Genomic DNA, 55,152 nt, shown 5'->3' with positions numbered 1-55,152 from the left:
TGGAGCTGGGACGCCACGGCATCACGGCCAACGCCATCGGCCCGGGGCCCATCCGCACGGAGCTGTTCGACCGCGCCAACCCGCCCGATGCGCCGCGCACGCAGGCCATCATCGACGCGGTGCCCGTCAAGCGCGTGGGCACGCCAGACGACGTGGCGCATGCCGTCTCCTATCTGCTCGACGAGCGCAGCGGCTTCGTCACGGGGCAGGTGCTGTACGTGTGCGGCGGCATGACCGTCGGTGTAGCCGGGGTCTGACGGCCGCCATCGCCCGCTCTCTCTTTCTCAAAAACTCACAACACCGAAGAGACAAGTCACATGTCGAAAATCACCGCCTTCTTCACCGAGCTGATGCGGCGCTACCTGCCCGATCCGTTCGTCTTCGCGATCATGCTCACGCTGCTCACCATGGCGCTCGCCTTCGGCGTGGAAAGCCGCCCCATCGATGCCGTGGTGCAGGACTGGGGCAAGGGCTTCTGGAGCCTGCTGGCCTTCACCACGCAGATGGCCGTCATCCTGGTGATGGGCTACGTGCTGGCGGCCGCGCCCATCGTGGACCGTTTTCTCGACCGCATCGCGGCGCGGGTCAGCACGCCGCGCCAGGCCATCATCGTCGCGACGATCGTGGGCTGCGTAGGCAGCTACCTCAACTGGGGCTTCGGTCTCGTGATCGGCGGCATCATGGCGCGCAAGCTGGCGCTGAAAGTGAAGGGCGTGCACTACCCGCTCATCATCGCGGCGGCCTATACCGGCTTCACCATGTACAGCCTGGGCTTCTCGGCGACGATCCCCGTACTCATCTCCACCAAGGGCCATGCCTTCGAGGGCACGATGGGGCTGATCCCGCTCACGCAGACGATCTTCTCCGCCCCCATTTTGCTGACCAGCCTGGCCGTGCTGATCGCGCTGCCGCTGCTGAACGCCACCATGCACCCCAAGGCCGGCGAGAAGGTCGTCGAGCTGGACCCGGCCACCGTGGCCGATGCGAAGCCCGCCGCCAGCGCCGAAGGGTTGCTGGGCGACGAGAAGACGCTGGCTTGGCGCCTGAACAACAGCCGCGTGCTCAGCCTCTTGATCGGCCTGTGCGGCATGGCGTACGTGGCCATGCACTTCATGAAAGGCGGCAACCTCGACCTGAACATGATCAACTTCTTCATCCTGTTCCTTGGCGTGCTGCTGCTGGGCACGCCGATGAAGTACGTGGAGAAGGTCAACGAGGGCGTGAAGACCATCGGCGGGATCATCCTGCAGTTCCCGTTCTACGCCGGGATCATGGCGATCATGCACGGCTCCGGCCTGGTGGAATCGATTGCCCATGTCTTCGTGAATATCTCCACCGCCGCCACGCTGCCGCTCTGGGGCCTGGTCAGCTCCTTCGTCATCAACTTCTTCGCGCCTTCGGGCGGCGGCCACTGGGTGCTGCAGGGCCCGTTCATGATCAATGCGGCCACCACGCTCGGCGCCTCGCAGGCGCAGACGGCGATGTCGGTGATGCTGGGCAATGGCTGGAACGACCTCGTGCAGCCGTTCTGGATCCTGCCGGCGCTGGCGCTCTCCAAGCTCAAGCTCAAGGACATCATGGGCTACACGGTGGTCTCCATGCTGCTCGTGGGCGCCATCTACGCCGTGACCATGCTGGTCTGGCCGCATCTCTGAACCGCTTACCGCCTTACGTTTTCGCCTCTCCACCTTTCTTTCAAGGAGCAACCCCATGCTGTTCATGGCCGAAATGACCGTCCGCATCCCGTCCACGCTGGCTCCCGAAGTGGCCGACGAGATCAAGCGCAAGGAAAAGGAGTACTCGCAGCAACTGCAGCGCGACGGCAAATGGCGCCACCTGTGGCGCGTCGTCGGCGAATACGCCAACGTGAGCATCTTCGACGTGTCCGGCAACGACGAGCTGCACACCATCCTGAGCGGCCTGCCGCTGTTCCCGTACATGGAGATCAAGGTGACGCCACTGGCCAACCACCCGTCGTCCATCGTGCAGGAATGACGCAGCGGCAGCGCCTCCACCTTCTTCACCATCCATCAGAGACCTGAGGAGACAACCATGACCATCGCCCATTTCACCTTCCGCCGCGGCCTGCTGGCCGCCGCTGCCGCCTGCGCCCTGTGGCCCACGCTTGCAGCCGCCCAGGCTTTTCCCACCAAGCCCATCACCATCATCGTGCCCTTCGCGGCCGGCGGCACCACCGACATCCTGGCGCGCGTCATCGCCCAGGGCCTTACGGCCGAGCTGGGCCAGTCGGTGGTGGTGGACAACCGCGCCGGCGCGGGCGGCAACATCGGCGGCCAGGCGGCGGCGCGCGCGCCGGCCGACGGCTACACGCTCTTCATGGGCACGGTGGGCACGCACGCCATCAACGCCGCGCTCTACAAGAAGATGCCGTTCGATCCGGTCAAGGACTTCGCGCCGTTGACCCGCGTGGCCAACGTGCCCAACCTGCTGGTGGCCAACCCGGCCCAGCCCTTCAAGACGGTGCAGGAGCTGATCGCCTATGCCAAGGCCAACCCGGGCAAGATCAACTTCGGCTCCTCGGGCAGCGGCAGCTCCATCCACCTGTCGGGCGAGCTGTTCAAGAGCATGGCCAAGGTGGACATGCAGCACGTGCCCTACAAGGGCAGCGCGCCGGCCGTGACCGACCTGCTGGGCAACCAGATCGCGATCATGTTCGACAACATGCCCTCGGCCATCCAGCACGTGCGCTCGGGCAAGCTGCGCGCCATCGCGGTGACCACAGCCAAGCGCTCGCCCGAACTGCCCGACGTGCCGACCATCGCCGAAGCGGGCGTGCCCGGCTACGAGGCCACGTCGTGGTTCGGCATGTTCGCGCCGGCGGCCACTCCGGCTCCGATCGTCGGCCAGTTGAACAAGGCCCTGGTGAAGGTGCTGGCGCAGCCCGACATCAAGAAGAAGATCAACGAGCAAGGCGCCGAGACGGCCGGTGAAACGCCCGAGCAGTTCGCCGCATTCATCCAGCAGGAGGCGGTGAAGTGGGGCAAGGTGGTGCGGGAGTCGGGCGCCAGCGTGGACTGACGGGTGGCATGAGGCGCGGGCACTTCGCCGTTCCATCCCGCCCCATGTAAAAAGCCCCGCTGGGGCGAGCGCTTCGCTCGCATCCCGGCGGGGCTTGTTGCTTTCGATGGTTCCAACCGGGCGCCCATCGGGTGCCCGGTGGGGTCATCAGTACTTGGTGGCCTTGATGTCGGCCTTGGCCTTCTCATGGTCGGCCTTGGCCTGCTTTTCGCAAGCATTCTTGGCATCGCCGCTCTGGTCGTCGCACTTTTCCTTGGCGACTTCGTACATGCCTTCGGCGCGCACTTCGGCCACCTTGCGGGCGTGGGATGCGCTTGGCTTGTACTGCTGCTCCAGTTCGGCCTTGGCGAGCTTTTCCTTGGCCTCGGCCTGCTTTTCGCACACGTCCTTGGCGTTGTCCTTCAGGGTGTCGCACTGCGCCTTGTCCGACTTGTAGGTCGCTTCGATCTGGGCCTTGGAGGCCTTGTGCTGATCGCCCGTCATGCCTTGGGCCTGGGCGCCGGCGCACACGAGGAAGCTGGAAGCGAAGAGGGCTGCGATGACTTGGGTTTTCATGAGAACGTCCTTGGATGAAATGGATACAGTGCACTGTCGCCGCCATCGCGCCTCGCCGTTGTAGGCCGGCGGCAGACGTCGATGTCGGCGTTCGGCGCTGGCGCCGCCCAAGCGGGTGGCGTTCAGCAAAACGCCTTACGCTGGGTTTTCAGGAAGTCGCGGTCGATGCTGGCTTGCAGCAGCTCCATGTCGGCGTCGCCGACCCCGTGGCCCATGAAGTGCGCCGCCCACTGGTCGACCGTGCGGGCCACGGCCTGCACCAGCTCGATGGCCCGGCCGCGCCGAAGCCCGTACTCGCTCAGCTGGGTGAGCGCGTTGTCCAGGGACGACCGCGCGCCGTCGTGCCCCACCTCCATCGCCTGGTAGCCCATGTTCTGGAGCGTGGGCACCACGTCGAACGCGGGGCAAAGGTCGTAGTGGCCGTCCAGGCCCAGCCGCAGGCAGTGGTTGCGCTCATGGTCATCGGTGTTGTCGACCAGGATGTTGAACACCATGCGCTGGAACAGCTCTTCGCGCAGCCCTCTCTGCCGGTCCGGGTGCGCCAGCCGCAGCAGCACCGTGGCCAGGGCGCCGTAGCTCTCAGGCAGCCCTGCCGCGGCCAGCGCCGTTCTGGCGGAAATGCAGTGCAGCCGCAACGGCAGGCCGTGCAGGTCCATCCGGTCGAAGCGCTCGATGGTCAGCGCGTGGCGCCGCTTGCCACCCGGGCCCCGCGAAGGCAGGGGCAGCACGTCCGTCGTAGCCACGTGGATGCCCGCCCGCGCCGCCAGGGTCATGGTGGCATGTTCGATGAGCGGCGTGTCCACCGGGTCGCCCAGCTCGGCGAACTTGACCACGCAGGGGCCGCTGGCGGTCTGCATCAGCGCCTTGGGCCGGGCGCCGCCCAGGGTCACGCCCGGTTGCACCAGGCGCTGGATGTCCGGGGTGACGGGAGCCTGTTCCTGGACCTCTTCCATCGCCCGCGCCAGCGCGCCCAGGTCGCGCAGGCGGGGGTAGGGCCCGACGCGGCGCGGCAGGTAGCGGTCGGCGGAAGTGGACACGCCCAAGGCGCCGAAACGGTCGTCCCCCGCGAACAGGAGCATCTCCAGAATCGACAGCCGCGCCGGCCGGTCGATGTGCCGGATGATGCGTTCGCCCCAGCGGTCGGGCCGGGCGTCGTCGATGGCGCCGGGCGCGCTGTCCTTGCGCGCCGCACTGAACGTCTGGCCGGCGAGCAGGGGCAGGTCCTCGCTCAGGGCGAATTCCCACCAGTCGGCCGCGTAGGTGAAGGCTGCGCAGTTGGGCACCAGCTGCGAGAGGGCCAGCGAGCCGGTCAGCACCGGGGCAGCCGGGTTGACCAGCGTCCAGACGAACAGCTCGTCCTGCGGCACGTAGGTGCGTGGCGAGACGTGCGAGGGCTTCATGGCCGCGGCTTCTTCACACCCGTGATGAGCGAAGCAAGGCCCGCGGCTGCAAGGGCCGGGCGCCCGCCGGGAGGGGCCGACCAACCGGGTGCCGCCCGCTCCGCCACCTGGGCGGGCGCGGCCGGCCTGCCTGCCGCCGGGCGAGGGCCGGCACGGGGATGCGCCCGGGCGACCTCCTGCTCCAGCGAATGCAGGTCTTTGTGCGGGGCCACGATGTCGGCCAGACCCTCGGCCTGGTTGATGAGCCACATGCACATCGCATACGACGCCATCGCCACGGAGGGGTCGCCCCGCTCTATACGGGCCATCGTGGGCTGGGACACACCCAGCCGCTGCGCCCACTGCGCCTGCGTTTCCTTGCGCCGCTTGCGTGCGATGGCGATGTGCTGCCCGAGCTGTTCGATCTCCCGCAGCACCGCCTGCGGGTAGTCAGAAGGTGGCGTGGTCTGTCTCGGCATTCATAGATGATAGAGGAATTGCCGAAAAAGCACATCTATGAATACGAGCTGGCTTTGGACATCGAGCAGTTGTGCCTATCTAATTCACCAGAAGCCGATAAGTCATGAAAAACAGCTATCTATGAATAAAAAGCGGCCACCCGGGAAGAAGTTGGCCGTACTGCCAAGCGCGGCCTGGGCCTCGCTCGTGTCGATCCATTGTGGTCCCCCACACGCCCTCCGCGGGCCCCGCGCTGGCGGCGTTCAGAAGAAGTACGTCAGACCCAGGGTGAAGCTGCGCGGCATCGCGGGCGACACCACGTTGGCATTGATGGCGCCGTCGTAGTACGCCCGGTCGAACGCGTTCTTCACCCCGGCGGTGATGCGGTAGTTGGAACCGGCATAGCCCACCGACAGGTCGACCACGGTGTAGGCCGGCAGGGTGAACGGATACGAGCCGATCTGCTCGCTGACATGGCGGGCGCCCGCGCCCAGCGTGAGTTGCGGCATTTGCGGCAGCTTGTACGTGGCCCACAGCGCCAGCGTGTGGCGCGGCGTCAGGTTCAGCGGCAGCCCCACGATGGCGGCGTTGTTGTCGCGGGTGACCTCGGTGTCGGTATACGTGTAGGCGCCGGTCAGCTTCAGGTTGCGGCGCAGATCGGCGCCCACTTCCAGCTCCAGGCCCCGGGCGCGCTGCTCGCCGGTCTGCACGCTGAAGCCCGTGTTGGCGGGGTCGGCGGTGGTGACGTTTTTGCGCTTGAGATCGAAGAGCGCGAGCGAGCCCGTCAGCCCGCCGCCGGGCTGCTCGTACTTCAGCCCGGCTTCCCACTGCTTGCCGGTTTCGGGCTGGAAGGGGGCTCCGCCGAAGGCCGCGCCCGACACGGGCAGGAAGGACTCGCCATAGCTGGTGTAGGCCGCCCAGCCGGGCGTGAACTCATATACCAGCCCGGCGGACATCGTGGTGGCCGCGTCCTTCTGGCGCGTCTGCACGCGGGTCAGCCGGTTGTCGATGTCGCTGGTGGACCAGTCGCGGCGCAGGCCGACCAGTGCCGTCCACTGCGGGTTGAGCTTGATCTGGTCCTGGGCGTAGAGGCCCAGCACGCTCAGCTTTTCTGGCGCGTCGGCGGTCAGGTTGACAGGGCAGCTCGTCGCCACGCCATAGACCGGATTGAACAGGTTCAGCGCGCCGATGGTGCAGCGGCGCTGACCCTGGTAGCTGTGGCTGGTGCGGGCGTCCAGCCCCGTCACCACGCGGTGCTGCACGCCCAGCGCCGCGAACTGCGACAGCAGCGAGGTGTCGGTGGCGAGCATGTCGTCGTCCAGGTACTGGCGGGTGGCCTGGCGGTTCTGCAGGCGCTGGTTGGGCTGCAGCGCCAGGTTGGAGACGAAGTTGCCGTCGCCCTTCTCGGACTCGTAGCGTACGTTCTGGCGCAGCGTCAGCGCGGGCGAGAAGCGGTGCTCCAGCGCGTAGCCGATCGAAGTGCTCTGAATGTCGTAGTGGCCGAAGCTCGGGTCGCCGGTGTAGAGCGTGGTGGGCACGGGGCCGTTGCGGTTGGGCAGCACGGTGCCGTAGGGCGTGATGCCCTGCTGGCGCATCCAGTTGCTCTGGCTGTAGGTGGCGAACAGCACCAGATCGGTCTGCGTGCCCAGGTCCAGCGACAGGGACGGGGCGATCCAGCGGTCGCGGCGATAGACGAAGTCGGTCGGGTCGTCGCTGTTGGAGACCTGCGCGTTGATGCGCAAGGCCGCCTTGCCCGATTCGTTCAGCGGCCGGTTCACGTCGGCCTGCAGGGTGCGCTGGCCATAGCTGCCCACCTCCACGCCCACCTCGCTCAGCGCGTCGCGCTTGGGCCGCTTGCTCACGGCGTTGACGATGCCGCCGGGCTGTACCTGGCCATAGAGCACCGAGGCCGCGCCCTTGAGCACCTCGAACCGCTCGTAGCCGTAGGGCGTGAGCCGCGTCCACATGCCCGGGCTCTGCACCAGGCCGTCGATGAGGATCGATTCGGTGGAGCGAAAGCCGCGGATGTTGATGTCGTCGAAGCCGCGCCGCCCGAAGTTCACCGGGCTCACGCCGGCCACCGTCTGCAGCGCCTGCTGCATGTTGGTGATCTGGCGCGATTCCATCTGCTCGCGCGTCACCACGCTCACCGACTGCGGCGTCTCCAGCCGGCGCATGGGCGCCTTGCCGGCGGTCTGCGCCTCGGCGGGCGCGAAGCCCACGTCCTTCTCGGTGCTGGCGTTGATGCGCACTTCCTGCAGCTGCGGCGCCGCGTCGGGAGACGCCTGGGCCAGCGCGGCCTGCGACAGGCACAGCGCCAGCGGGCTCAGGGCCCACAGCGTGGGGGCCGCCTTGCGGCGGCGCAGCGGCGATGCCGGAGAGGGGCAGGCGCGCGCGCGCGGCAGCGCGGGCACGGCAAGGAGGTGCGAAGCAGGGGTCATGGACGGAATCGAAGAGGCTGACGAATGAGAAGGGGGTGCCGGCCTTGTCCCATCCTGGGTGAGCATTAGCGGGGTGAACGCGGCACGGCAAGCATTCTAATGAGAATGATTTTCATCTATGTTGTTTTTCGGCGATGACGCCTGGGCGCGCGCAGCTTCTTCTTCCTGCCGCTCCTTCGCCATCTGCTCCACCAGCTGCTGGCGACCCTGCCGCGCCACGGCGATGAACTTCTCCTGGTCCTTGTGGTGCGGGTACATGCGGTTGGCCAGGGCGATGTTGTGTTCGCGGAAGCGGTCGGCCACGCGCTGGGCGTCCTCGGCCGGCAGGCCCATCAGCTCCAGCACCGTGCGCGCCGTCTTCAGGCTGGACTCGAACACCTCGCGCTCGACATGCTCCACGCCCAGGTCGCGCAGCGCGTTCCAGTGCGACACGTTGCGGGCCCGGGCGACGATCCGCAGGTCGGGAAAATGCTCGCGCGCCAGCCCCGCGATCTTGAGCGACTGGTCGGCGTCGTCCACCGCGATGACCAGGATGCGCGCCTGCGCCGCCCCGGCGATGCGCAGCAGCTCCAGCCGCGTGGCGTCGCCATAGAACACGCGGTAGCCGAAGGTGTGCGCCACCTCCAGCATCTCCACGCTGTGGTCCAGCACCGTGGTGGGCACGCCCTGCAGCAGCATGGTCCGCGCGACGATCTGGCCGTAGCGGCCGAAGCCCGCGATGATGACCGGCGCCTCCTGCGGCTCGGAGATCTTGTCGGCGGCCGGCACCTCGGTCTTGAGCTGGGCATAGCGGCGCAGCAGCACCCGGTCCAGCAGCACCAGCAGCAGCGGCGACAGCAGCATGGACAGCGCCACCGCGCCGATCAGCAGCGACGCGGTTTCGCCCGGCAGCGCGCCGGCCGTGGCCGCCGCCTGGAACACCACGAAGGCGAATTCGCCACCCTGCGCCAGCAGCAGGGTGAACACCGGCCGCTCCTGGTAGGGCGTGCCGGTGGCCCGCGCCAATGCGTAGATCACCACGGCCTTGATGGCAAGCAGGCCCACCAGCACCAGCGCCATCAGGCCCGGCGAGCGCATCAGCACGCCGAAGTCGATGGACATGCCCACGGCGATGAAGAACAGGCCGAGCAGCAGGCCCTTGAAGGGCTCGATGTCGGCCTCCAGTTCGCGCCGGTACTCGCTGTCGGCCAGCAGCACGCCGGCCAGAAAGGCGCCGAGAGCCATCGACAGGCCCACCAGCACCATCAGGTAGGCGATGCCCACCACCAGCAGCAGCGAGGCGGCGGTGAAGATCTCCGGCGTCCTGCTGCGGGCGATCCAGCGCAGCAGCGGGCGCAGCGCCAGCCGGCCACCCAGCACGATGGCGGCCACCACGCCGAAGATCTTGGCCGCCTCCAGCGCCATCTCGGCGGGTGTGTGGTGGGGCGTGGCGCCGCCGCCGTCACCCACGGTGGCGGCTGCCAGCAGCGGCATCAGCGCCAGGATGGGAATGGCCGCCACGTCCTGGAACAGCAGGATGGAAAAGGCTTTCTGTCCGCTGTCGGTGCGCATCAGATTGCGCTCGGCCAGCGTCTGCAGCGCAATCGCCGTGGAAGAGAGCGCCAGCCCCAGCGCGGCCACCAGCGCGATCGACCAGGCCACGCCGCAGGCCCAGGCCGCCAGCCACAGCAGCGCCGCGCACCCCAGCACCTGGGCGGAACCCAGGCCGAAGATGGGCCGGCGCAGCGCCCAGAGCCGGCTGGGCTGCAGCTCCAGCCCGACCAGGAACAGCATCAGCACCACGCCGAACTCGGCGAAATGCAGGATGTCCTGCACGTTGCTGACCAGCGCGAGGCCCCAGGGGCCGATGGCGATGCCCGCCGCCAGGTAGCCGATGATGGCGCCCAGCCCCAGCGCGCGGGCAATGGGCACGGCGACCACGGCGGCGGCCAGATAGAGAAATCCGTAGTTGAGCCAGGCGGGGACGTGTTCCATGGAGGGCGCAGGTGGTGGCGTGGGCCGTGTGACGTGAATGGCGACCGAGGGGGCCGGCGCGATGCGCTCGGGGCAGCGCCACTTGGTGCTACATATTTGGTAGCATCAGGCGCTTGATGCATCGGCGCTGCAGCCCTATTTTGCATGGAATCGGTGCGTGCCGGGCCCGCCCTGCGCGATCCGGGCCGCGCCCGCCGTCCGCGCGTCTTTAGAATCCCGCCCTTCGATTCCTTTCCCACCCGAGCCCCATGGACCTGCATACCTGGATCGCCTTTCTCGCCGCGTCGTGCCTCATCGCGGTGTCCCCCGGCTCCGGCGCCGTGCTGTCGATGAGCCACGGCCTGTCCTACGGCGTGCGCAAGACCAGCGCCACCATCGCCGGCCTGCAGCTGGGGCTGCTGCTGATCCTGGTGATCGCCGGCGCGGGCGTGGGCTCGCTGCTGATCGCGTCGGAAGTGGCGTTCAGCGCGGTCAAGGTGCTGGGCGCCTGCTACCTCATCTACCTGGGCTTCAGCCAATGGCGCGCCGGTGGCAAGGCGCCGCAGAGCGGTGCCGAAGAGGCCTCGCCCGCCACCGCCGGCCCCTGGCAGCGCCGCGTGCTGACGGGCTTTCTCACCAACGCCACCAATCCCAAAGGCATCATCTTCATGGTAGCCGTGCTGCCGCAGTTCATGACCGATGCGCGGCCGCTCTGGACGCAGCTGCTCGTCATGGCGGCCACCACCGTCGCGGTGGATTTGGCGGTGATGCACGGCTATGCCGCCAGCGCCAGCGCGCTGCGCCGCTGGATGCGCAGCCCACGCTCCGCCCGCAACCAGAACCGCGTCTTCGGCGGCCTGCTGATGGCCGTGGGGGCGGGGCTCTTCTTCGTCAAGCGCGGCGGGCAGCACGCCAGCTGAGTTGCTATATATTTGATAGCTATGGGCGATTGATGCATCGGCGCCGAAGCCTGATTGGGCATCGAATTTCAGCCCTCTCCGCCAGACCGCCCCCGGCCGGCGCTACCATCGACAACGCCGGCCCGCCAAGGCCGCGTTCCCAGTCGTCGCTTCCGCACCCATTCGCCAAGGAGGTCCGCATGCCGGTGGTCGTTGTCGCCAATCCCAAGGGCGGCGTGGGCAAGTCCACGCTGTCGACGCAGATCGCCGGCCATTACGCCAGCCAGGGGCACGCCGTGATCCTGGGCGACGCGGACCGGCAGCGCTCCTCGCACCTCTGGCTGGGCCAGCGCCCGCCGCAGGCACGGCCCATCGGCAAATGGGACGTGTCGCATGACCTCATCACCCGCCCGCCGCACGGCACCACCCACGCGGTGCTGGACACGCCCGCCGGCCTGCACGGCTGGCGGCTCAAGGACGTGCTCAAGCTGGCTGACAAGATCGTCGTGCCGCTGCAGCCCAGCGTGTTCGACATCTTCGCCACGCGCGACTTCCTGGACGAGCTGGCCAGCCACCGCCACGGCGGGCAGGCGCAGGTCGGCATCGTCGGCATGCGGGTGGACGCGCGCACGCTGGCGGCCGACCGGCTGCAGGAATTCGTCGGCGGCCTGGGCCTGCCGGTGCTGGGCTATCTGCGCGACACGCAGAACTACGTGCACCTGGCGGCGCACGGGCTCACGCTGTTCGACGTGGCGCCGGGGCGCGTGGTGCGCGACCTGGAGCAGTGGCGGCCGATCTGCGACTGGCTGGACGCCGCGTAGGCCGGTCGCGGGCGGGGCCGGGCGCCCGGCCTTGTCGCCGGCTCGACACCGCCCGGCGCCGGCGCGGCGCTAGAGTGGCCGCATGAAAACCTTCCAGAGCTATTCCGAGCTGGCCGCCTGCGTAGGCCAGGAGGTGGCCGTGACCGACTGGATCACGGTGACGCAGCAGCAGATCGACCTGTTCGCCCAAGCGACGGGCGACCACCAGTGGATCCACGTGGACCCGGAACGAGCGGCGCAGGGCCCGTTCGGCACCACCATCGCCCATGGGTTTTTCACGCTCTCGCTCATCCCGCGCTTCTTCGAGGCGGCCTTCACCATCGCCGGCGCCCGCATGGGCGTGAACTACGGCCTGAACCGCGTGCGCTTCACGGCCCCGGTGCCGGCCGGCAGCCGGGTGCGCGCCCGCCTGATGCTCATGGCGCTGGAGCCGGCCGCGCCCGACGGCGTGCAGATGACCTGGCAGGTGACCATGGAGCGGGAGGGCGGCGACAAGCCGGTGTGCGTGGCCGAGTCGCTGGCGCGCAACTACGGCGCCGCGCCCTGAACCCTGCCCGGGCAGGGCAGCCGGCGCTCAGGCGCCCTCGGCCGGCGCCGCCGGGTTTTGCAGAAAGCTGTTCTGCCGCCATGCCTCGAACACCGTCACCGCCACCGCGTTCGACAGGTTGAGGCTGCGCTGGCCCGGCATCATGGGCAGCCGCAGGCGCTGCGCCGGCGGAAAGGTCTCCCGCAGCTCTGGCGGCAAGCCGCGCGTCTCGGCGCCGAACACCAGCCAGTCGCCGGGCCGGAAGCCGGTTTCGTAAACCGATTGCGAGGCGTGCGTGGTCATGGCGAACATGCGCGCCGGATCGGGTTCCTCGTCGCGCAGCAGCGCCGTCCAGCCGGCATGCCGGCGCACGGGCGTGTACTCGTGATAGTCGAGGCCGGCCCGCCGCATCAGCCGGTCTTCCATCGAGAAACCGAGCGGCTCCACCAGATGCAGCGTGCAGCCCGTGTTGGCCGCCAGGCGGATCACGTTGCCGGTGTTGGGCGGGATTTCGGGCTCGACGAGGACGATGTGGAACATGGCGCCATTTTCAGGGGCGCGGAGGGGCCGTGGCGCGCAAGGGGTTCCGGGTGGGCAACAAAAGGTATCTCCATGGCCGCCCTTTACGCCCTTCACGCACTTCACGCCGTGCGTGCCAGCACCAGCCCGGTGACGTGGGCGGCGCCCGCCTGCCGCAGCACCAGCGCCGCCGTCTGCAGCGTGGCCCCGGTGGTCATGACGTCGTCCAGCAGCATCACGCGCCGGCCCGCCACCTGGGCGGCGGCCAGCGGCTCCAGCGCGAAGGCGTCGCGCAGGTTGCGCAGGCGCTGGGCGCGCGTGAGGCTGGCCTGCGCTGGCGTGGCGCGCAGGCGCAGCAGCCAGTCGCCGCGGGTGCGGGCGCGGTCCAGCCGCCGGGCCAGCAGCAAGGCCTGGTTGAAGCCGCGCTCCCGCAGTCGCTCGGCCGACAGCGGAACGGGCAGCAGCCAGTCGGCCTGCTGCAGCGCCTGCGCCACGCCCGGCGCGGCCCGCAGCCGGGCCGCCAGCGGCTCGGCCCAGCCCGGGTCGTGCTGGAACTTGAATTCCGCCAGCAGGCCTGCCCAGGGGTAGCCGTAGTCCACCGCGGCGAAGCAGGCGTCGAGCGGCGGCGGATGCCGCACGCACCGCCCGCACTGCGCCACCCCGCCGGGCAGGGGCAGTGCGCAGGTGCGGCACCGGGGGCGGGGCAGGGCGAACCGCGCCACGCAGTCGCCACACAGGCGCGTGGCCGGCCAGGCATGGCAGACGGCGCACTGGCTGGGCACCTCGGGCATTCGCCACGCCTGCGCGGCCAGCCACGCCAGCGCCTGGCGCCAGGCGGGGCGGGCATGGCTTATCCCTTGGGGCGGCGAAGGGGGCATCGGCTCAATATACTCGTGCGCACGGGCCGGCGACACGGCCTTCGCACCCCCTGCGGGTTCACTCCCCGTCCTCTGCGCCAGCGCTCCCATGTCCGACTCCCTGCCCCCCACCATCGACCCGGTCGCCGCGGCCCGCTGGCACGCCGACGCGCCCACCGAGTCCCCCTGGCTGCACGAGGAGATCGCCCGCCGCATGGACGACCGGCTGCAATGGATCACCCGCCCGCCCGCGTCCTGGTGCGACTGGGACCCGATGCGCGGTGGCCTGCAGGGCCATGCCCTGGTGCGCCAGCGCTATCCGCAGGCGCAGTGCTACGTGGCCGAGACCTCTTCGCCCCGCGGCCAGGCGCTGGCCGAAGCGCATTTCGCCACGCCCTGGTGGAATCCGGCGCGCTGGAGGGCCCCAGCCCCGCGCCTGGGCGTGCCGGCCGATGGCGGCGTGCAGATGCTCTGGGCCAACATGGCGCTGCACATGGCGCCCGACCCGCAGGCGCTGATCGCCCGCTGGCACCGCGCCCTGGCGGTCGACGGCTACCTGATGTTCTCCTGCCTCGGGCCCGACACGGTCCAGGAACTGCATCGCGTGTATGCCGCCCTGGGCTGGCCGCCCGCCGGCCATGCCATGACCGACATGCACGACTGGGGCGACATGCTGGTGCAGGCCGGCTTCGCCGAGCCGGTGATGGACATGGAGCGGGTCACGCTCACCTTCGCCACGCCAGGGCGGCTGCTCGAGGAACTGCGAGGCCTCGGCTGCAACCTGCACCCGCAGCGCTTTGCGGCCCTGCGCGGGCGCGGCTGGCGCCAGCGGCTGGAGCAGGCCCTGGCCGACCAGCTGGCCGACCCGGCCCAGGGCGGGCAGCTCGCGATCACCTTCGAGATCGTCTATGGCCACGCCTTCAAGCCGGCCCCGCGGGTGCGCGTGAGCGAGAGCAGCGCGGTGTCGCTGCAGGACATGCGCGCCATGCTGCACGGCGGGCGCGGCCCGGGCGCCTGAAGCCCGCGCTCCCCTCGCCGCGGGGCTCGCCTGCCGCCGCGCCGGCGCCGTGGAACCGGCCGGGCTACAATTTTTGCTTTTCCACGCGCGCGGAGGGGCCCTCGTCGAGGCCGCCCACGGCGGGGCGCAACGGTGCGATGCATCCGGTCCGGCGCCCGGTCATACCCCGCGCGCGAGCGGATCGTCCACCCGCCCGGCGGCATCGCGCCCCCGGGCGTTCCTACGTCGTCGCCACGCCACTGTCCCCGGGCTATTGCGTATTGCATTAGTCAGCGTGGGTGGGCATGCTTGCCCTCGGATGGAGACAAGCCGGTTTCATGTGGAGCCGGGCCCCCGGTGGGCGCAGCCAGCGGCCGCGTACCGGGTGCCGGCACGAGACGTTCGCATGCCCTTGCGCGCAGCCTGACCCCACGCAGGCGCGGCAAGGAAGGGTCCAAATCGAGGCAGGGAAGTTAAGTGAGAACTATGAAGAGCATTTCCAAAACGCTGGCTTCTTTGCTGCTGGTGTCCACGGCGGGCCTGGGTGCCCTGGCCCATGCGGTGCAGGACCTTCCCGGCGGGCCTGCGGTGCGTCAGCTCAACCTGGCGCCGCCCGTCACGCGCATCGCCCAGGAACAGCACTACCTGCACTGGATGATGCTCGTCATCTGCACCGTGATCTTCGTCGGGGTGTTCGCGGTGATGTTCTATTCCATCTGGAAGCACCGCAAGTCGCGTGGCGCCCGCCCCGCGAACTTCCACGAGTCGGTGGCGGTCGAGGTGGCCTGGACGGTCGTGCCCTTCATCATCGTGATCCTGATGGCGCTTCCCGCCACCAAGGTGCTGGTCGCCCAGAAGGACACCACCAACGCCGACCTCACCATCAAGGCCACCGGCTACCAGTGGAAGTGGGGCTACGACTACATCACCGGCGAAGGCGAGGGCCTGGCCTTCATCTCCACCCTCGACAGCAGCCACCGCCAGATGTCCGACAGCGGCAAGGTGGCCGATGCGCCGCCCGACTACCTCTTCAAGGTCGACAACCCGCTGGTGGTGCCGGTCGGCAAGAAGATCCGCGTCATCACCACCGCCAACGACGTGATCCATGCCTTCATGGTGCCGGCCTTCGGCATCAAGCAGGACGCCATTCCCGGCTTCGTGCGCGACACCTGGTTCCGCGCCGAAAAGGTGGGCGACTACTACGGCCAGTGCGCCGAGCTGTGCGGCAAGGAGCATGCCTACATGCCGATCCACGTGAAGGTCGTCTCCGCGGCCGACTACACGCAATGGGTGGCGGACGAGAAGAAGAAGGCCGCCGCCAAGCTGGACGACCCCACCAAGGTCTGGACGCTGGAGGCCCTGCTGCCGCGCGGCGAGAAGGTCTATGCCGCCAACTGCGCCGCCTGCCACCAGGCGAACGGCAAGGGCGCCGGCCCGATCAAGCCGCTGGACGGCTCGGCCATCGTCAAGGACGAAGACCACAGCAAGCAGATCCAGATCCTGCTCAAGGGCGCGGCCGGCGGCGCCATGCCGTCGTGGGCGCAGCTGAGCGACACCGATCTGGCGGCCGTGGCCACCTACACGAAGAACGCATGGTCCAACAAGACCGGCCAGCTGGTGCAGCCCGCCGAAGTCCTGGCCCAGCGCGGCAAGTGAGCCGAGCGCCCACGCCCCCAGCATTGAGGAAAACAAGATGAGCGCAGTTATCGACAACCATGCACCCGTGGGCGGCCACGTCCCCGGCACGCACGACGCCGGCCATGACGACCACCATCACCACGCCACGCCCACCGGCTGGCGGCGCTGGGTGTTCGCCACCAACCACAAGGACATCGGCACGCTGTACCTGCTGTTCTCGTTCACCATGCTGATGGTGGGCGGTGTGCTGGCGCTGCTGATCCGCGCCGAGCTGTTCCAGCCCGGCCTGCAGATCGTGAACCCCGAGCTCTTCAACCAGCTCACCACCATGCACGGCCTCATCATGGTGTTTGGCGCCATCATGCCGGCCTTCGTGGGCTTCGCGAACTGGATGATCCCACTACAGATCGGCGCATCCGACATGGCCTTCGCGCGCATGAACAACTTCAGCTTCTGGCTGATGATCCCGGCCGCCATCACGCTCGTGTCGTCGTTCTTCATGCCGGGCGGCGCTCCGGCCGCGGGCTGGACGCTCTATGCCCCGCTCACGCTGCAGATGGGCCCCTCCATGGATGCCGGCATCTTCGCCATGCACATCCTGGGCGCCTCGTCGATCATGGGGTCGATCAACATCATCGTCACCATCCTGAACATGCGCGCGCCGGGCATGACGCTGATGAAGATGCCCATGTTCGTCTGGACCTGGCTCATCACCGCCTACCTGCTGATCGCCGTGATGCCCGTGCTGGCCGGCGCCATCACCATGACGCTCACGGACCGCCACTTCGGCACCAGCTTTTTCAACCCCGCCGGCGGCGGCGACCCGGTGATGTACCAGCACATCTTCTGGTTCTTCGGCCACCCCGAGGTCTACATCATGATCCTGCCGGCCTTCGGCATCATCAGCCAGATCGTGCCGGCCTTCAGCCGCAAGAAGCTCTTCGGCTACGCCTCCATGGTGTATGCCACTTCGTCCATCGCCATCCTGTCGTTCATCGTGTGGGCGCACCACATGTTCACCACGGGCATGCCGGTCACGGGCCAGCTGTTCTTCATGTACGCGACCATGCTGATCTCGGTGCCCACGGCCGTGAAGATCTTCAACTGGATCGCCACCATGTGGCGCGGTTCCATGACCTTCGAGACGCCCATGCTGTTCGCCGTGGGCTTCATCTTCGTGTTCACCATGGGCGGCTTCACGGGGCTGATCCTGTCGATGGCGCCCATCGACATCCAGCTGCAGGACACCTACTACGTGGTGGCCCACTTCCATTACGTGCTGGTGGCGGGCTCGCTCTTTTCCATGTTCGCGGCCTACTACTACTGGGCACCGAAGTGGACGGGCGTGATGTATTCCGAGCGCCGTGGCCAGATCCACTTCTGGGGCTCGCTCATCACCTTCAACATCACCTTCTTCCCGATGCACTTCCTGGGCCTGGCCGGCATGCCTCGCCGCTATGCCGACTACCCCATGCAGTTCGCCGACTTCAACATGGTGGCGTCCATCGGCGCGTTCGGTTTCGGGCTGATGCAGGTGTACTTCTTCGTGGCCGTGGTGCTGCCCGCCATGCGCGGCAAGGGCGAGCCCGCGCCGCAGCGCCCATGGGAAGCGGCCGAGGGCCTGGAGTGGGAAGTGCCGTCGCCCGCGCCGTTCCACACGTACGAAACGCCGCCCAAGCTCGACTCCTCGGCCACGCGCGTCATCGGCTGATCGCGGAAGCAACGCACATGGCAACGCCCGAACAGAAGAAGTCCAACCTGCGCATGGGGCTCATCCTGGCGTCGATCGCGGTCGCGTTCTTCATCGGCTTCATGGTCAAGATGACGTGGTTGCAATGACGCACCCCCTGAGTCGCTGCGCGCCTTCCGCCTGCAGGGGGACGACGCCCTTGGCCCGGCGAAGCCGGTTCCACGGCGTCTGCTGGCGTGGCCAGCTCCGCGGCCGTCGGGCGCAGGAGGCTGCGTGGGTGCCCCTGACGGGTTCCCTCGCGTGCGAAGAAGGGGCGGTTCGGTGAGCCTGCGCCGCGAAAACTTCAAGATGGTGGGCAAGCTGGCCGTGATCTCGGCCGGCATGTTCGCGTTCGGCTACGTGCTCATCCCCATCTACAAGCACATCTGCGAGATGACCGGTATCAACATCCTGTCGTTGTCCGAGCGCCAGGTGCCGGGCAACGGCGCAGCCGGGCGCGACGTGAAGGTGCCCGCCAACAGCCAGGTGGACACCAGCCGCACCATCACGGTGGAATTCGATGCCAACGCGCGAGGCCCGTGGGACTTCAAGCCCGCGCAGCGGTCGATCCGTGTGCATCCGGGCGAGCTGACCACCGTGATGTACGAGTTCCAGAACATCCAGAACCGCCGCATGGCCGCCCAGGCCATTCCCAGCTATGCGCCGCGCCAGGCCGCCGCGCATTTCAACAAGCTGGAGTGCTTCTGCTTCAACCAGTACACGCTGGAGCCGGGCGAGAAGAAGGAGTGGCCGGTGGCCTTCGTCATCGACCCCAAGCTCTCCAAGGACGTGACCACCATCACGCTGTCCTACACCTTCTTCGAGGTGGGCGGCAAGACGCCACCCGCGCCTGAATCCACCGCGGCCCTGCCCGTCACGGCCCATCCGGCGGGCTCATGAGCGATGCGCGATGAACGAGCAGCGCCCGTCGCCTCCCCCCAGCGCCGCACGCCGCAGCGGTTCGCTGCCGCGCACCATCCGGGCGGTGGCGTGGTCGCTCATCGGGCTGCGCAAGGGCGCCGAGTACGAAGAGGACCTGCAGAAGATCAACCCCGTGCACCTTTTCATCGTCGGCCTGCTGGCGGTGTTCCTGCTGGTGGGGCTGCTGATCCTGCTGGTCAACTGGGTGGTGCGGGCATGACGGTGACTGGCCCTTTCGCCGCCCGCCGCCCGCCGCCCGCCGCTCACCTGGCAACCCGGCACGCATCTTCCAGAAGACCTGTGGCAGGTCCAACAACAACGATTCGAGACTGAGGAGCTGACATGAGCGCATCCACCCACGGCACCACGCCCGCGACGCCCGCCACGCCGTATTACTACGTGCCCGCCGAGTCACGCCACCCCGTGCTGGCGGCGGCGGGGCTGTTCTTCGTGATCCTGGGCGCCGCCCAGTGGATCAACGGCCACGAGTGGGGCAAGTATTCGCTGGCCCTCGGCCTGGTCTGGTGGCTCTTCGTGCTCTACCAGTGGTTCCGCGACTCGGTGCACGAGAGCGAGGCGGGCCTCTACGGGCACAAGATCGATCTCTCGTACCGCTGGAGCATGAGCTGGTTCATCTTCTCTGAGGTGATGTTCTTCGGCGCGTTCTTCACGGCCCTCTGGTGGGCGCGCGCGCACTCGGTACCGGCTTTGGGCAGCCTGGACAATGCCTTGCTCTGGCCCGACTTCAAGGCCGTCTGGCCCAGCATGGCGGCCGGCGCCACCGCGTCGCCTGCCGGCATCGTCGAGCCGTTCCAGACCGTGGGCCCGTTCTGGCTGCCCACCATCAACACCGCGCTGCTGCTGACCTCTGGCGTGACGCTCACCATCGCCCACCACGCGCTGCGGGAAGGCCACCGCGCCCGCACCGTCGCCTTCATGTGGGCCACCGTCCTGCTGGGCTTCGTGTTCCTGTGCGTGCAGGGCTACGAGTACTACCACCTCTACAACGACCTGAACCTGAAGCTCAACTCGGGCGTGTTCGGCTCCACCTTCTTCATGCTGACCGGCTTTCACGGCTTCCACGTGTTCATCGGCATGCTGATGCTGCTGTTCATCACGCTGCGGCTGCAAAAGGGCCACTTCACGGCCGAGCGCCACTTCGGCTTCGAGGGCGCGGCCTGGTACTGGCACTTCGTGGACGTGGTGTGGCTGGGCCTGTACGTGCTGGTGTACTGGTTCTGAGCCACCGTCACACCCATCGAAGAAAGCGCCGCGAGGCGCTTTTTTCGATGGTGCGGACGCCGAGGCGCGAGCTGCCCGCGGGCCCGTTTCAGCGGGGCGACGCCGGCAGCCCGGTGGGCTGGATGTAGCCCAGCTTCCAGGCCGCGATCAGGCTGAGGAAGAGCACAATCGACAACGCCACGCGCAGCGCCAGCGCCCCGGCCATGCGGCCGCCGCGCGTCTTGTCGTCCCGGCCGTTGCGCATCATGAAGAACAACGCCGAACCGAGGCTCGCCAGAATGCCGAGAAAAGCCAGCACCACTACGTATCGCATGCAGGGCATTATCCCGTGAACGCCCCCCAACGCACAGGGGGCGCACGGTTCGGCGCGCGCTTCTGGCTCATCGCCGTGGCCGCTCTCGCCGCCGTCGTGGTGACCGCTTCGCTCGGCCGCTGGCAGCTCTCGCGCGCGGCGCAGAAGGAGGCGCTGCAAGCCGCCATGGACGAGCGCGCCGCGCAGCCCCCGGTCGGCGCGGCGGCCATCGCGGCCGTGGCGGCAGCCGCGCCTGCGGCACCAGGCGCTGGCGCTGGCGACGGCCAGGTGGCCGCCCTCCAGCCGCTGCTGCACCGCACCGCCGTGCTGCGCGGCCAGTGGGTGGCGGGCGCCACCGTGTTCCTCGACAACCGCCAGATGCAGGGGCGCCCGGGTTTCTTCGTGCTGACGCCGCTGCGCCTGGCCGGCGACCCCGCCACCGCTGTGGTCGTGCAGCGCGGCTGGGTGCCGCGTGATTTCCAGGACCGTACCCGCCTGCCCGACGTGCCCACGCCCGCCGGGGAGGTCGAGGTCACCGGCCGCATCGCGCCTGCGCCCTCGCGCCTGTACGAGCCGGGCGGAGCCGGCGCGGCCGAGGGGTCTTCCCGCATCCGGCAAAATCTGGACCTGGCCGCCTACGGCGCCGAACACCGCCTGGTGCTGGCGCCGCTTTCGCTGTGGCAGACCGGCGCAGGCGACGATGCCGGCCCGCAAGGGCTGCGGCGCGACTGGCCCGCCATCGACAGCGGCGTCGCCAAGCATTACGGCTACGCATTCCAATGGTTCGGGCTCAGCGGCCTGGTGGTGATCCTCTATGTCTGGTTCCAAATCGTCCGACGCTTCCTTCGCCCACGCGGCGAGCCATCCGCCCGCGCCTGAGGCGGCGGGCGAAGCGCACCCGCTCGGGCTGACCGTGCACAGCCTGCCGGGCACGGCGGCGGCGCTGGACGAGGCGGAGCAGTCGCGCAGCGGCCGCTGGAAGATGATCGGCGTGATGCTCGTCTGCGCGGCGCCGGTCGTCGCTTCGTACTTCACCTATTACGTGCTGCGGCCCGACGGCCGCCGCAACTACGGCGAACTGATCGAACCCCAGCGCGCCGTGCCGGAGCAGTCGCCCGTCGCCACGCTGGACGGCCGCCCCGGCGGCGTGCTGGGCCAGCTCAAGGGGCAGTGGCTGATCGTGAGCGTGGCGCCGGGCGCCTGCGCCGAGGCCTGCCGCAACCACCTCTACCTGCAGCGCCAGCTGCGCGAAAGCCTGGGCAAAGAGAAAGACCGCATGGACTGGGTCTGGCTGGTGTCCGACGCCGCGCCCGTGCCGGCCGACATCGCCCCCGGCCTGCAGACCGCGACGGTGCTGCGCGCCGACCCGGCCGCGCTGGCGCAGTGGCTGGCACCCGCGCCGGGCCAGGCGCTGGCCGACCACCTCTATGTGGTCGACCCCATGGGCCACTGGATGATGCGCTTTCCCGCCGGCATGGACCGCGCCGGCGCCGCCAAGGCCAAACGCGACCTCGACCGCCTGCTGCGCGCATCGTCCTCGTGGGACCAGGCCGGCCGCGCGGAGGCCGCCCGCCCATGACCGACACCCAGCCGCTCTACGACCTGGCGCCGCTCCTGCGCCTGATGCTGCTGGGCGCGGCCATCGCGCTGGGGCCGCTCGCCTGGGTGTGGCTGCGCAACCGCCGCAGCACGCCGCTGCGCCGGCTGCAGGCGCTCACCGTGCTCACGCTGTTCCTCACCTTCGATCTGGTGCTGTTCGGCGCCTTCACGCGGCTGACCGATTCGGGCCTGGGCTGCCCCGACTGGCCGGGCTGCTACGGCAACGCCAGCCCGGTGGGAGCGCACGCGGAAATCTCGGCCGCCCAGCAGGCCATGCCTACCGGCCCGGTCACCCACGGCAAGGCCTGGGTGGAGATGATCCACCGCTACCTCGCCACCGGCGTGGGCGTGCTCATCATCGCGCTCACCGTCGGGGCGTGGCGGCAGCTGCGCGCTTCCCGCCGCCCGGGCGGGCCGCCGCCACCGCCGCTCAGCCCCTGGTGGCCCACGGCCACGCTCGTCTGGGTGTGCCTGCAAGGCGCCTTCGGTGCGCTCACGGTCACGATGAAGCTCTTCCCGGCCATCGTCACGCTGCACCTGATCGGCGGCCTGGTGCTGCTGGCCCTGCTCTGCGTGCAGGCCGTGCGGCAGACGCAGGCCGCGCTGGGCACGTCGCCCGCGACGCTGCGGCCCGCGCTGCGCCGGCTGCTGTGGGCCACGCTGGCACTGGTGTCCCTCCAGGTGGTGCTGGGCGGCTGGGTCAGCACCAACTACGCCGTGCTGGCCTGCACCACCTTCCCGACCTGCCAGGGCAGCTGGTGGCCCGAGATGGACTTCGCCCACGCCTTCCAGGTCTGGCGCCCGCTGGGGCTGCTGCAGGACGGCACCAGCATCAGCTTCGCGGGCCTGACCGCCATCCATTACATCCACCGGCTCGCCGCCTATGTCGTGCTGGCCGCGCTGGCGCTGCTGGTCTGGCGCCTGCGGCGCGAGCAGGTGCTGCAGGCGCCCGCCCGCTGGCTGGCGGGGCTGTCGCTGCTGCAGTTCGCCACGGGCCTGTCCAACGTGGTGCTGGACTGGCCCCTGGTGGCCGCCGTGCTGCACACAGGGGGCGCCGCCGCGCTGATCGTGGTGCTGACCTGGGCGCTGAGCGCCAGCCGCAGCCACGGCGCCTTCGCCACCGATCTTCCTTCACCCCCCGGCGCGCACACCGCGCCCGGGCGGACCGCCGCGTCCGCCCCCGCATCGAGAGCTTCCGCATGAGTGCAGCCCCCGCCCCCGCGCCCGCCGCGCCGCCGGCGATCACCCTGACGTCGCGCTGGTCGCAGTTCTACGCGCTGACCAAGCCGCGCGTCGTGCAGCTCATCGTGTTCTGCGCCTTCATCGGCATGGTGCTGGCCGTGCCCGGCCTCCCGGACGGCGGGCAGTGGGCGCGCATGGCGCTGGCCTCGGCCGGCATCTGGCTGGTGGCGGGCGCGGCCGCGGCATTCAATTGCGTGGTGGAGCAGGGCATCGACGCGCGCATGAAGCGCACGGCCTGGCGCCCCACGGCCAAGGGCGAGCTGTCGAACACGCAGACGCTCCTCTTCTCGGCCGTGCTCTGCGCGGCGGGCTCCGCGCTGCTCTACGTCCTGGTCAACCCGCTCACCATGTGGCTCACCTTCGCCACCTTCGTGGGCTATGCGGTGATCTACACCGTGGTGCTCAAGCCGCTCACGCCGCAGAACATCGTCATCGGCGGCGCCTCGGGCGCCATGCCGCCGGTGCTGGGCTGGGCCGCGATGACGGGCGAAGTCAGTCCCGAGGCGCTGATCCTCTTTCTCATCATCTTCCTGTGGACGCCGCCGCACTTCTGGGCACTGGCACTCTACCGGGTGGAGGACTACCGCCGCGCCGGCCTGCCCATGCTGCCCGTCACCCACGGCAACGAGTTCACGCGCCTGCAGGTCTTCCTCTACACGCTGATCCTGTTCGCGGGCTGCCTGATGCCCTTCGTCTACGGCATGAGCTCCTGGATCTACCTGGCCGCCGCCGTGGTGCTGAGCCTGGGCTTCTGCGGCTACGGCTTTGCGCTGTGGCGCAACTACTCCGACGCGCTGGCGCGCAAGACCTTCCGCTTCTCGCTGATCCACCTCAGCCTGCTGTTCGCGGCGCTGCTGGTGGACCACTACGTGCTCTAAGAAGGTGTGAACGAACCCGTCATGCCCCCTCGTACCGCAAAAACACGCCCCTTCGGCGTTGCAAATGCTCGCCATAGCCCGAGCTATGGCTGCGCTTTGCGCCTTGACGGGACGCGTTTGTGCGGCCCGCTCGGGCGCGCCGGATTCATTCACACCTTCTGACCCATGAAAAAACGCAATGCTCTCCGATTGATAGCGGCCGGCGCCCTGTACACGGTGGCTGCTGGCCTGCTGGCTGCCTGTTCCAAGCCGGAGCCGAAGACTGTGTTCCGGGGCGTGGACGTCACCGGCGCCGAATACGCCCGCGACTTCCAGCTGCCCGACCAGAACGGTCAGATGCGCAGCCTGAAGGACTTCGCCGGCAAGGTGGTGGTGGTGTTCTTCGGCTACACGCAGTGCCCCGACGTGTGCCCCACCTCGATGGTGGAGCTGGCCGAGGTCAAGCGATCGCTGGGCGCCCAGGGCGAGCGCCTGCAGGGCATCTTCATCACCGTCGATCCGGAGCGCGACACGCCCGAGGTGCTGCGCGCCTACATGGCCAATTTCGACCCCGGCTTCCTCGCGCTGCGGGGCTCGCCCGAGCAGCTGGCCGCCGTCGCCAAGGACTTCAAGGTTTACTACAAGAAGGTGGACGGCCAGACGCCCACCAGCTACACGCTGGACCACTCCGCCGGCAGCTACGTCTACGACCCGCAGGGCCGGCTGCGCGTGTACAACCGCTACGGCAGCGGCGCGCAGGCGCTGGCGGCCGACGTGCAGGCGCTGCTGGGCGAGCCGGCCAAGCCCGCCTGACGCGGGGCGCCGGGCTGCGACCCCCGGGCCAGCTCGGTCAGGCGCCCGCGCACGATCTCGCCGTGCCACCGGTCGTGCCGGACCAGCCCGCCCTCGCGCGTCAGCAGCGCCACGCCGCGGGCGACCGTCTCGCGGGTGGTGAACAGCAGGCCCGCCAGCACCGAATGGCTGGGCAGGCGCACCAGGCAGCTGCGCTGCAGGTCCGCCAGCAGCAGCAGCGCGCCGGCCAGCTGGCCGGCCGAACCCCGCACGTGCAGGATGCGCGCCCAGTCGGCCAGCAGCGCCTGCCCCCGCCACTGGTCCAGCGCCAGATCGCGGAAGAAGTCCGTTCCCAACAGCCCGCCTTGCTCCAGCCGCGCCACGTCGATCTCGCACAGGCGGCCGGGCGCCACCGCCACGCACGACAGATCGGCCGGCCGCCGCAGCAGCGCCGAGGTGCCCATCGCCTGGCCGCAGCCCGCCATGCCGACCGGACGGTCGACCCCGTCGGCCGCGCGGCGCTGCAGCAGCACGGTGCCCACCTTCACCACCTGCATCGTCGCCGGCACATGGCCCTGCCGCTGCAGCACCTCGCCCTTGCGAAAGCGCCGCTCGCGCACATGCGGCTCCCAGGCCGCACGCACCGCCGCCGCCTGCCGCCCCAGCAGGCAGTGCGTGCGGCAGGCACAGTCGGGGCAGGCCTTGCGGGTGGGCGCGGCCGGAGTCGTGGCAGGGTGGGTTTCTAGGGTCAAATGGGCCTCTGGCGCCCGTCCATCAAGCGCATGGTGCTATGTAAATAATAGCGTCTGCCAAGGGGCAGCGTCGGGCGGGCACAGGTGTCGTGTCCGCACGCCGGTTGCCGCCAAGTCTGCCGGTGGCTGCCCGGGCGGGCATTGACCTGCGTCAATCCCCGGCCTGCCGGCCGGGTGCAGCGCCGGCGTCAGGCCCCCCTCTACTCTGCGCGAATGCCCTGCTCGCGGATGACGCGGCCCAGCGTGGCCGTGTCGGCCTCGATGCGGTTGGCCAGGCCCTCCGGCGACGAGCCCACCGTCTGCCAACCCTGCTGGAACAGCTTGGCGCGCACGTCGGGCGAGCGGGCGATCTCGGCCAGCAGGCCGGCCAGGCGCGCGCGCACCGGCGCCGGCATGCCGGCGGGCGCGGCGAAGGCATTCCAGATCTCCAGGTTGAGATCCTTCACCCCCACCTCGGCCATGCTGGGCACGCCGGGCACCAGCGCGCTGCGGCCGGACGAGGTCACGCCGATCAGCCGCAGCTTGCCGGTGCGCTCCTGCGCCACCGCCAGCGCGGGCGGCAGCAGCGCCATCTGCAGCTGGCCGCCCAGCATGCCGGTGGCCACCTGCGGGTAGCCAGGGTAGGGCACGTGCACGGGCGCGATGCCGGCCCGCGCCTTGAGCAGTTCCGTACCCAGGTGGCCCACCGTGCCCACGCCCGGCGTGCCGTAGCTCCAGCGGTCGCCCGCACGGCGCGCGGCGTCGAGGAAGGCCCGGCCGTCCGCGCCGGCCGGCACGTCGGGCTGGCTGGCGGGGGCCGTCAGCACCAGGGGCGACACGCCGATCAGGCTGAGCGGCGCCAGATCCTTGCGCGGGTCGTAAGGTAGCTGCGGGTTGATCAGCCGGGCGATGGTCAGGTTGCCGTTGATGAAGAGGCCGATGGTGTGGCCGTCGGTCGCCTTGGCCACCGCGTCGGCGCCGATGTTGCCGCCCGCGCCGACCTTGTTTTCCACGATCACCGGCTGGCCCAGCGCGTGCGACAGGGGTTCGGAGAACGTGCGTGCCGTCAGATCCGGCGACGAGCCGGGCGGAAAGCCCACGATGATGCGCAGCGGTTTGGCGGGCCAGCCGGGGGTGGCGGCGGCCGCGGCGGGCGCGGCAGGCGTCTGGGCAGCGGCGGCGGTGGCAAGGCACAAGGGCAGGGCCGCTGCGGCCAGGCTGGCGGCGAGCCAGGTCCGGCGGGTGGTGTCGGGGCGGTACATGGGGCGGGCTCCGTGGGTTGGATGGGGCAGAGGGCGGGCATCGTGCCCGTGAGATGCGGGCAAGGCCGTGGCGGGGGGATTTTCAACCGAACGCCGTGCCGCCAGGCAGCACGCCGCGCTGGCGTGCCCAAGAAAAACGCAGCCCGGAGGCTGCGTTCATGGGGGTTTGGGGCTGGCCAGGCCGGGGCGAATGGCCCTTCGCTCGGCCCGGGCCCGCGGCGTCAGGCGAATTCTGCCAGCGACTTCTTCATCTTCTTCATCGCGGCGACCTCGATCTGGCGGATGCGCTCGGCGCTCACGCCGTAGACCGCCGCCAGCTCGTGCAGCGTCATGCCGCCGGAGCCATCGTCATTGACCTTCAGCCAGCGCTCTTCCACGATGCGGCGGCTGCGCTCGTCCAGGCTCTCCAGGGCCGAAGCGATGCCGTCGGTCGCCAGCACGTCGCGCTGGCGGGTCTCGAGCATGGCGGCGGGCTCGTGCGCCTTGTCGGCCAGGTAGGCGATGGGGCCGAAAGCCTGCTCGCCGTCGTCGGCGGGCGCGGGGTCGAGCAGCACGTCGCCACCTGAAAGGCGCGTTTCCATCTCGATGACTTCCTCGCGCTTGACGTTCAGCTGCGCGGCGACCAGATCGATCTCCTTGTCGGAGAGGGTGTCGCGGTGCGTGCCGGCGTCCTGCGCAGCGGCGTCGGCCTTGAAGCCCTGCTTCATCGAGCGCAGGTTGAAGAACAGCTTGCGCTGGCTCTTGGTGGTGGCCACCTTCACCATTCGCCAGTTCTTGAGCACGTATTCATGGATCTCGGCCTTGATCCAGTGCATGGCATAGCTCACCAGGCGCACGTTCTGGTCGGGGTCGAAGCGCTTGACAGCCTTCATCAGGCCCACGTTGCCTTCCTGGATGAGGTCGCCGTGCGGCAGGCCGTAGCCCAGGTATTGGCGGGCGATGGACACCACCAGGCGCAGGTGCGACATCACCAGGCGGCCGGCCGCGTCGACGTTGCCGTCTTCCTTGAGCTGGCGGGCATAGGTGCGCTCCTCGTCGGCCGTCAGCATCGGCAGGCGGTTCACGGCCGAGATGTAGGCGTCGAGATTGCCCAGCGGGGGGATCAGCGCCCAACTGTTGGCCGGGGCCAGGGCGGTTGCAGCGGTTCCAGACTGAAGCGTCATTCCAGAAATCCTTTCTTCCATCGAAACACTTTAGCAGTCTCTTGGAGAGAGTGCCAAAGCAGAAGTTCCTGGCCCTGCGTAGGACGGGGGATGCGGCCCCGGTCGGGCGGGTTCCAGCGAGCCTCCGAACGATCACCGCGCCCCGCGCAGTCTCCGACCGGGGCCGTCCGCAGCGGTTCCCTCCTCGCTGCCGATCCACGGCGCTCGCGTCCCGATCGACGCACGCAGAGCGTCCCTAGCCCAGCGCCAGCCGTGGCGAGAGCCCCGCCGCGATGGCAGCCGTCGGCACATGCCCGGTGGCGGCGGGCGCTGCGCCGGCGTGGGCGCGGCCGTCGCCCAGCTTGAAGGCCGACACGCCCTGCACCAGGTCGCCAGCCTGCTTCTTCAGGCTGCCGGCCGCGGCGGCCATTTCCTCGACCAGCGCGGCGTTCTGCTGGGTGGCCTGGTCCATCTGCGTGACGGCCTCGCCCACCTGGGCGACGCCCGATGCCTGCTCCACGCTGGCCGCGCTGATCTCGCCCACGATGGACGTGACCCGGTTGATGGCTTCGACGATCTCGCTCATGGTGGCGCCCGCCTGGTCGACCAGCGCGTTGCCGGCGGACACCCGGTCGACGCTCGCCACGATCAGGCCCTTGATTTCCTTGGCGGCGTCGGCCGACCGGCCCGCCAGGCTGCGCACCTCGCTCGCCACCACGGCGAAGCCCCGCCCCTGCTCGCCGGCGCGGGCGGCCTCCACGGCCGCGTTCAGCGCCAGGATGTTGGTCTGGAAGGCGATGCTGTCGATCACCTGGATGATGTCCGCGATCTGGCGCGAGGAATCGTTGATGCCGCGCATGGTCTCCACCACCTGGCCGACCACCACGCCGCCCTGCGTGGCCACGGCGGCGGCGTTCAGCGCCAGCTGGTTGGCCTGGCGGGCGCTGTCGGCGTTGCGCTGCACGGTGGAGCCCAGCTCCTCCATGGACGCCGCCGTCTGCTCGAGCGCGCTGGCCTGGCTCTCGGTGCGGCCGCTCAGGTCCTGGTTGCCCTGCGAGATCTCGGCGCTGGCGGTCGCCACCGCTTCGGCGTTCTCCCGCACGTTGCCGACCGTGGCGCGCAGCTGCGTGCGCATGGACTCCAGCGCCTGCAGCATCTGCGCCAGCTCGTCGCGGCCCGACACGGCCAGGCCCTGGCTCAGGTCGCCGCCGGCCATGCGCTGGGCCGCCTCGCCGCACAGGCGTGCCCGGCGCGCCAGGCTGCCCGACAGCACGAAGGCGACGGCCACCCCCACGGCGACCATGGCGATCAGCCCGATCAGCAGCTGCAGGCGGCCCTGGTGGTAGACCTGCGTGGCCATCTCGCCCGCCTGGTCGCTGCCCTTGTTGTTGATGGCGATGAGGTCGTCCAGCGCCTTGTTGGCGGCGCGGTAGGCCACGGCGGCCGGGCCGACGAAGATGCCCTTGACGGCATCGATGTTGCCGGCGCGGGCGAACTGCAGCTGCTCCGGCGCGGTGGAGGTGTAGGCGGCCACCTGCGTGCGCAGATCCTGGTAGATGGCGCGTTCCTCGGCGGTGGTGAAGAGCGGCGCCGCGGCATCCACCGCCGTGTTCAGCCCGGCGATCGAGGTCTCGACCAGCGCGATGGCTTGCGCCATCGACGTATTGGGCCCGGTCATGATGAGCCCGAGCCGGGCGATCCGCAGGCTGGACAGCTGCCGGCTGATCGCCCCGGAGGCGGCCACGCTGGGCAGCGCCTTCTTCGATATCTCGGCCGTGCGGTCGTTCATGCTGGCCAGGTTGGCGATGCCCAGCAGGCTCACCACGCAGGCAATGAGAAGAACGAGAGCGAAGCCCGCCAGAAGTTGGGTACGGATCATCCAGTTGTCGAGGGTCATGGCAGCGATGGAAGGCTTGGGACGGCGGCGTGCGCCAGTTCAGTTAACAATTGCAGGGATTGCGAGGTGCGGAATATGCCAAAAATTTTGTGTCCATTTGTGTAGGAGGTAACGAGTTCTTTGTGACGATGGCGGGTCTACCGCGAGGACCCGATAAACGCACAAACGCAAAAAAACCTCCTGGATTCGCATCCAGGAGGCTTGGGGGCACGAAGGGCGCCGCGCCAAGGCGGGCGACGCGTCGGTGCGGGGCAGCGTCAGGTCAACAGGGCCTGCGCGAACTCCCGGGCGTCGAAGGTTTCGAGGTCTTCCAGCTTCTCCCCCACGCCGATGAAGTAGACCGGGATCGGCCGCTCCTGCGCGATGGCGGCCAGCACGCCGCCCTTGGCCGTGCCGTCCAGCTTGGTCACGATCAGCCCCGTGAGCTGCAAGGCGTCATCGAAGGCCCGCACCTGCGCCAGCGCGTTCTGGCCGGTGTTGCCGTCGATCACCAGCAGCACCTCGTGCGGCGCCGTGACGTCGGCTTTGGTGACCACGCGGCGGATCTTCTGCAGCTCCTGCATCAGGTGCAGCTGGGTGGGCAGGCGGCCGGCCGTGTCCACCAGCACCACGTCCTTGCCGCGCGCCTTGCCGGCGGTCACCGCGTCGAAGCTCACGGCCGACGGGTCGCCGCCTTCCTGGCTCACGATCTCCACCGTGTTGCGGTCGGCCCACACGCCCAGCTGTTCGCGGGCCGCGGCGCGGAAGGTGTCGGCCGCCGCCAGCAGCACGGCCGCGCCTTCGCCGGCCAGGTGCCGGGTCAGCTTGCCGATGGAGGTCGTCTTGCCGGCCCCGTTCACCCCCGCCACCATGATGACGGTGGGCGTGTACTGGCCGATCACCAGCGATTTCTCCAGCGGCTTCAGCAGGTCGGTCAGCGCGTCGGCCAGCAGGCCCTTCACGGCCGCCGGCTCGGTGGCTTTCGCCTCCTTCACGCGGCGCTTCAGGTCGGCCAGCAGGTGCTGCGTGGCCTTGACGCCGGTGTCGGCCATCAGCAGCGCCTCTTCCAGCTCCTCGTACAGCGCGTCGTTGATCTGCGTGCCGGCGAAGACGGTGGTGATGCTGCTGCCCGTTTTGCGCAGCCCGGTCCTGAGCCGGTCGAGCCAGCCCTTGCGTTCGGCGAGCGACGGCGGCTCGGCGGGTGCCACGAGGGCCGAGGGCGGCGGCGCGGCCGGGGTAGCGGCGGTGGCGGCCGGCGGGGCCGGCACGGCGGGCGCCGGCTCGCTGGCTTCGGTCGCCGAGGGCTTGGCGCCGAACGGGTTGCGCAGCCAGCCCATGCCCTTGGCGGCCAGCGACCCGGGCTCCGCCTCGGGCGGGGTGGGCGCGTCCGCTGGCGGCGTCAAGGCGGGCGTGGCTGCGGGGGAGGGCGGAGCGTCCGCGGGGGATGGGGGCTTTTTCTTGAAAAAACTGAACATTGGGGGGTTCTTAGAATCGCAGCCATTCTATGAAACGCGCCATCACCCTCCTGGGCCTGTCGGCCTGCCTGCATGCCGGGGCGCAGGCCCCCGCTGCACCCGCCCCCTCGGCCACGCCGTCGCCCGCGGCCCTCGCCACTCCCGCCGCCGTCGCGCCGGCGCCGGCCGCCTCGCCCGGCGCGGCGGCCCTGGCGCCCCGTCAGTTCACCTTGAAGAACGGCATGCAGCTCATCGTGCAGCCCGACCGCCGCGCGCCCACGGCGGTGCACATGGTCTGGGTGCGGGTGGGCTCGATGGACGAAGTGGACGGCACCTCGGGCGTGGCCCATGCGCTGGAACACATGATGTTCAAGGGCTCCAGGACGGTGAAGCCGGGCGAATTCTCCCGCCGCGTGGCGGCCCTGGGCGGGCAGGAAAACGCCTTCACCAGCTACGACTACACCGGCTACTACCAGCAGATCCCTGCCAGCCGGCTGGCCGACGTCATGAAGCTCGAATCGGACCGCTTCGCCAACAACCAGTGGCCCGACGACGAATTCAAGCGCGAGATCGAGGTCATCAAGGAAGAGCGCCGCATGCGCACCGACGACCAGCCCCGCGCCGCGCTGATGGAGCAGCTCTACGCCGCCACCTTCATCGCCTCGCCCTACCACCGGCCGGTGATCGGCTGGATGGGCGACCTCGATGCGATGACCGCGGGCGACGTACGCGCCTTCCATCGCCAGTGGTATGTGCCTGCCAACGCCGTGGTGGTGGTCGCGGGCGACGTGGACCCCGAGCGCGTGCGCGCCCTGGCCGAGCAGACCTACGGCCGCATTCCCGCCCGCGCCGTGCCGACGCGCAAGCCCCGGCCCGAGCCCCAGCAGCGCGGCATCCGCCGCATCGCCTTCAAGGCGCCGGCCGAGCAGGCCTACGTCGCCCTGGCCTACCGGGTGCCCAGCATGCGCCGCATCGAGAACCTCACGGCCACAGACCGCGACGCGCTGGGCCTGGTGGTGCTGTCGGCCGTGCTGAGCGGCTACGACGGCGCCCGCCTGGACCGCGCGCTGCGCCAGGGCGAGGGCCGCGTGGCCGACGGCACGGGCAGCTCCGCCTCGGTGTTCGGGCGCGGCCCGAGCCTCTTCCTGCTGACGGGCGTGCCCTCGGCCGGCAAGACGGCGGCGCAGGTGGAAGAGGGCCTGCGCGCCGAGGTGGCCCGCATCGCGAAGGACGGCGTGAGCGAGGCCGAGCTCAACCGCGTGAAGACGCAGTGGGCGGCGTCCACCATCTACGAGCGCGACTCGCTGCAGAGCCAGGCGAGCGACTTGGGCAGCAACTGGGTCGCGGGTCTGCCGCTCGATGCCGACACGAAGCTGCTGGCGCTGCTGCGCGGCGTGACGCCGGCCGAGGTGCAGGCCGTGGCCGCGCGCTACTTCGGCGAAGAGCAGCTCACCGTGGGCACCCTGCTGCCCCAGCCCCTCGACCCCAACGCCCGCCGCGCGCCGGCCCAGCCCGCCGAAGCCGGCGGCCGTCTGCACTGAGCCGGGAGCCCTGACCCATGAAATTGATCATTACTATCAAAAAGATAGCTGTCCGCGCTTTATTCATCAGCGCTGGAGCCATTTTTTATACCAATTCCGCCTGGGCGCTGCTGCCCATCCAGCACTGGACGGAGCCGAGCGGCGCCCGAGTCTGGCTGGTGGAGAGCCCCGGCATTCCGATGGTGGACGTGCAGGTGGACTTCGACGCCGGCAGCCGGCGCGATCCGGCGCCGCAGGCCGGCCTGGCCAGCGCGGCCGGGGCGATGACGTCCAAGGGCGTGAAGGCCGGGCCGGGCGATGCGCCCGCGATGGACGAGAACGCGCTGGGCGAAGCCTGGGCCGACCTGGGCGCGTCGTTCGACGCCGGGGCGGACCGCGACGCGCTGAGCTATTCGCTGCGCTCGCTGACCGAGCCCGACCTGCTGGACCGCGCCGCCCGGCTCGCTGCCCGCCAGCTGGGCCAGCCCAGCTACCCGGCCGACATCTGGCAGCGCGAACGCGCCCGCTGGAGCGCCGCGCTGAAAGAAGCCGAAACCCGCCCCGGCACCATCGCCGCCAAGGCGTTCTCCGCCGCCGTGTACGGCAGCCATCCCTACGGCCAGCGCGCCACGCCCGAGACGCTGGCCCGCATCGAGGCCGCCGACCTCGAGGCCTTCCACCAGCGCTACGTGCAGCCCTGCCGGGCCAAGGTCGCCATCGTCGGCGCGGTGACGCGCGCCCAGGCGCAGACCCTGGTGCAGACGCTGCTGTCGCAACTGCCCGCGCCGCCGGCCGGCGCCGCCGCCAGCGCCTGCGCGCCGCTGCCCGAAGTGCCCGCCGTGCAGCCGCTGGCCCGGGCCGTGCGCGAAGACATTCCGTTCGCCTCCGCCCAGGCGCACGTCTACATCGGCCAGCCCGGGTTCGTGCGCAAGGACCCGGACTTCCTCGCGCTGCTGGTGGGCAACCACATCCTGGGCGGCGGCAGCTTCACCTCGCGCCTGATGAACGAGGTGCGCGAGAAGCGGGGCCTGAGCTACAGCGTGGGCAGCGGCTTCTCGCCGGGGCTGAATGCCGGCTCGTTCACCGTCGGCCTGCAGACCCGGCCCGACCAGGCGGCGCAGGCGGTGCAGGTGTCGCAGGACGTGGTCCGGCGCTTCGTCGAGCAGGGTCCCGCCGAGGCCGAGCTGCGCGCCGCCAAGGACAACCTCATCGGCGGCTTCGCCCTGCGCATCGACAGCAACCGCAAACTGCTGGCGAACGTGATGAACATCGCCACCAACGACCTGCCGCTGGACTACCTGGAACACTGGACCGACCGGGTCGCCGCGCTCACCGTGGCCGACATCCGCGCCGCCATGCAGCGCAAGCTGCAGCCGGACCGCATGGTGACCGTGGTGGTGGGCGGTGCTGCGCCGGCTGCTGCGGCCGATGCCCCTGCGGCGGCGGGCCTGTCGGCCGCGCCTGCGGGAGCCAGGCCATGAGCGCGCGCAAAGCCGCTCCCGCCAAGGCCGGCGCATCGCGCTCCCCCAGCCGCGCCGGTGCCTCGTCGCCCGCCGGTGGCGCCAGGGCAGCCCGGGCGGGCGGCGCGGGCGAGATCCGCATCGTCGGCGGGCTGTGGAAGCGCACCCGCCTGGCGGTGGCCGACCGACCCGGCCTGCGCCCCACGCCCGACCGGGTGCGCGAGACGCTGTTCAACTGGCTGGGGCAGGACCTGACCGGCTGGCGCTGCATCGACGCCTTCGCCGGCACCGGCGCGCTGGGGCTGGAGGCCGCCTCGCGCGGCGCCGCGCAGGTCGTGCTGGTGGAAAGCGACGCCGCCCTGGCCACCCAGCTGGAGGCCGTGCGCCGCAAGCTGGGTGCCGAGGCCGTGCGCGTGCAGCGCGGCGACGGCGTGGCGGCCCTGCGCGCCCTGGTGCCGGGCAGCCAGCATCTGGTGCTGATCGATCCGCCCTTCGGCGGCGAGCTGTTCGCGCCCGCCCTGCAGGCCGCCGCCCGCGCACTGGCGCCCGACGGCTTCATCTACCTGGAGGCCCCGGCCGCGTGGGCGCAGGACGCCCTCGCCCCGCTGGGCCTGGCCTTGCACCGCCACCTGAAGGCGGGAGCCGTGCACGCGCACCTGCTGCGGCCCGCCGCGGCGGCGCCAGAGGGTGCGAGCGGCGCCGCCTAGCAACGCTATCGAAATGATAGCTTCACGCGCTGGTGGAACAAGCGCTGGAGCCTGTTTTGGTGCGGATTCGGGGTGGTGGCGCCGTCCTGGCGGGGCACTGCATAATCCGCCCACTTCCACGCTGGACTCCCTACCGCCATGGCTCAGAACGTGCTCGCCGTCTATCCCGGAACCTTCGACCCCATCACCCTGGGCCATGAAGACGTGGTGCGCCGCGCCACCCAGCTGTTCGGGCGGGTGATCGTCGCGGTGGCGGCCGGGCACCACAAGAAGACCCTGTTCAGCCTCGAAGAGCGCATCGCCCTGGTGCGCGAAGCCGTGGCGCCGTATCCGCAGGTGCAGGTGGAGAGCTTCTCCGGCCTGCTGCGCGACTTCGTGGTGGCCCGTGGCGCCAAGGCCATGGTGCGCGGCCTGCGCGCCGTGACCGACTTCGACTATGAATTCCAGCTCGCCGGCATGAACCGCACGCTCATGCCCGAGGTGGAAACCGTCTTCCTCACGCCCAGCGACCGCTTCCAGTTCATCAGCAGCACCTTCGTGCGCGAGATCGCCACCCTGGGCGGCGAGGTGGACAAGTTCGTCTCCCCCGCCGTGCTGCGCCAGTTGCTCGCCAAGGTGGGCCGCGCGCCCCACTGATATGTCAACCAGCCGTTCCGACCACTAAAACAGGCTCGGGACTTGCTAGGATGGCGGCCATATGTCCATCCATGCCGCACTCCACCACGTCACCCACTACACGTACGATCGGCCCATCGGACTGGGCCCGCAGATCGTGCGCCTTCGGCCCGCGCCGCACTGCCGCAGCCATGTGGTGTCCTACTCGCTGACCGTCGAGCCCGCCAACCACTTCATCAACTGGCAGCAGGACCCGTTCGCCAACTACCAGGCGCGGCTGGTCTTCCCGGACAAGGCCACCGAATTCAAGGTCACGGTCGACTTGGTGGTCGAGATGTCGGTCTACAACCCGTTCGATTTCTTCCTCGAACCGCAGGCCGAGAACTTCCCCTTCCGCTACAGCGCCGAGCAGGCGCAGGAACTGGCGCCCTACCTGGCGACCGAGCCCGTCACCCCGCTGCTCGAGGACTACCTGGCCAGGATCGACGTCACCGAGCGGCGGACCATGGACTTCCTCGTCGCCATCAACCAGCAGGTGGCGCGCGACATCCGCTACCTCATCCGTATGGAACCCGGCGTGCAGACGCCCGAGGAAACGCTGGCCAACGGCAGCGGCTCCTGCCGCGACTCCGGCTGGCTGCTGGTGCAGGTGCTGCGCCACCTGGGGCTGGCGGCGCGCTTCGTGTCGGGCTACCTCATCCAGCTGACGCCCGACGTGAAATCGCTCGACGGCCCGAGCGGCACCGACCACGACTTCACCGACCTGCACGCCTGGTGCGAGGTCTACCTGCCCGGCGCCGGCTGGGTGGGGCTGGACGCCACCAGCGGCCTGATGGCGGGCGAAGGGCACATTCCGCTCGCCTGCACGCCGCAGCCCTCCACCGCCGCGCCCATCGAAGGGCTGGTGGACGAGGCCGAGGTCGTCTTCCGCCACGACATGCGGGTCACCCGCATCCATGAGTCGCCCCGCGTCACCAAGCCGTACACCGAAGAGCAGTGGCAGGCCGTGCTCGCCCTGGGCGAGGCGGTGGATGCCGACCTGGTGGCCGGCGACGTGCGCCTGACCATGGGCGGCGAGCCCACCTTCGTGGCCGTGAGCGACCGCGACGCACCCGAATGGAACACCGACGCCCTGGGCCCCACCAAGCGCGGCTATGCGACCGAGCTGGTCCACAAGCTGCGCGCCGAGTACGGCGAGGGCGGCTTCCTGCACTTCGGCCAGGGCAAGTGGTACCCGGGCGAGCAACTGCCGCGCTGGGCCCTCTCCATCTGCTGGCGCGCCGACGGACAGCCGGCCTGGAACAACCCCAAGCTCTTCGCCGACGAGCGCCAGCCGCAGCACTACACCAGCGAGGACGCGCGCCGCTTCATCCACCACCTCACGGCCAAGCTGGGGCTGGAGGACGGCTTCATCCAGCCGGGGTACGAAGACACCTGGTACTACCTGTGGCGTGAGCGCCGCCTGCCGGTCAACGTCGATCCGTTCGACGCCCGGCTGGACGACGAACTCGAGCGCGCCCGCCTGCGCCGCGTCTTCGCGCAAAAGCTCGACAGCGTGATCGGCTACATGCTGCCGCTGGAACCCGCCGAAGGGCAGCCACCGCTCGCCGGCACCGCCTGGAAGACCGGCCCCTGGTTCTTCCGCGACGAGCGCATGTACCTCATCCCGGGCGACTCGCCCATGGGCTACCGCCTGCCGCTCGATTCGCTGCCCTGGGTGAGCGAGTCCGACTATCCCTACCTTATCCCGCAAGACCCGTCCGTCGCCACGCAGGGGCTGCCGGCCTCCGCCGCGCTGCGGGCGCGCTACGCCGTGCCGGTGGGTGGCGCAGTCGCGGGCGGCCGGGACCTTCCTTACCTGGCCGGTGCCAGCGTACCGGGCGAAGCGCGCCGCAGGGTGCAGGTGCGGCCGGCGGCCGTCGCCGAGGCCGGAGCCCCCGGCGCGACCTCGGCGCCCGGCGCTGTGGGCGCGGGCGCTGCCGGATCCACCGGCGCGGCGAATGCCTCGGGCCCCGTCCAGGCCGAGCCCGCCGACTTCGTGAAGGTGCCCGACCGGTTCGAGTCGGCCCAGGGCCACACCCGTACGGCGCTATGCGTGGAAGCCCGCGACCCGCGCCGCGCCAATGGCCCCAAATCCGAAGCGCTGGGCGAAGCTTCCAGCGTCCTCTACGTCTTCATGCCGCCGCTGGCCCGGCTGGACGACTACCTCGACCTGCTGTCCGCAGTGGAAGCCACGGCCGAGGAACTGGGCGTGCAGATCGTGCTGGAAGGCTATCCGCCACCGCGCGACCCCCGCCTGAAGCTGCTGCAGGTCACGCCCGACCCCGGCGTGATCGAGGTGAACATCCACCCCGCCCACCACTGGGGCGAGCTGGTGCAGCACACCGAATTCCTCTACCAGAGCGCCTTCGAGACGCGCCTGTCGGCCGAGAAGTTCATGACCGACGGCCGCCACACCGGCACCGGCGGCGGCAACCACTTCGTGATGGGCGGCGCCACGCCGGCCGACTCGCCCTTCCTGCGCAAGCCCGAACTGCTGGCCAGCCTGATCCTCTACTGGCACAACCACCCGTCCTTGAGCTACCTCTTCAGCGGCATGTTCATCGGCCCGACCAGCCAGGCGCCGCGTGTCGATGAAGCCCGCAACGACCAGCTCTACGAGCTGGAGATCGCGCTGCGCGAGATCGAGAACAACCGCGCCATCCATGGCCAGGACATGCCGCCCTGGCTGGTGGACCGCACGCTGCGCAACATCCTGATCGACGTGACGGGCAACACCCACCGCAGCGAGTTCTGCATCGACAAGATGTACTCGCCCGACAGTAGCACCGGCCGCCTGGGCCTGCTGGAGCTGCGGGCCTTCGAGATGCCGCCGCATGCCCGCATGAGCGTGGTGCAGCAGCTGCTGCTGCGCGCCATGATCGCCCGCTTCTGGAACGCGCCCTACAAGGCGCCCGCCGCGCGCTGGGGCACCGAGCTGCACGACCGCTGGCTGCTGCCGGCCTTCGTGCGGCAGGACCTGCACGACGTGCTGGCCGAGATGCGCGAGGCAGGCTACGCGTTCGACGACGCCTGGTTCGCGCCGCACTTCGAGTTCCGCTTCCCGATGATCGGGCAGGTGCAGTCGCGCGGCGTGGAGCTCACCCTGCGCAATGCCCTCGAGCCCTGGCACGTGATGGGCGAGGAGGGCGTCATCGGCGGCACCATGCGCTATGTCGATTCGTCGCTGGAACGCATCGAGGTGGCGGTCACCGGCTTCAACGAAAGCCGCTACGTCATCACCGTCAATGGCGAGCCGCTGCCGCTGCAGTCCACCGGCGTCGCGGGCGAATACGTGGCCGGCGTGCGATATAAGGCCTGGAACCCGCCCAGCGCGCTGCACCCCACCATCGGCGTGCATGCACCGCTGACGTTCGACATTGTTGACACTTGGTCGCGCCGTTCGCTGGGCGGCTGCCAGTACCACGTGGCGCACCCGGGCGGCCGCAACTATTCGACCTTCCCCGTCAACGCCTACGAGGCCGAGAGCCGCCGCCTGGCGCGGTTCTTCCGCATGGGCCACACCCCGGGCCGCATGGACGTGCCGCCCGCCACCATCGAACTGCCCGGCAGCCGCGAGTTTCCGTTCACGCTCGACCTGCGCCGCGCCATGCGGCCTTGAGCCCGCCGCCTCCCGCTGCCGCCGCGCGCACCCGGGAGGGCGCGCGGCCCGCCGCCGCGCCAGCCGGCGACCCGGGCGGCGGGCCGGAATTGCCGCACAATTCCGTGGCTGTGGAACATTCCAACGAATCCCTCTTGGCGTCGCAGGCGCAGTCGCAGTCGCAATCGCAATCGCAATCGCAATCGCAATCGCAATCGCAGTTTCAGTCGCAGTTGCCGCTGCACCCGGACCCGGCGCAGGAAACGCCCGCCCAACGGGCCGCCGCGATGGCGCCTGCCGCGCTGCCCGGCCATTACGACGAACTGCGGGGCGTGGGCGTGCCCGCGGCCGGCAGCGACGGGGGCGCCGCCGGCATGCGCCCGGCCGACGACGCGCCGCTGACACCGGCCTGGGCGGAATTTTTCGGCCACCTGGGCGCCGACGGCTTCAGCGACCTGGACCGCCGCACGCTGAGCCTGCGCCGGCAGGTGCGCGACAACGGCATCACCTACAACGTCTACGCCGACGGCCATGGGCCGCAGCGCCCCTGGGCGGTGGACCTGTTCCCACTGATCGTCACCGCGCAGAGCTGGGGGCGCATCGAGGCCGGCGTGCTACAGCGCACGCGCCTGCTCGAAGGCATCATGGCCGACGTCTACGGCCCGCAGCGGCTGCTGTCGAGCGGGCTGCTGCCCAGCGCGCTGGTGCAGGGCCACCCGGGCTACCTGCGCCCCATGCACGGCGTCGTGCCGGTGGGCGGCACGCACCTGCACATCGCCGCGTTCGACCTCTCGCGCGACGAACAGGGCGACTGGTGGGTGGTGTCGCAGCGCACCCAGGCGCCCTCCGGCCTCGGCTACCTGCTCGAAAACCGCCTGCTGGTGTCGCGGCTCTTTCCCGAGGCCTTCGGGCAGATGCCGGTGCAGCACCTGGCCGCCACCTACCGGGCGCTGCTCGACAGCCTGCGCCAGCGCACGCCGGCCGGGCAGGACGCGCGCATCGTGCTGCTCACGCCCGGGCCGTACAACGAGACCTACTTCGAGCACGCCTATCTGGCGCGCTACCTGGGCCTGACCCTGGTCGAGGGGAGCGACCTCACCGTGCGCGGCGAGCACCTCTACCTCAAGACCCTGCACGGCCTGCAGCCGGTGCACGGCATCCTCAAGCGGCTGGACGACGAATTCCTCGACCCGCTGGAGCTGCGCAGCGACTCTCGCCTGGGCGTGCCCGGGCTGCTGCAGGTGATCCGGGCGGGCAACGTGCTGGTGGCCAATGCGCCCGGCTCGGCTTTTCTCGAATCGACGGCGCTGCTGGGCTTCCTGCCGGCGCTGTCGCGCGAGCTGCTGGGCGAGGAGCTGGCCCTGCCGTCGCTGCCCACCTGGTGGTGCGGCGAAGACGCGGCGCGCCAGGCCGTGCTGCCCCGGCTGGCGCAGAGCGTGATCCGCCCGACCTGGCCCGGCGTGGGCGCGCAGGGCGAGATGCCGGTGCTCTGCCACACGCTGGCGGGCGCGGAGCTCGAAGCCTGGTCGCAGCGCATCGACCAGGAAGGCGATGCCTACACGGTGCAGGCCTACCAGCCGCTGTCGCAGACCCCCACCTGGCGCACGATGGCGAACCGCCGCCACATCGCGCCGCGCTCGGTGATGCTGCGGGTCTTCGCCGTATCGGACGGGCCCGGCGCCTGGCGCGTGCTGCCCGGCGGGCTGGCGCGCATCGCCACCGGCACGCACGAGATCACGTCGATGCAGCGCGGCGGCAGCAGTGCCGACGTGTGGGCGCTGACCGACGGCGCGGTGGATACCACCACCCTGCTGCCCGCCGCGCAGGCGGCGCCCGCCGTGGCCCACCGCAGCCGGCAGGTGACGAGCCGGTCGGCCGAGAATCTGTTCTGGCTGGGCCGCTACACCGAGCGGGCGGAGAACACCATCCGGCTGGCGCGCCTGGCGCTGCAGAGCCTCAACGGCGAAGACCAGTCGTCCCAGCCTCTGCTGGCCTGGCTCGGCGCGCTGGCCCGCAGCCAGGGCCTGGTTGCGCCGGGTGTGCCCGGCGGAGCGCAGGGGCGGCGCGTGTTCGAGCGGTCGCTGATCGCCGGCCTGGCCGACACCACGCGCGCCACCAGCGTGGGCTATAACCTGCGGGGCATCAAGGCGGCGGCAGGGGCGGTGCGCGACCGCCTTTCGCAAGAGCAGTGGAACCTGATCGTGCGCGCCGAGGCCGACTTCTTCCAGCAGTGCCCGAACGGCTCGCACGGCGGCGACTATTCCGCGCCCGAGTCGCTGCGCGTGCTGGAGGTGCTGAGCGGCCACATGGCCGCCATGACCGGAGCGCAGACCGACCGCATGATGCGCGACGACGGCTGGCGGCTGCTGTCCATCGGCCGGCACATCGAGCGCCTGGGCTTTCTGGCCGACGCGCTGGCACGCGGCTTCGACAGCGGCGCCGTGGCGGACGAAGGAGGCTTCGAGGCCATCGTGGCCCTATTCGACAGCACCATCACCTTCCGCGCGCAATACCAGCTGCGCCACGACGTGCCCGCGCTGGTCGACCTGCTGGTGCTCGACCCCGATAACCCGCGTTCGCTGGCCTGGGTGGCGCACACCCTGCGGGGCCGCGTGCGCAAGCTGCACGGCAATGCGGATGGCGGCGTGCCCGGGCCGCTGGGTGATGCGGTGGCGGCCGATGCCGAGGTGCTCGACCCCACCGAGTTCTCGCTGGAGGCGCTCTGCGCGCATGACGCCGCCGGCCGCTACGCGGCGCTCGCGGCCATGCTCTCGCGCTGCGCGGCCGATGCGTGGCGGCTTTCCGACCAGCTGGGCGCGCGCTACTTCACCCACTCCGGCGACCAGCGCCAGAGCCTGGGCAGCTGATCCCTTCTTCCTTTTTTTCCTGCGAACGAAGTCCGCCACCATGCTGCTGCGCGTCATCCACGAGACCGTGTACGAATATGCCCCGGCCGTCAGCAACGCGCAGCACGTGGCGCATCTGCGGCCTGTCGACACCGCCGCGCAGCGGGTGCTGGAGCATGCCCTCCACATCGATCCGTCCCCGACGCAGCGCAGCGAGGTGCTGGACGTGTTCGGCAACCGCCGCACCTTCTTCAGCCTGCCTTTCACGCACGCGTCGTTGCGCGTGCGGGCCGAAAGCCTGCTGGAAACCCAGGCGCCGCCGCAGCCCGGGACGGCCGGCGCCGGTGGCGATGAAGATGAAAGTGACGATGGCGCGGACGGCGGTGGCGCGAAGCCGTCCCTGCCTTGGGACGCGGTGCGCGACGGCCTGCGCTACCACCGGGGTGCACCCTACGCGAGCGCGGCCGAGTTCACCTTCGCCTCGCCCTACGTGCCGCGCCACGCCGACTTCGTGGCCTACGCCCGGCCCAGCTTCCCGCCGGGGCGCGCCCTGCTGCCGGCGGCGCACGACCTGATGTCGCGCATCCATGCCGACTTCACCTATGCCGCCGCGTCCACCGACGTCAGCACACCGGCGCTGGAGGCCCTGGCGATGCGCCGCGGCGTGTGCCAGGACTTCGCCCACATCATGATCGCCTGCCTGCGGGGCCTGGGCCTCGCGGCGCGCTACGTCAGCGGGTACTTGCTGACGCAGCCACCGCCCGGCCAGCCGCGGCTCGTCGGCAGCGACGCGTCGCACGCCTGGGTGGCGGTGTGGGTGCCGCACGCAGGCGACGCCGAACGGCGGGAGACCGACTCCGGCGACGGCACGGTCGGCGGGGCCTGGCACGACCTGGATCCGACCAACGACCGCGTGCCGGGAGAGGACTACGTCACCCTGGCCGTGGGGCGCGACTATGCCGACGTGTCACCGCTGCGGGGGGTGATCCACGGCGGCGCACGGCATGTGCTGCGGGTGGGCGTGACGGTGGCGCCGGCAGACCACCCGGTGGTTGCCGAAGTCGCTGCGGGCACCGCCGCGGCAGCCGTCGCCGGCACGGCGGACCGATCCACCGGCTGATTCAAGCCAAAATGGCCGCCGGCGCCGGTGGAATGGGCGCCGGCTGCTATTACTTTTGAATCGCAGGTTCAGGTGCCAGCGGTGCGCCTTCGGCAACGGGCGCGTCCATCGGCTCGGTGACCACCGGGCCATCGTTGGGTTGCGCTGCGGCGACCGGCGCCGTGCCTTGCAGGGCTGGTGCGGGGACCGGGCCGCCAGCCGCCACCGGGGCGGGCGCCGCCATGCCGGCGGCATCGACCGGCGCGGGCGCATCGGCCAGCGGCGGGGCCTCGGTGGGCGCCGGCTGCTGCTGCACCTGCTCGGGGGGCTGCACCGGCACGGGCGTCAGCTGGCCGTGCACCAGGGAATGGACGAAGCGCAGCTTCTCCTTGACGCCCACGCCCATGGCGAACGGATAGGCATCGAGCTGGCCCAGGCTGCGGTTCAGGCTGTTGAGCAGCAGGGTCAGCGGCACCCAGGCTTCCATCATCGCGTCGAAGTCGGGCACCGGCTGGCCGAACGGGTTCACCATGGCGTAGCGGGGCTCGCCCAGCGGGCCGGGGATGGCCACTTCGGTGCGGTAGCTCTGCGCGGTTTCCAGCAGATCGACCATGTGCAGGTAGTGCGCCCAGGTCTCGGCCCAGTCTTCCCAGGGGTGCGAGGTGGCGTAGTCGCTGATGAAGTCGTTTTGCCAGCCGGTGTGCGGTGCGCTGGCGTAGTGCGCCTTCAGGGCCTCGCCATAGTCGGCGCGCTCGTCGCCGAACACGGCGCGGTAGGCGTCCACATGCCCGCCGCGCAGCACCAGCACATCCCAGTAGTAATGGCCCGACTCGTGGCGTAGGTGGCCGAGCAGGGTGCGGTAGGGCTCGCCCAGCTCGATGCGGCGGCGGGTGCGCTCGTCGTCGTCGGCCTCTGCCACGTTCAGCGTGATCACGCCGGCGTCGTGGCCGGTCATCACCGGCGCTTCCGGGGTGTCGGCCTTGAATTCGTACACCGGGCCGGCTTCGCCCTCGATCTGGGCGATGTCCAGCTGCGCGAGCGAGTAGTAGAGGCGGCGCTTGGCGATCTCGATGTTCGTCCAGCGGCGCACGTTGTTCGGGTCGGAGAGGTCCGGCAAGATCCGCGTCTGCTGGCACGACACGCACAGCATGGGCGCGGCATCGGCGGCCGGGGCTGCCGCTGCGTCGCCGACGGCATCGGCCGGCGCTGCGTCCATCGGCGCCGCCGCAGGGGCACCGGCGTCGCAGGGGATGGCGAAGTTGCAGGCGTTGTGGGCCTCGCGGTTCGCGCACATGCGGTAGCGCGGCGCGGCGTCGGCGGGCGGCGCCGATGCATCGACGGGTGCGGGCGCTGTGCCTGCGGTGGGCGAGGCGCCAGGCACGTCGTTCAACCGTTCCCACAGGGTCGGATCATCGGCGGCAGGCTGCAGCGCCATCATTTCCAGGCGGTCCGGGTCGAACGCCAGGGCGCTGCCGCAGCCCAGGCATTCGGAGCTGTCGAAGAACACCAGGGATCCGCAATGGGTGCAGTGAAAGAGTCGCATGATGGGTTACCGGTGAAAAGCGTATGGGGCGGTCGTGCCAGGGTGGTGGGTCAGGGAAAAGAGAGAGGGGGCTCACACAAAAAAGCCACGGCTTTCCGGAACGGAAACCGTGGCCTTCGAAGGTCCGGTACGGGTGTCGGGCGGCAGCGGTGCCGAAGCGCGGTCTGCCGGTGGAAACCCGTCCGGGCTTCTGGTCGCTTTACGGACGCACGACGATGCTGTTGCGCACGTCACGCACGTTCTTGGTGTTGCGTGCGATGGCTTCGGCCTGGTTCTTCTCGGCTTGCGACTTGGCGAAACCCGACAGTTGCACCGTGCCGTTCAGCGTTTCCACGCTGATCGAGGTGGCGGAGACCGACTTGTCTTCCGCCATCTTGGCCTTCACTGCGGTGGTGATGCCTGCGTCGTCGACGTAGGAGCCCATGGTTTGCTGGTCACGGGCGACCGAGCAGCCGGCGGAGATGATGGTGGCGCCAGCCAGGGCTGCGAAAGCGAGGGCACGTGCGTATTTCATGATTGTTTCCTTGGTATGGTTGAAAACGGGTGCTGGGAGTCTCCAGCTCATCGGCCTGTTGCACCCTCCGTGGCCGATGGACTGTTGGGGGACGGGCCAGCCGCTTCTCAGCGGTGCAGCCAGTCCTTCAATTCGTCGGCATGCTCTTCTTCATCGGCCAGGATGCCTTCGAGCATGCGGCGGGTCGTCGGGTCCTTGTCGCCGATCAGGGTGATCATCTGACGGTAGGCCTCGACGGCGATGCGTTCGGCCACCAGATTGGCGCGCACCATGGCCTTGAGGTCCGACGACTCGTCGTACTGGGCATGGCTGCGCGAGGTCAGGCTGTCGGGGGAGAAGTTAGGCTCGCCGCCCAGTTGCACGATGCGCTGCGCGATCAGGTCTGCATGGGCCGCTTCTTCATTAGCGTGCACGAGGAATTCGGCTGCGATGGCGGGCGACTCCAGGCCGTCGGCCGTGAAGTAATGCCGCTTGTAGCGCAGCACGCACACCAGCTCGGTTGCCAGTGCGTCATTCAGCAGCTTGACGATGGCATCGCGGTGCGGGCCATAGGCTGGCGTGACGGCGCCTTCGTCCAGGTCCTCGGTGGCTGCTTGCTGCAGCGCCTGCTCGTCGAGCACCAGGGTGTCGCCGTCGTCGGCGCTGGTGGCTGGGTTCGTGTTGTCGTTTTTCATGGAACGCTCTGTGGTGGTCGTGGGGTCGGGCAGTGCTGTGGCAGGAAAGCGGTTCGCAGCCGTCAGGGGCTTTTTCAGTAGTCGCGGCGGCGGGCGCTGCTGTCCCGCGACAGGAAGATGATGGTGGCGAAGGCGGCACCGGCGGCAGCGGCGATCAACAGCGACTTGCCGGGTTGGTCGACCACGTAGCGCGTGGTGGTGTCGGCGACCTGGTTCAGCTGGCGGCGGGCGCGTTCGCTCGTTTCGGCGCAATAGTTGATGCCACGGTTCGCCAGTTCCTGGGCGCGGGCGGCCAAGTCATCGATGGCGGGGTTAACTCCGTCCTTCAGGCTGTCCACGCTGGCTTCGGCCTTGTCGAGGGTGTTGGAAGCCGCGCGGCGGGTCGCATTCACGGCCTCCTTGGCGGAGTCCAGAACGCCGTCTGCCACGGTGTGGGCGGTGCTGGCGGCTTTTTCGGTGGCGGATTGCACATTCATGGGAAGACCTTTCAAGTGGGGGCGGCGTGGGGGCGAAAGCGTGGGCGTTGCGGGAAGGCGAGGCGCCGGTTACCTGCGCTTCATCAGGCCCATGACGAAGGTGACGATGGCCATGATCACGAACACGAAGAAGAGGATCTTGGCGATGCCGACCGCGCCGGCAGCGATGCCGCCAAAGCCGAACAGGGCGGCGACCAGGGCGATGACCAGAAAAACGACTGCGTAGTGCAACATAACCATCTCCTGTGAACCGGCCCGGGAGCCGGTGGTTTGACTTCAGCACCCAGGTTCGCGGTGCATGGTGTCAATGTATTCAGGAGGGTGTGGCGGGAATGCCGGTGTCCTGCGCGCCCCGGTGTAGGACTGCATCCCTGGGAAATCCGGGGCCGCGAAGGCCCCAAAACACCGTGGAAAAAGGCTGCTGCGCGCACTGCCGGGCGCGGCGGCGCAGGCTTGTGCCGTGGGCTCTTCAGGCGTGCGGAAGCACCGCGGACACGAGAGTGCCTTCGCCCACGTCCGAGGTCACCGTGAGCCGGCCGCCCGCCGCTTCCACCCGGTGCCGCATGCCCATCAGGCCGTGGGAGCTGGCATTGATGGTGGACGTGTCGAAGCCGTTGCCGTCGTCGCGGATCTGTACCGACACATGGGTGGGGTAGTTGTGCACCGCCACCAGCACCTTGCGTGCGTCGGCGTAGCGGCCGATGTTGGTGAGCGACTCCTGCACCACGCGGTACACCGTCAGCTGGACCGGCTCGGGAAGATCCACCGTCTCGAGATTGACCTCGACGTCGATGCCGCTGCGCTCGGCGAATTCGCGGGTGAGGATTTCCAGCGACGCGGTCAGGCCCAGGTTGAAGAGCGAAGAGGGACGCAGGTCCTCGATGATGCGGCGCTTGAGCGCGATGCCGCTGTTGAGCGTCTCGGTGAGGTGCCGCAGCCGCTCGGCAATCTCGGGCACCTGCACATCCACGCGTGACTTGAGCCGCGCCACGTCCAGCTTGGCGGCCGTGAGCAGCGCGCCCAGCTCGTCGTGCAGCTCCCGCGCCAGATGGCCGCGCTCGTCTTCCCGCACCTGCTGCAGGTGATTCGCCAGCTCGGTCAGCGATGCGGTGCGCTCGCGCACCAGGCCTTCCAGCCGGTCGCGCTCGCGGGCCAGCACTTCCTGCTCCCGCTCGCTCACCGCCTGCAGCGTGATCGCTTGGTGCAGGTACATGTAGAAGGCCAGCAGCACGATGGCGGCGAAGGCGGCGATGCCGACGCGCGACAGCAGCAGCGAATGCAGGATGTCCTGCGTGCTGTGCGCCGTGCGCTCCGCGCTGCGGTCGATCAGCCGCGACGCCTGGGCGCGGATGGCGTCCATGTTTTCCTTGCCCACGTCGGTGGACAGCACGAACTTCCACGCGTCGTCGTTGTTCTGGCGGCGCAGCCGCAGGCTCAGGTCCAGCTCCGACATCTTGCGGGCGATCTGCCGGGACAGCTGGGCGAAGTCCGCCAGGTCGTCGGGCGAGTCGATGAACAGCGCGCGGAGCTCATCGAGGTTGCTGGTCAACGTGGTGACCGATTTCTGGTAGGGCTCCAGGTAGCGCTCGTCGCCCGTCAGCAGATAGCCGCGCAGGCCGGTCTCCGCGTCCAGCGTGTTCTGCATCAGCCTGTCAAGCGCGGCGCGGGTGGCATGGGTGCGCGTGAGCGCGCTCACCGCGTCGCGCGAGCGGGAATAGCCCACCTCGTTGATGCCCACCAGCACAGACACCGCCAGCAATGCCAACGGCAGGCTGACGGCCATCTTGCGGAAATTGGGCCAGCGCATATATAGGTTTCTCCGGACGACAGGTGAATGTTTTCTGGATAATGTCAATTGCCGCAGCCGGCTTGGTGTGGTCAGGGTGACCGGTGCCCCTGCCAGCGGCTTACGATAACGCTAAAGAGCGACCTTCTGAAAGAAAGCTTAATGATCAAGATTGGGATTGTTGATGACCATGCCATTGTCCGTTCCGGGCTGCGGCAATTTCTTTCTGAGCACGTGGACCTGCGTGTCGTGGGAGAAGCCTCCAACGGTCGCGAGGCGATTGACCTGGTGCGCGCCGAAGAGATCGACGTGCTGTTGATGGATTTGTCCATGCCTGGCCAGAGCGGGCTGGACGCACTGGCCATGCTGCGCGCCAAGGCGCCGGACATGGGCATCCTGATCCTGAGTGGCTACCCGGAAGAGCACTATGCGATCAACCTGATCCGCCAGGGCGCGAGCGGCTACCTCAACAAGGAATGCGATCCCAAGGAGATCGTCGAGGCGATCCGCACGATCTCGCTCGGCCGCCGCTACCTCACCCCGGCCGTGGCCGACCTGCTGGCGCAGCAGCTCAACCGCAAGGACGATGCGCCCCCGCACGAACAGCTGTCGGAACGCGAGTTCCAGGTGTTCCTGAAGCTCGCCAAGGGCGAGACGGCGGGCGACATCGCCAAGTCGCTCTCGCTGAGCGTCAAGACGGTGAGCACCTACCGCACCCGGCTCATGGAGAAGATGGCGCTGTCGTCCAACAGCGACCTGACCTACTACGCCCTGAAGAACAAGCTGATCGATTGATTCCCAGGAATCGATGGGTGGGGGTCGGCCGGCGCCAGGTGCTGGCCGCTCACCCCACGGGGCCGGGCGTGCAAAGCACGGCACCCAGGCAAAAAGCCGGTGGAGACACCGGCTTTTTGCGTAAGGGGGTGGAGGCTGCGGTGGCGGAACGCCCGCACCGGGCCAGAGGGAAGAACGATCAGCCGTGCATGCGGGAGGTGGCGCCGTTGGTGCTGTGCTGGATGCAGTAGTCCACCAGCGCGTCGATCTCGTTGGACTTGTCGAAGACGGCATCGACACCGAGCTGCGCGCAGCGCATACGCACATCGGGCGTGGCGTAGTTGCTCAGCACCACCATCTTCTGGCCCGCCGTGCGGTTCCTGCAGGCGGCCAGCACGCCAAGGCCGCTGCCCTGGCGCAAGAACAGATCGACGATGGCGAGATCCCAGTGGGCGGGGTGGGAGGTCAGCCACTCCTTGCCATCGTCTTCCGTCTCGGCCATGCCCACGGCCTCGACCTGCGCCAGCTCCTCCAGGGTGCCGATCAGATTCTCACGAATCGTGGCGTTGTCTTCGACGATGTAGGTGCGCAATTTCACTGAAGATTCCTGTCCGGGTCGCGGGGTGATGTGACCACCGCCCGACTGTAGTCGCCCTGGGCGCGCTGGTTTGCCAGCAGTGGCAGGGTAGGCGAGTAGGAGCTTTCCTACCAGCGTGCTGCCGTCCATAGCCGCGCTCGGGCGCCGTGCCGGTGCCCGGAGCGGGCTCAGGCGCTGGGAGCGGGCGCCCCGCAGACCGGGCAGGCCGGATCGCGCGCGGTGCGCATGCGGGTCCATTCCATAGCGCGGCCGTCCAGCATCAGCAACTGGCCTGCAAGAGACGTGCCCACGCCGGCGATGAGCTTGAGCGCCTCCGCCGCCTGCACGCTGCCGATAATGCCGACCATGGGCGCGAACACGCCCATCGTCGCGCACTGCACCTCTTCGAACGTGGCCTGCGGCGGGAACAGGCAGGCGTAGCAGGGGGCCTGCGCCACGGCCGGATCGACCACCGTCAACTGCCCGTCGAAGCGGATCGCGGCGCCGGCCACCAGCGGCTTGCGGTGGTGCACGCAGGCGGCATTGACCGCCTGGCGGGTGCGGTAGTTGTCGCTGCAGTCGAGCACCACGGTGGCCTCGGCCACCAGCGCCTCCAGGCGTGGCCCGTCCACCCGTTCGCGCAGGGCGCGCACCTGCACCCCGGGGTTGATAGCGCGCAGCGCCAGGGCGGCGGATTCCACCTTCGGCATGCCCACACGGTCGGTGGTGTGGGCGATCTGGCGCTGCAGGTTGGTGAGGTCGACGACATCGTCGTCCACCAGCGTCAGGGTGCCCACGCCCGCGGAGGCGAGGAACATCGCCGCCGGCGAGCCCAGCCCGCCCGCGCCGATGACGAGGGCGTGCGCGGCGAGGATGCGCTCCTGCCCCTCGATGCCGATCTCGTCGAGCATGATGTGGCGGGAATAGCGCAGGAGTTGGTCGTCGTTCATGGGAGAGGGTGCACCGCCTTGGCCGGCCTGGAAACGACAAGGGCCGGGTCCCTTGCAGGCCCGGCCCTGGCGAAGGCCCCGTGGGCCCGCCGTGGCGTCGTCAGTTTTCCTTTTTCTCTTCCTTGCGCTCGGTCTGCGTCTTGCTGGCCAGCACCGTCTTGCCCTTGAGCTGGTTCAGCGCCTGGGCGAGCTGGAAGTCCTGGTCGGAGCCGAACTCGGGCATCTTGCGCTCGGCCACGTGCTTCTTCGTTTCCTCTTCCAGGCGCTTGCGGGCTTCCTCGCGGGCCTTTTCGCGGGCCACGTCCTTGACCTCTTCGCCCTGGCCGCTGCCCAGGTGCTTCTCGAGGTCGGCCTCGCGCATGCGCAGCGACGCGAACAGGTCGCCCTCGGCCGTCTCGTCCACCATCACGTCGGGCACGATGCCCTTGGCCTGGATGGACTTGCCGCTCGGGGTGTAGTAGCGGGCCGTGGTCAGCTTGATGCCGGTGTCGGGACCGAGGGGGCGCACGGTCTGCACCGAGCCCTTGCCGAAGGTCTGGCTGCCCATGATGGTGGCGCGCTTGTGGTCCTGCAGGGCGCCGGCGACGATCTCGCTGGCCGACGCCGAGCCTTCGTTGACCAGCACCACGACCGGCACGGTCTTGATGGCGGCGGGCAGGCGGCGCAGCGGGTCGCCGCTGCCACGGCGCTGGTAGAACTCGGGCGCGGCCTTGAAGGTCGCCTTGCTCTCGGCCAGCTGGCCGTTGGTGGAAACCACCGTCACGTTCTCGGGCAGGAAGGCGGCCGACACGGCCACGGCCGCATCGAGCAGGCCGCCCGGGTCGTTGCGCAGGTCGAGCACCAGGCCCTTCAGGTTGGGCTCCTGCTTGTAGACCTCTTCGAGCTTGCGCACGAAGTCGTCCACGGTGCGTTCCTGGAACTGCGACAGGCGCACCCAGGCATAGCCCGGCTCCACCACCTTGCCCTTGACGGACTGGGTCTTGATCTCTTCGCGGGTGATGGTCACGGGGAAGGTGCGGCTCTCGTCCTTGCGCAGGATGGTCAGCGTGACCTGCGTGTTGGGCTCGCCGCGCATCTTCTTGACGGCATCGTTCAGGGCCAGGCCCTTCACCGCCGTTTCGTCGATCTTGGTGATGAGGTCGTTGGTCTTGATGCCGGCGCGGAAGGCGGGGGAGCCTTCGATGGGCGACACCACCTTGATGAGGCCGTCGTCCTGCGTGATCTCGATGCCCACGCCCACGAAGCGGCCCGAGGTGCCCTCGCGGAATTCCTTGAACGACTTCTTGTCGAAGTACTGCGAATGCGGATCGAGGCTGGAGACCATGCCGGAGATGGCATCGGTGATCAGCTTCTTGTCATCCACCGGCTCCACGTAGTCGGTCTTGACCAGGCCGAAAACGGCGGACAGCTGCTGGATCTCCTCCAGCGGCAGGGGGGTCATGGCGCCGCGCGCCACGGTTTGCAGCGACACCGTGGTCAGTGCGCCCGCGACGACACCCACCGTAATCCAGCCCGTAATCTTGAGTTTCTGGCCCATGGAACACCTTTACCACTTCATTCAATATACACATCTTGGAAGGGCCGGGCCCCGCTCGGTTCCCCGAGGGGGCGTACTGGCGTGCGCCATCGCGCGGCTTTACCTCGGCTTTACGCCTTGCCTTGCGACGCCACGGCTGCGGCGGCCTTCGCCACCGCGTCTGCATCACCCAGATAGTAGTGGCGCAGGGGCTTCAGGTCGGCATCCAGCTCGTATACCAGTGGAATGCCGTTGGGAATGTTGAGGCCCACGATCTCGTCGTCGCCGATGTCGTCCAGGTACTTCACCAGCGCGCGGATCGAGTTGCCGTGCGCGGCGACCACCACGCGGCGGCCGGAGCGGATGGCCGGCGCCATGGTCTCGTTCCAGAAAGGCAGCACCCGCGCGACGGTGTCCTTCAGGCATTCGGTGAGCGGAATCTGCTCGGGCGACAGGCCAGCGTAGCGGATGTCGCCGCGTTCGCTGCGCGGGTCGCCGGCTTCCAGCGCCGGCGGCGGCGTGTCGTAGCTGCGGCGCCAGATCAGCACCTGCTCGTCGCCGTACTGCTTGGCCGTTTCCGCCTTGTTCAGGCCCTGCAGGGCGCCGTAGTGGCGCTCGTTCAGGCGCCAGCTGTGCTGCACGGGCAACCAGGTGCGGTCCATCTCGTCCAGGGTGTGCCAGAGCGTGCGGGTGGCGCGCTTGAGCACGCTGGTGTAGGCCAGGTCGAAGTCGTAGCCCTCGGCCTTGAGCAGACGGCCGGCGTTCTTCGCCTGTTCCACGCCGGTGTCGGTCAGGTCCACGTCGGTCCAGCCGGTGAAGCGGTTCTCCAGATTCCAGGTGGATTCGCCGTGGCGTATCAGGACGAGCTTGTACATGTTTCCCTCGGGGAGTCGGGTTTCAAAACCCGCCATTCTAGAATTGCACGCTTTGCTTCCCTTTGCATCTTCTGAGGATCGACGTGAATTTCATCATCGACAACTGGTATCTGTTCTTCATTGCGATCGCCTCGGGCGGGATGTTGCTGGTGCCCCTGGCGCGCGGCGCCGCTAGCGGCTCGCTGTCGCCGGCCGGCGCGGTGCAGCTCATCAACCGTGAAAAGGCCGTGGTCATCGACGTGAGCGAGCCGGACGAGTTCGCCGCCGGCCACATCGGCGGCGCGAAGAACATTCCCCTGGCGCAGCTCGAGGAGCGCCTGCCCCAGGTCGTGAAGAACAAGGCGCTGCCGCTGGTGCTGGTCTGTGCCAAGGGCACGCGGGCGCAGCGTGCCGTGGGCGTGGCCAAGAAGCTGGGGTACGACAACACCCAGGCGCTGGCCGGCGGGCTGAAAGGCTGGCGCGACGCGGCCATGCCGGTTGAAAAAGCCTGAGCCGGCTCCAGTTGCGGGGAAACAGCCATTCCCTGCCCACCTTCGCATTCACCGAAAGGCCGCCATGCAAACCGTGAAGATGTACACCACCGCCGTCTGCCCCTATTGCATCCGGGCCAAGCAGATCCTGAAGTCCAAGGGTGTCGAGCACATCGAGGAGATCCGCATTGACACGGACACGGCGGCGCGCACGCAGATGATGGAGATCACCGGCCGCCGCACCGTGCCGCAGATCTTCATCGGCGAGACCCACGTGGGCGGGCACGACGATCTGGTGGCGCTGGACGGACGGGGCGGCCTCATGCCGCTGCTGAACGCGGCTTGATTCACGCCAGGGCGGCATAATGCGGCCCGACTGCCCGCTGGGGTTCGCGCCCCGGCGGGCTTTGTTTTGCCGATTCCCCTGTTCGGGGGTTGGCGAGCGATGAACGACGATTCATCGATCGACTGGATGACTGGCTCATTGGCTGATCGAGCGATGGATGGATCGATGGACCGACCGATTCAATGAAAGAAACCGAGACCATGGCTACCGAAGAAGCAACCCCCGTGTTCCAGATCCAGCGCGTCTACCTGAAGGACGCCTCGCTGGAGCAACCGAACTCGCCCGCCATCCTGCTCGAGCAGCAGCAGCCCAGCGTCGACATCCAGCTCGGCGTGGAAGCCACGCCCGTGGCCGAAGGCATCTTCGAAGTGGCCGTGACGGCCACCGTGCAGACCAAGATCCAGGACAAGACCGTGTTCCTGGTCGAAGCCAAGCAGGCCGGCATCTTCGAGATCCGTAACCTGCCCGAAGACCAGATGGGCCCGATCATGGGCATCGCCTGCCCGCAGATCGTCTACCCCTACCTGCGCGGCAACGTGGCCGACCTGATCACCCGCGCCGGCTTCCCGCCCGTGCACCTGGCCGAAATCAACTTCCAGGCCATGTACGAGCAGCAGCAGGCCCAGGCCGCGGGTGAACCCTCGTCCATCCTGACGCAGTAAGCGTCCCTCGCGTTGGAGGTCTTTTTTAGCCTCCAGCGCTTGCCATTCAAGCGCTGATAGCTATGAAAATAATAGTGATTGGCGCGGGTGCCTGGGGTACGGCGATGGCCATGAGCGCCGCCGCCCACCCTGCCGGGCATGCCGTCACGCTCTGGGCCCGCGATGCCGCACAGGCCGCCGCCATGGCGGACGCACGCGAGAACGCGCGGTATCTGCCCGGCCTTCCCTTTCCCGCCTCCCTCACGGTCACTGCCGGCGATCCGCTCGCGCTCGCCCGCCGCGCCGACCTGGTGATCGTCGCCACGCCCATGGCCGCTCTGCGCCCGACCCTGCACGCCCTGCAGGGTGTGGCCGCGCCCGTCGCCTGGCTGTGCAAGGGGTTCGAGGCCAGCTCGTCAGGCGGCAGCGCCTCCGCCGGCCTGATGGCGCACGAGGTCTGCGCCCAGGTCGCGCCGGCGCTGCTGTCCGGCGCGCTCAGCGGCCCCAGCTTCGCGCAGGAGGTGGCGCGCTCCCAACCGACGGCCCTGGTGGCCGCCAGCCAGCATGCGGCCGTGCGCGACGTACTCGTGGAGGCCTTCCATAGCCCCAGCCTGCGCGTCTATGCCAACGACGACATCGTCGGCGTGGAGGTGGGCGGGGCGGTGAAGAACGTGCTTGCCATCGCCACCGGGCTGTGCGACGGGCTGGAACTGGGGCTGAACGCCCGCGCCGCCCTGGTCACGCGCGGCTTGGCCGAGATGACGCGGCTGGGCGTCGCGCTGGGCGCCCGCACCGATACGTTCATGGGGCTGTCGGGCCTCGGCGACCTGGTGCTGACGGCGACCGGCGATCTGTCGCGCAACCGCCGCGTGGGCCATTTGCTCGCGCAAGGGCGCACGCT

General features: G+C 69.4%; 54 protein-coding genes (2 of these 54 cut by a window edge). 31 read left to right on the top strand and 23 right to left on the bottom strand.

From position 1 onward, the window contains the following. The 4 genes in view from ABWV53_RS19510 to ABWV53_RS19495 are tightly spaced (at most 60 nt apart) and all read left to right on the top strand, a layout consistent with a single transcriptional unit that may run on beyond the window. On the top strand, window positions 1–257 hold the 3' end of the coding sequence (locus tag ABWV53_RS19510; protein WP_353367798.1) for an SDR family oxidoreductase. The gene continues 469 nt to the left of window position 1, outside the view; only the last 257 of its 726 coding nucleotides appear in the window; the start codon falls outside the window, past its left edge; it ends in the stop codon at window positions 255–257. Between the two features lie 60 nt (window positions 258–317). Next, window positions 318–1,655 (top strand): short-chain fatty acid transporter, encoded by a 1,338-nt coding sequence (locus ABWV53_RS19505; protein ID WP_353367797.1) that lies wholly within the window; start codon window positions 318–320, stop codon window positions 1,653–1,655. A 55-nt stretch (window positions 1,656–1,710) separates the two neighbouring features. Beyond that, window positions 1,711–1,995: a muconolactone Delta-isomerase gene (gene catC, locus ABWV53_RS19500; RefSeq protein WP_011796968.1), complete on the top strand. Its 285-nt coding sequence runs from the start codon at window positions 1,711–1,713 to the stop codon at window positions 1,993–1,995. A gap of 57 nt (window positions 1,996–2,052) precedes the next feature. Next, on the top strand, window positions 2,053–3,039 hold the full coding sequence (locus ABWV53_RS19495) for a tripartite tricarboxylate transporter substrate binding protein (RefSeq protein WP_353367796.1): 987 nt from the start codon (window positions 2,053–2,055) through the stop codon (window positions 3,037–3,039). Window positions 3,040–3,186: 147 nt separating this feature from the next. Here ABWV53_RS19495 and ABWV53_RS19490 read toward each other — a convergent pair whose 3' ends face one another. The 5 genes from ABWV53_RS19490 to kefC form a co-directional block, all read right to left on the bottom strand. Continuing rightward, a complete protein-coding gene (locus ABWV53_RS19490; RefSeq protein WP_353367795.1) occupies window positions 3,187–3,594 on the bottom strand; it encodes a hypothetical protein in 408 nt (135 codons plus the stop codon). 122 nt (window positions 3,595–3,716) lie between these two features. Continuing rightward, entirely contained in the window at window positions 3,717–4,994 is a 1,278-nt protein-coding gene (locus ABWV53_RS19485; protein WP_353367794.1) for a type II toxin-antitoxin system HipA family toxin, read from the bottom strand. Then, window positions 4,991–5,452: a helix-turn-helix transcriptional regulator gene (locus ABWV53_RS19480; protein WP_353367793.1), complete on the bottom strand. Its 462-nt coding sequence runs from the start codon at window positions 5,450–5,452 to the stop codon at window positions 4,991–4,993. The genes ABWV53_RS19485 and ABWV53_RS19480 overlap by 4 nt, the downstream gene beginning before the upstream one ends. 243 nt (window positions 5,453–5,695) lie before the next feature. Beyond that, entirely contained in the window at window positions 5,696–7,873 is a 2,178-nt protein-coding gene (locus ABWV53_RS19475; RefSeq protein ID WP_353367792.1) for a TonB-dependent siderophore receptor, read from the bottom strand. Between the two features lie 96 nt (window positions 7,874–7,969). Beyond that, complete coding sequence (gene kefC, locus ABWV53_RS19470) at window positions 7,970–9,847, bottom strand: glutathione-regulated potassium-efflux system protein KefC (RefSeq protein WP_353367791.1); 1,878 nt, start codon at window positions 9,845–9,847, stop codon at window positions 7,970–7,972. 248 nt (window positions 9,848–10,095) lie between these two features. Here kefC and ABWV53_RS19465 point away from each other — a divergent pair, with 248 nt between their 5' ends. The 3 genes from ABWV53_RS19465 to ABWV53_RS19455 all read left to right on the top strand — a co-directional run bounded on the left by ABWV53_RS19465 (window position 10,096) and on the right by ABWV53_RS19455 (window position 12,093). Continuing rightward, window positions 10,096–10,746, top strand: a complete 651-nt coding sequence (locus ABWV53_RS19465) for a LysE family transporter (protein ID WP_353367790.1) — start codon at window positions 10,096–10,098, stop codon at window positions 10,744–10,746. 179 nt (window positions 10,747–10,925) lie between these two features. Continuing rightward, a complete protein-coding gene (locus ABWV53_RS19460; protein WP_353367789.1) occupies window positions 10,926–11,546 on the top strand; it encodes a nucleotide-binding protein in 621 nt (206 codons plus the stop codon). Window positions 11,547–11,628: 82 nt separating this feature from the next. Further along, the gene (locus ABWV53_RS19455; RefSeq protein ID WP_353367788.1) at window positions 11,629–12,093 is read left to right on the top strand and encodes a MaoC family dehydratase; all 465 of its coding nucleotides are present in this window, start codon (window positions 11,629–11,631) and stop codon (window positions 12,091–12,093) included. 27 nt (window positions 12,094–12,120) lie between these two features. On the opposite strand, the gene ABWV53_RS19450 is transcribed toward ABWV53_RS19455, so the two are convergent. Beyond that, the gene (locus ABWV53_RS19450) at window positions 12,121–12,612 is read right to left on the bottom strand and encodes a tRNA (cytidine(34)-2'-O)-methyltransferase (RefSeq protein ID WP_353367787.1); all 492 of its coding nucleotides are present in this window, start codon (window positions 12,610–12,612) and stop codon (window positions 12,121–12,123) included. A 101-nt stretch (window positions 12,613–12,713) separates the two neighbouring features. Next, on the bottom strand, window positions 12,714–13,382 hold the full coding sequence (locus tag ABWV53_RS19445) for a ComF family protein (protein ID WP_353367835.1): 669 nt from the start codon (window positions 13,380–13,382) through the stop codon (window positions 12,714–12,716). A 175-nt stretch (window positions 13,383–13,557) separates the two neighbouring features. On the opposite strand from ABWV53_RS19445, the gene ABWV53_RS19440 reads away from it, so the two are divergent. The 7 genes from ABWV53_RS19440 (at window position 13,558) to ABWV53_RS19410 (ending at window position 19,975) form a co-directional block, all read left to right on the top strand. After that, the gene (locus ABWV53_RS19440) at window positions 13,558–14,466 is read left to right on the top strand and encodes a class I SAM-dependent methyltransferase (RefSeq protein WP_353367786.1); all 909 of its coding nucleotides are present in this window, start codon (window positions 13,558–13,560) and stop codon (window positions 14,464–14,466) included. 465 nt (window positions 14,467–14,931) lie between these two features. After that, window positions 14,932–16,101: a cytochrome c oxidase subunit II gene (gene coxB, locus ABWV53_RS19435; protein ID WP_353367785.1), complete on the top strand. Its 1,170-nt coding sequence runs from the start codon at window positions 14,932–14,934 to the stop codon at window positions 16,099–16,101. A 37-nt stretch (window positions 16,102–16,138) separates the two neighbouring features. Beyond that, window positions 16,139–17,794 carry a cytochrome c oxidase subunit I gene (ctaD, locus tag ABWV53_RS19430; protein WP_353367784.1) on the top strand — a complete coding sequence of 552 codons (1,656 nt, stop codon included), beginning with the start codon at window positions 16,139–16,141 and terminating at the stop codon, window positions 17,792–17,794. Window positions 17,795–17,811: 17 nt separating this feature from the next. Beyond that, window positions 17,812–17,922: a cytochrome oxidase small assembly protein gene (locus tag ABWV53_RS19425; protein WP_353367783.1), complete on the top strand. Its 111-nt coding sequence runs from the start codon at window positions 17,812–17,814 to the stop codon at window positions 17,920–17,922. Between the two features lie 172 nt (window positions 17,923–18,094). After that, window positions 18,095–18,712 (top strand): cytochrome c oxidase assembly protein, encoded by a 618-nt coding sequence (locus tag ABWV53_RS19420; protein WP_353367782.1) that lies wholly within the window; start codon window positions 18,095–18,097, stop codon window positions 18,710–18,712. Between the two features lie 10 nt (window positions 18,713–18,722). After that, window positions 18,723–18,953, top strand: a complete 231-nt coding sequence (locus tag ABWV53_RS19415; protein WP_353367781.1) for a DUF2970 domain-containing protein — start codon at window positions 18,723–18,725, stop codon at window positions 18,951–18,953. A 122-nt stretch (window positions 18,954–19,075) separates the two neighbouring features. Continuing rightward, the gene (locus ABWV53_RS19410; RefSeq protein ID WP_353367780.1) at window positions 19,076–19,975 is read left to right on the top strand and encodes a cytochrome c oxidase subunit 3; all 900 of its coding nucleotides are present in this window, start codon (window positions 19,076–19,078) and stop codon (window positions 19,973–19,975) included. Between the two features lie 88 nt (window positions 19,976–20,063). On the opposite strand, the gene ABWV53_RS19405 is transcribed toward ABWV53_RS19410, so the two are convergent. Continuing rightward, on the bottom strand, window positions 20,064–20,288 hold the full coding sequence (locus ABWV53_RS19405) for a twin transmembrane helix small protein (protein ID WP_353367779.1): 225 nt from the start codon (window positions 20,286–20,288) through the stop codon (window positions 20,064–20,066). 15 nt (window positions 20,289–20,303) lie between these two features. Between ABWV53_RS19405 and ABWV53_RS19400 the strand changes: the two genes are divergently transcribed. The 5 genes from ABWV53_RS19400 to ABWV53_RS19380 all read left to right on the top strand — a co-directional run bounded on the left by ABWV53_RS19400 (window position 20,304) and on the right by ABWV53_RS19380 (window position 24,778). After that, window positions 20,304–21,146: an SURF1 family protein gene (locus ABWV53_RS19400; protein ID WP_353367778.1), complete on the top strand. Its 843-nt coding sequence runs from the start codon at window positions 20,304–20,306 to the stop codon at window positions 21,144–21,146. Further along, entirely contained in the window at window positions 21,082–21,846 is a 765-nt protein-coding gene (locus tag ABWV53_RS19395; protein WP_353367777.1) for an SCO family protein, read from the top strand. The genes ABWV53_RS19400 and ABWV53_RS19395 overlap by 65 nt, the downstream gene beginning before the upstream one ends. Continuing rightward, complete coding sequence (locus tag ABWV53_RS19390) at window positions 21,843–23,069, top strand: COX15/CtaA family protein (protein ID WP_353367776.1); 1,227 nt, start codon at window positions 21,843–21,845, stop codon at window positions 23,067–23,069. The genes ABWV53_RS19395 and ABWV53_RS19390 overlap by 4 nt, the downstream gene beginning before the upstream one ends. Further along, window positions 23,066–23,986 carry a heme o synthase gene (cyoE, locus tag ABWV53_RS19385; RefSeq protein ID WP_353367775.1) on the top strand — a complete coding sequence of 307 codons (921 nt, stop codon included), beginning with the start codon at window positions 23,066–23,068 and terminating at the stop codon, window positions 23,984–23,986. The genes ABWV53_RS19390 and cyoE overlap by 4 nt, the downstream gene beginning before the upstream one ends. A 165-nt stretch (window positions 23,987–24,151) precedes the next feature. After that, window positions 24,152–24,778, top strand: coding sequence for an SCO family protein (locus ABWV53_RS19380; protein WP_353367774.1), 627 nt, complete (start codon window positions 24,152–24,154; stop codon window positions 24,776–24,778). On the opposite strand, the gene ABWV53_RS19375 is transcribed toward ABWV53_RS19380, so the two are convergent. The 5 genes from ABWV53_RS19375 to ftsY all read right to left on the bottom strand — a co-directional run bounded on the left by ABWV53_RS19375 (window position 24,706) and on the right by ftsY (window position 31,243). Beyond that, window positions 24,706–25,509, bottom strand: a complete 804-nt coding sequence (locus tag ABWV53_RS19375) for a Crp/Fnr family transcriptional regulator (protein ID WP_353367773.1) — start codon at window positions 25,507–25,509, stop codon at window positions 24,706–24,708. The two genes, ABWV53_RS19380 and ABWV53_RS19375, sit on opposite strands and share 73 nt — an antisense overlap. 200 nt (window positions 25,510–25,709) lie before the next feature. Beyond that, the gene (locus ABWV53_RS19370; RefSeq protein ID WP_353367772.1) at window positions 25,710–26,750 is read right to left on the bottom strand and encodes a Bug family tripartite tricarboxylate transporter substrate binding protein; all 1,041 of its coding nucleotides are present in this window, start codon (window positions 26,748–26,750) and stop codon (window positions 25,710–25,712) included. 221 nt (window positions 26,751–26,971) lie between these two features. Further along, the gene (gene rpoH / locus ABWV53_RS19365) at window positions 26,972–27,913 is read right to left on the bottom strand and encodes an RNA polymerase sigma factor RpoH (protein ID WP_353367771.1); all 942 of its coding nucleotides are present in this window, start codon (window positions 27,911–27,913) and stop codon (window positions 26,972–26,974) included. 235 nt (window positions 27,914–28,148) lie between these two features. Beyond that, a complete protein-coding gene (locus tag ABWV53_RS19360; protein ID WP_353367770.1) occupies window positions 28,149–29,789 on the bottom strand; it encodes a methyl-accepting chemotaxis protein in 1,641 nt (546 codons plus the stop codon). 257 nt (window positions 29,790–30,046) lie between these two features. Beyond that, on the bottom strand, window positions 30,047–31,243 hold the full coding sequence (ftsY, locus tag ABWV53_RS19355) for a signal recognition particle-docking protein FtsY (RefSeq protein ID WP_353367769.1): 1,197 nt from the start codon (window positions 31,241–31,243) through the stop codon (window positions 30,047–30,049). A 29-nt stretch (window positions 31,244–31,272) separates the two neighbouring features. Here ftsY and ABWV53_RS19350 point away from each other — a divergent pair, with 29 nt between their 5' ends. From ABWV53_RS19350 to ABWV53_RS19320, 7 genes are all read left to right on the top strand, one after another. After that, window positions 31,273–32,763, top strand: a complete 1,491-nt coding sequence (locus ABWV53_RS19350) for a M16 family metallopeptidase (protein WP_353367768.1) — start codon at window positions 31,273–31,275, stop codon at window positions 32,761–32,763. 17 nt (window positions 32,764–32,780) lie between these two features. Beyond that, window positions 32,781–34,223, top strand: a complete 1,443-nt coding sequence (locus tag ABWV53_RS19345) for a M16 family metallopeptidase (protein WP_353367767.1) — start codon at window positions 32,781–32,783, stop codon at window positions 34,221–34,223. Beyond that, the gene (gene rsmD / locus ABWV53_RS19340) at window positions 34,220–34,909 is read left to right on the top strand and encodes a 16S rRNA (guanine(966)-N(2))-methyltransferase RsmD (RefSeq protein WP_353367766.1); all 690 of its coding nucleotides are present in this window, start codon (window positions 34,220–34,222) and stop codon (window positions 34,907–34,909) included. Before ABWV53_RS19345 ends, rsmD begins: the two co-directional genes overlap by 4 nt. A 138-nt stretch (window positions 34,910–35,047) precedes the next feature. Beyond that, on the top strand, window positions 35,048–35,545 hold the full coding sequence (gene coaD, locus ABWV53_RS19335; protein WP_353367765.1) for a pantetheine-phosphate adenylyltransferase: 498 nt from the start codon (window positions 35,048–35,050) through the stop codon (window positions 35,543–35,545). Between the two features lie 61 nt (window positions 35,546–35,606). Then, window positions 35,607–39,185 (top strand): transglutaminase family protein, encoded by a 3,579-nt coding sequence (locus tag ABWV53_RS19330; RefSeq protein ID WP_353367764.1) that lies wholly within the window; start codon window positions 35,607–35,609, stop codon window positions 39,183–39,185. Between the two features lie 266 nt (window positions 39,186–39,451). Further along, window positions 39,452–42,031, top strand: coding sequence for a circularly permuted type 2 ATP-grasp protein (locus tag ABWV53_RS19325; protein ID WP_353367834.1), 2,580 nt, complete (start codon window positions 39,452–39,454; stop codon window positions 42,029–42,031). 40 nt (window positions 42,032–42,071) lie between these two features. Further along, a complete protein-coding gene (locus ABWV53_RS19320; RefSeq protein WP_353367763.1) occupies window positions 42,072–43,130 on the top strand; it encodes a transglutaminase family protein in 1,059 nt (352 codons plus the stop codon). 49 nt (window positions 43,131–43,179) lie between these two features. On the opposite strand, the gene ABWV53_RS19315 is transcribed toward ABWV53_RS19320, so the two are convergent. The 6 genes from ABWV53_RS19315 to ABWV53_RS19290 all read right to left on the bottom strand — a co-directional run bounded on the left by ABWV53_RS19315 (window position 43,180) and on the right by ABWV53_RS19290 (window position 48,123). Then, window positions 43,180–44,652 (bottom strand): zinc-binding metallopeptidase family protein, encoded by a 1,473-nt coding sequence (locus tag ABWV53_RS19315; RefSeq protein WP_353367762.1) that lies wholly within the window; start codon window positions 44,650–44,652, stop codon window positions 43,180–43,182. A 199-nt stretch (window positions 44,653–44,851) separates the two neighbouring features. Next, window positions 44,852–45,166, bottom strand: a complete 315-nt coding sequence (locus ABWV53_RS19310) for a BON domain-containing protein (protein ID WP_353367761.1) — start codon at window positions 45,164–45,166, stop codon at window positions 44,852–44,854. A gap of 107 nt (window positions 45,167–45,273) precedes the next feature. Next, on the bottom strand, window positions 45,274–45,840 hold the full coding sequence (locus ABWV53_RS19305; protein ID WP_353367760.1) for a ferritin-like domain-containing protein: 567 nt from the start codon (window positions 45,838–45,840) through the stop codon (window positions 45,274–45,276). A gap of 74 nt (window positions 45,841–45,914) precedes the next feature. Then, on the bottom strand, window positions 45,915–46,316 hold the full coding sequence (locus ABWV53_RS19300; RefSeq protein ID WP_353367759.1) for a hypothetical protein: 402 nt from the start codon (window positions 46,314–46,316) through the stop codon (window positions 45,915–45,917). 69 nt (window positions 46,317–46,385) lie between these two features. Further along, entirely contained in the window at window positions 46,386–46,550 is a 165-nt protein-coding gene (locus ABWV53_RS19295) for a DUF1328 domain-containing protein (RefSeq protein ID WP_353367758.1), read from the bottom strand. 235 nt (window positions 46,551–46,785) lie between these two features. Beyond that, window positions 46,786–48,123 carry a sensor histidine kinase gene (locus ABWV53_RS19290; protein ID WP_353367757.1) on the bottom strand — a complete coding sequence of 446 codons (1,338 nt, stop codon included), beginning with the start codon at window positions 48,121–48,123 and terminating at the stop codon, window positions 46,786–46,788. Between the two features lie 141 nt (window positions 48,124–48,264). On the opposite strand from ABWV53_RS19290, the gene ABWV53_RS19285 reads away from it, so the two are divergent. After that, the gene (locus ABWV53_RS19285; RefSeq protein WP_056662412.1) at window positions 48,265–48,897 is read left to right on the top strand and encodes a response regulator; all 633 of its coding nucleotides are present in this window, start codon (window positions 48,265–48,267) and stop codon (window positions 48,895–48,897) included. Between the two features lie 178 nt (window positions 48,898–49,075). On the opposite strand, the gene ABWV53_RS19280 is transcribed toward ABWV53_RS19285, so the two are convergent. From ABWV53_RS19280 to gpmA, 4 genes are all read right to left on the bottom strand, one after another. Then, window positions 49,076–49,474, bottom strand: a complete 399-nt coding sequence (locus ABWV53_RS19280) for a response regulator (RefSeq protein ID WP_353367756.1) — start codon at window positions 49,472–49,474, stop codon at window positions 49,076–49,078. Window positions 49,475–49,641: 167 nt separating this feature from the next. Continuing rightward, on the bottom strand, window positions 49,642–50,403 hold the full coding sequence (locus tag ABWV53_RS19275; protein ID WP_353367755.1) for a HesA/MoeB/ThiF family protein: 762 nt from the start codon (window positions 50,401–50,403) through the stop codon (window positions 49,642–49,644). A 100-nt stretch (window positions 50,404–50,503) separates the two neighbouring features. Next, window positions 50,504–51,940: a S41 family peptidase gene (locus ABWV53_RS19270; RefSeq protein WP_353367754.1), complete on the bottom strand. Its 1,437-nt coding sequence runs from the start codon at window positions 51,938–51,940 to the stop codon at window positions 50,504–50,506. Window positions 51,941–52,050: 110 nt separating this feature from the next. Further along, window positions 52,051–52,794, bottom strand: coding sequence for a 2,3-diphosphoglycerate-dependent phosphoglycerate mutase (gpmA, locus tag ABWV53_RS19265; RefSeq protein WP_353367753.1), 744 nt, complete (start codon window positions 52,792–52,794; stop codon window positions 52,051–52,053). 83 nt (window positions 52,795–52,877) lie between these two features. Between gpmA and ABWV53_RS19260 the strand changes: the two genes are divergently transcribed. From ABWV53_RS19260 to ABWV53_RS19245, 4 genes are all read left to right on the top strand, one after another. Beyond that, window positions 52,878–53,285, top strand: a complete 408-nt coding sequence (locus tag ABWV53_RS19260) for a rhodanese-like domain-containing protein (RefSeq protein ID WP_353367752.1) — start codon at window positions 52,878–52,880, stop codon at window positions 53,283–53,285. A gap of 64 nt (window positions 53,286–53,349) precedes the next feature. Continuing rightward, complete coding sequence (gene grxC / locus ABWV53_RS19255; protein ID WP_353367751.1) at window positions 53,350–53,610, top strand: glutaredoxin 3; 261 nt, start codon at window positions 53,350–53,352, stop codon at window positions 53,608–53,610. Between the two features lie 200 nt (window positions 53,611–53,810). Beyond that, window positions 53,811–54,272: a protein-export chaperone SecB gene (gene secB / locus ABWV53_RS19250; RefSeq protein WP_056663067.1), complete on the top strand. Its 462-nt coding sequence runs from the start codon at window positions 53,811–53,813 to the stop codon at window positions 54,270–54,272. A gap of 62 nt (window positions 54,273–54,334) precedes the next feature. Then, on the top strand, window positions 54,335–55,152 hold the 5' portion of the coding sequence (locus tag ABWV53_RS19245; RefSeq protein WP_353367750.1) for an NAD(P)H-dependent glycerol-3-phosphate dehydrogenase. The gene runs 196 nt beyond the window's last position; the window shows 818 of its 1,014 coding nt (coding positions 1–818); its start codon is at window positions 54,335–54,337; the stop codon falls past the right edge of the window.

Source organism: Acidovorax sp. FG27, from assembly GCF_040365715.1.
In the GTDB taxonomy this organism is placed as follows: Bacteria; Pseudomonadota; Gammaproteobacteria; order Burkholderiales; family Burkholderiaceae_C; genus Paracidovorax.
This window is presented reverse-complemented; position numbering and strand designations above follow the sequence as displayed.

Excerpts from the sequence above, each read along its gene's own strand:
- ABWV53_RS19415 (WP_353367781.1), top strand. The coding sequence starts at position 18,723 with ATGAACGAGCAGCGCCCGTCGCCTCCCCCCAGCGCCGCACGCCGCAGC.
- ABWV53_RS19275 (WP_353367755.1), bottom strand. The coding sequence starts at position 50,403 with ATGAACGACGACCAACTCCTGCGCTATTCCCGCCACATCATGCTCGAC.
- ABWV53_RS19380 (WP_353367774.1), top strand. The coding sequence starts at position 24,152 with ATGAAAAAACGCAATGCTCTCCGATTGATAGCGGCCGGCGCCCTGTAC.
- ABWV53_RS19405 (WP_353367779.1), bottom strand. The coding sequence starts at position 20,288 with ATGCGATACGTAGTGGTGCTGGCTTTTCTCGGCATTCTGGCGAGCCTC.
- ABWV53_RS19345 (WP_353367767.1), top strand. The coding sequence starts at position 32,781 with ATGAAATTGATCATTACTATCAAAAAGATAGCTGTCCGCGCTTTATTC.
- ABWV53_RS19360 (WP_353367770.1), bottom strand. The coding sequence starts at position 29,789 with ATGACCCTCGACAACTGGATGATCCGTACCCAACTTCTGGCGGGCTTC.
- ABWV53_RS19495 (WP_353367796.1), top strand. The coding sequence starts at position 2,053 with ATGACCATCGCCCATTTCACCTTCCGCCGCGGCCTGCTGGCCGCCGCT.
- catC (WP_011796968.1), top strand. The coding sequence starts at position 1,711 with ATGCTGTTCATGGCCGAAATGACCGTCCGCATCCCGTCCACGCTGGCT.
- ABWV53_RS19315 (WP_353367762.1), bottom strand. The coding sequence starts at position 44,652 with ATGCGACTCTTTCACTGCACCCATTGCGGATCCCTGGTGTTCTTCGAC.
- ABWV53_RS19440 (WP_353367786.1), top strand. The coding sequence starts at position 13,558 with ATGTCCGACTCCCTGCCCCCCACCATCGACCCGGTCGCCGCGGCCCGC.
- ABWV53_RS19445 (WP_353367835.1), bottom strand. The coding sequence starts at position 13,382 with ATGCCCGAGGTGCCCAGCCAGTGCGCCGTCTGCCATGCCTGGCCGGCC.
- ctaD (WP_353367784.1), top strand. The coding sequence starts at position 16,139 with ATGAGCGCAGTTATCGACAACCATGCACCCGTGGGCGGCCACGTCCCC.
- ABWV53_RS19270 (WP_353367754.1), bottom strand. The coding sequence starts at position 51,940 with ATGGGCCAGAAACTCAAGATTACGGGCTGGATTACGGTGGGTGTCGTC.
- ABWV53_RS19395 (WP_353367777.1), top strand. The coding sequence starts at position 21,082 with ATGTCTGGTTCCAAATCGTCCGACGCTTCCTTCGCCCACGCGGCGAGC.
- ABWV53_RS19465 (WP_353367790.1), top strand. The coding sequence starts at position 10,096 with ATGGACCTGCATACCTGGATCGCCTTTCTCGCCGCGTCGTGCCTCATC.
- ftsY (WP_353367769.1), bottom strand. The coding sequence starts at position 31,243 with ATGTTCAGTTTTTTCAAGAAAAAGCCCCCATCCCCCGCGGACGCTCCG.
- ABWV53_RS19325 (WP_353367834.1), top strand. The coding sequence starts at position 39,452 with ATGGCGCCTGCCGCGCTGCCCGGCCATTACGACGAACTGCGGGGCGTG.
- rpoH (WP_353367771.1), bottom strand. The coding sequence starts at position 27,913 with ATGACGCTTCAGTCTGGAACCGCTGCAACCGCCCTGGCCCCGGCCAAC.
- ABWV53_RS19490 (WP_353367795.1), bottom strand. The coding sequence starts at position 3,594 with ATGAAAACCCAAGTCATCGCAGCCCTCTTCGCTTCCAGCTTCCTCGTG.
- ABWV53_RS19390 (WP_353367776.1), top strand. The coding sequence starts at position 21,843 with ATGACCGACACCCAGCCGCTCTACGACCTGGCGCCGCTCCTGCGCCTG.
- ABWV53_RS19485 (WP_353367794.1), bottom strand. The coding sequence starts at position 4,994 with ATGAAGCCCTCGCACGTCTCGCCACGCACCTACGTGCCGCAGGACGAG.
- coxB (WP_353367785.1), top strand. The coding sequence starts at position 14,932 with ATGAAGAGCATTTCCAAAACGCTGGCTTCTTTGCTGCTGGTGTCCACG.
- ABWV53_RS19330 (WP_353367764.1), top strand. The coding sequence starts at position 35,607 with ATGTCCATCCATGCCGCACTCCACCACGTCACCCACTACACGTACGAT.
- ABWV53_RS19310 (WP_353367761.1), bottom strand. The coding sequence starts at position 45,166 with ATGAAATACGCACGTGCCCTCGCTTTCGCAGCCCTGGCTGGCGCCACC.
- secB (WP_056663067.1), top strand. The coding sequence starts at position 53,811 with ATGGCTACCGAAGAAGCAACCCCCGTGTTCCAGATCCAGCGCGTCTAC.
- ABWV53_RS19460 (WP_353367789.1), top strand. The coding sequence starts at position 10,926 with ATGCCGGTGGTCGTTGTCGCCAATCCCAAGGGCGGCGTGGGCAAGTCC.
- ABWV53_RS19455 (WP_353367788.1), top strand. The coding sequence starts at position 11,629 with ATGAAAACCTTCCAGAGCTATTCCGAGCTGGCCGCCTGCGTAGGCCAG.
- ABWV53_RS19300 (WP_353367759.1), bottom strand. The coding sequence starts at position 46,316 with ATGAATGTGCAATCCGCCACCGAAAAAGCCGCCAGCACCGCCCACACC.
- ABWV53_RS19450 (WP_353367787.1), bottom strand. The coding sequence starts at position 12,612 with ATGTTCCACATCGTCCTCGTCGAGCCCGAAATCCCGCCCAACACCGGC.
- kefC (WP_353367791.1), bottom strand. The coding sequence starts at position 9,847 with ATGGAACACGTCCCCGCCTGGCTCAACTACGGATTTCTCTATCTGGCC.
- grxC (WP_353367751.1), top strand. The coding sequence starts at position 53,350 with ATGCAAACCGTGAAGATGTACACCACCGCCGTCTGCCCCTATTGCATC.
- ABWV53_RS19320 (WP_353367763.1), top strand. The coding sequence starts at position 42,072 with ATGCTGCTGCGCGTCATCCACGAGACCGTGTACGAATATGCCCCGGCC.
- ABWV53_RS19475 (WP_353367792.1), bottom strand. The coding sequence starts at position 7,873 with ATGACCCCTGCTTCGCACCTCCTTGCCGTGCCCGCGCTGCCGCGCGCG.
- ABWV53_RS19290 (WP_353367757.1), bottom strand. The coding sequence starts at position 48,123 with ATGCGCTGGCCCAATTTCCGCAAGATGGCCGTCAGCCTGCCGTTGGCA.
- ABWV53_RS19410 (WP_353367780.1), top strand. The coding sequence starts at position 19,076 with ATGAGCGCATCCACCCACGGCACCACGCCCGCGACGCCCGCCACGCCG.
- ABWV53_RS19505 (WP_353367797.1), top strand. The coding sequence starts at position 318 with ATGTCGAAAATCACCGCCTTCTTCACCGAGCTGATGCGGCGCTACCTG.
- rsmD (WP_353367766.1), top strand. The coding sequence starts at position 34,220 with ATGAGCGCGCGCAAAGCCGCTCCCGCCAAGGCCGGCGCATCGCGCTCC.
- cyoE (WP_353367775.1), top strand. The coding sequence starts at position 23,066 with ATGAGTGCAGCCCCCGCCCCCGCGCCCGCCGCGCCGCCGGCGATCACC.
- ABWV53_RS19295 (WP_353367758.1), bottom strand. The coding sequence starts at position 46,550 with ATGTTGCACTACGCAGTCGTTTTTCTGGTCATCGCCCTGGTCGCCGCC.
- ABWV53_RS19480 (WP_353367793.1), bottom strand. The coding sequence starts at position 5,452 with ATGCCGAGACAGACCACGCCACCTTCTGACTACCCGCAGGCGGTGCTG.
- gpmA (WP_353367753.1), bottom strand. The coding sequence starts at position 52,794 with ATGTACAAGCTCGTCCTGATACGCCACGGCGAATCCACCTGGAATCTG.
- ABWV53_RS19305 (WP_353367760.1), bottom strand. The coding sequence starts at position 45,840 with ATGAAAAACGACAACACGAACCCAGCCACCAGCGCCGACGACGGCGAC.
- ABWV53_RS19425 (WP_353367783.1), top strand. The coding sequence starts at position 17,812 with ATGGCAACGCCCGAACAGAAGAAGTCCAACCTGCGCATGGGGCTCATC.
- ABWV53_RS19285 (WP_056662412.1), top strand. The coding sequence starts at position 48,265 with ATGATCAAGATTGGGATTGTTGATGACCATGCCATTGTCCGTTCCGGG.
- ABWV53_RS19370 (WP_353367772.1), bottom strand. The coding sequence starts at position 26,750 with ATGTACCGCCCCGACACCACCCGCCGGACCTGGCTCGCCGCCAGCCTG.
- ABWV53_RS19350 (WP_353367768.1), top strand. The coding sequence starts at position 31,273 with ATGAAACGCGCCATCACCCTCCTGGGCCTGTCGGCCTGCCTGCATGCC.
- coaD (WP_353367765.1), top strand. The coding sequence starts at position 35,048 with ATGGCTCAGAACGTGCTCGCCGTCTATCCCGGAACCTTCGACCCCATC.